Annotated in this window: 40 protein-coding genes and 1 pseudogene; 21 read left to right on the top strand and 20 right to left on the bottom strand. The window is 63.6% G+C overall.

What is annotated here, in order from left to right; genetic code table 11:
• The 3 genes and pseudogenes from ACLBXN_RS03465 to ACLBXN_RS03475 form a co-directional block, all read right to left on the bottom strand.
• Positions 1 to 932 (bottom strand): annotated as a pseudogene (locus ACLBXN_RS03465) (ATP-binding protein); the annotation flags it as partial.
• Between the two features lie 5 nt (positions 933 to 937).
• Entirely contained in the window at positions 938 to 1,609 is a 672-nt protein-coding gene (locus tag ACLBXN_RS03470; protein ID WP_003057704.1) for a response regulator transcription factor, read from the bottom strand.
• 27 nt (positions 1,610 to 1,636) lie between these two features.
• Positions 1,637 to 1,945, bottom strand: coding sequence for a PepSY domain-containing protein (locus ACLBXN_RS03475; RefSeq protein WP_003057703.1), 309 nt, complete (start codon positions 1,943 to 1,945; stop codon positions 1,637 to 1,639).
• A gap of 281 nt (positions 1,946 to 2,226) precedes the next feature.
• On the opposite strand from ACLBXN_RS03475, the gene ACLBXN_RS03480 reads away from it, so the two are divergent.
• Complete coding sequence (locus ACLBXN_RS03480; RefSeq protein WP_043004308.1) at positions 2,227 to 2,607, top strand: PepSY domain-containing protein; 381 nt, start codon at positions 2,227 to 2,229, stop codon at positions 2,605 to 2,607.
• Positions 2,608 to 2,883: 276 nt separating this feature from the next.
• The gene (locus ACLBXN_RS03485) at positions 2,884 to 3,489 is read left to right on the top strand and encodes an outer membrane lipoprotein (protein WP_043004358.1); all 606 of its coding nucleotides are present in this window, start codon (positions 2,884 to 2,886) and stop codon (positions 3,487 to 3,489) included.
• Positions 3,490 to 3,682: 193 nt separating this feature from the next.
• Here the strand turns inward: ACLBXN_RS03485 and ACLBXN_RS03490 are convergent, their stop codons facing one another.
• Entirely contained in the window at positions 3,683 to 4,204 is a 522-nt protein-coding gene (locus ACLBXN_RS03490; RefSeq protein ID WP_003076357.1) for an FKBP-type peptidyl-prolyl cis-trans isomerase, read from the bottom strand.
• A 235-nt stretch (positions 4,205 to 4,439) separates the two neighbouring features.
• On the opposite strand from ACLBXN_RS03490, the gene ACLBXN_RS03495 reads away from it, so the two are divergent.
• Positions 4,440 to 5,231 (top strand): DUF2076 domain-containing protein, encoded by a 792-nt coding sequence (locus ACLBXN_RS03495; protein WP_447611144.1) that lies wholly within the window; start codon positions 4,440 to 4,442, stop codon positions 5,229 to 5,231.
• A gap of 276 nt (positions 5,232 to 5,507) precedes the next feature.
• On the opposite strand, the gene ACLBXN_RS03500 is transcribed toward ACLBXN_RS03495, so the two are convergent.
• The 6 genes from ACLBXN_RS03500 to ACLBXN_RS03525 form a co-directional block, all read right to left on the bottom strand.
• Positions 5,508 to 6,959 (bottom strand): aldehyde dehydrogenase, encoded by a 1,452-nt coding sequence (locus ACLBXN_RS03500; protein WP_447611145.1) that lies wholly within the window; start codon positions 6,957 to 6,959, stop codon positions 5,508 to 5,510.
• A gap of 22 nt (positions 6,960 to 6,981) precedes the next feature.
• Positions 6,982 to 7,695 carry an ABC transporter ATP-binding protein gene (locus tag ACLBXN_RS03505; RefSeq protein ID WP_447611146.1) on the bottom strand — a complete coding sequence of 238 codons (714 nt, stop codon included), beginning with the start codon at positions 7,693 to 7,695 and terminating at the stop codon, positions 6,982 to 6,984.
• Positions 7,688 to 8,458 (bottom strand): ABC transporter ATP-binding protein, encoded by a 771-nt coding sequence (locus ACLBXN_RS03510; protein WP_447611147.1) that lies wholly within the window; start codon positions 8,456 to 8,458, stop codon positions 7,688 to 7,690. The genes ACLBXN_RS03505 and ACLBXN_RS03510 overlap by 8 nt, the downstream gene beginning before the upstream one ends.
• Positions 8,455 to 9,405 (bottom strand): branched-chain amino acid ABC transporter permease, encoded by a 951-nt coding sequence (locus ACLBXN_RS03515; protein WP_447611148.1) that lies wholly within the window; start codon positions 9,403 to 9,405, stop codon positions 8,455 to 8,457. The genes ACLBXN_RS03510 and ACLBXN_RS03515 overlap by 4 nt, the downstream gene beginning before the upstream one ends.
• Positions 9,402 to 10,277: a branched-chain amino acid ABC transporter permease gene (locus tag ACLBXN_RS03520; RefSeq protein WP_043004316.1), complete on the bottom strand. Its 876-nt coding sequence runs from the start codon at positions 10,275 to 10,277 to the stop codon at positions 9,402 to 9,404. The genes ACLBXN_RS03515 and ACLBXN_RS03520 overlap by 4 nt, the downstream gene beginning before the upstream one ends.
• Before the next feature lie 221 nt (positions 10,278 to 10,498).
• Entirely contained in the window at positions 10,499 to 11,722 is a 1,224-nt protein-coding gene (locus ACLBXN_RS03525; protein ID WP_447611150.1) for an amino acid ABC transporter substrate-binding protein, read from the bottom strand.
• A gap of 216 nt (positions 11,723 to 11,938) precedes the next feature.
• On the opposite strand from ACLBXN_RS03525, the gene ACLBXN_RS03530 reads away from it, so the two are divergent.
• The gene (locus ACLBXN_RS03530; protein ID WP_343676466.1) at positions 11,939 to 12,919 is read left to right on the top strand and encodes an AraC family transcriptional regulator; all 981 of its coding nucleotides are present in this window, start codon (positions 11,939 to 11,941) and stop codon (positions 12,917 to 12,919) included.
• A 201-nt stretch (positions 12,920 to 13,120) separates the two neighbouring features.
• Here the strand turns inward: ACLBXN_RS03530 and ACLBXN_RS03535 are convergent, their stop codons facing one another.
• Positions 13,121 to 14,572 (bottom strand): aldehyde dehydrogenase, encoded by a 1,452-nt coding sequence (locus tag ACLBXN_RS03535; RefSeq protein WP_447611151.1) that lies wholly within the window; start codon positions 14,570 to 14,572, stop codon positions 13,121 to 13,123.
• Between the two features lie 347 nt (positions 14,573 to 14,919).
• Here ACLBXN_RS03535 and ACLBXN_RS03540 point away from each other — a divergent pair, with 347 nt between their 5' ends.
• The 3 genes from ACLBXN_RS03540 to ACLBXN_RS03550 all read left to right on the top strand — a co-directional run bounded on the left by ACLBXN_RS03540 (position 14,920) and on the right by ACLBXN_RS03550 (position 17,716).
• Complete coding sequence (locus tag ACLBXN_RS03540; protein WP_447611152.1) at positions 14,920 to 15,870, top strand: AraC-like ligand-binding domain-containing protein; 951 nt, start codon at positions 14,920 to 14,922, stop codon at positions 15,868 to 15,870.
• Positions 15,871 to 15,941: 71 nt separating this feature from the next.
• The gene (locus ACLBXN_RS03545) at positions 15,942 to 17,066 is read left to right on the top strand and encodes a JmjC domain-containing protein (RefSeq protein WP_003057679.1); all 1,125 of its coding nucleotides are present in this window, start codon (positions 15,942 to 15,944) and stop codon (positions 17,064 to 17,066) included.
• 377 nt (positions 17,067 to 17,443) lie between these two features.
• Positions 17,444 to 17,716 (top strand): hypothetical protein, encoded by a 273-nt coding sequence (locus ACLBXN_RS03550; protein WP_447611153.1) that lies wholly within the window; start codon positions 17,444 to 17,446, stop codon positions 17,714 to 17,716.
• Between the two features lie 251 nt (positions 17,717 to 17,967).
• Here the strand turns inward: ACLBXN_RS03550 and bamC are convergent, their stop codons facing one another.
• The 6 genes from bamC to ACLBXN_RS03580 all read right to left on the bottom strand — a co-directional run bounded on the left by bamC (position 17,968) and on the right by ACLBXN_RS03580 (position 23,285).
• Entirely contained in the window at positions 17,968 to 19,080 is a 1,113-nt protein-coding gene (bamC, locus tag ACLBXN_RS03555; protein ID WP_003057678.1) for an outer membrane protein assembly factor BamC, read from the bottom strand.
• A gap of 63 nt (positions 19,081 to 19,143) precedes the next feature.
• Positions 19,144 to 20,040: a 4-hydroxy-tetrahydrodipicolinate synthase gene (gene dapA / locus ACLBXN_RS03560; RefSeq protein WP_407715347.1), complete on the bottom strand. Its 897-nt coding sequence runs from the start codon at positions 20,038 to 20,040 to the stop codon at positions 19,144 to 19,146.
• Positions 20,041 to 20,413: 373 nt separating this feature from the next.
• Positions 20,414 to 21,052, bottom strand: coding sequence for a class I SAM-dependent methyltransferase (locus tag ACLBXN_RS03565; protein ID WP_447611154.1), 639 nt, complete (start codon positions 21,050 to 21,052; stop codon positions 20,414 to 20,416).
• Between the two features lie 33 nt (positions 21,053 to 21,085).
• A complete protein-coding gene (locus ACLBXN_RS03570; RefSeq protein ID WP_447611155.1) occupies positions 21,086 to 21,898 on the bottom strand; it encodes an SDR family oxidoreductase in 813 nt (270 codons plus the stop codon).
• A 42-nt stretch (positions 21,899 to 21,940) separates the two neighbouring features.
• Positions 21,941 to 22,072, bottom strand: coding sequence for a hypothetical protein (locus tag ACLBXN_RS03575; protein ID WP_003057673.1), 132 nt, complete (start codon positions 22,070 to 22,072; stop codon positions 21,941 to 21,943).
• Positions 22,073 to 22,088: 16 nt separating this feature from the next.
• Positions 22,089 to 23,285: an MFS transporter gene (locus tag ACLBXN_RS03580; RefSeq protein WP_447611193.1), complete on the bottom strand. Its 1,197-nt coding sequence runs from the start codon at positions 23,283 to 23,285 to the stop codon at positions 22,089 to 22,091.
• 416 nt (positions 23,286 to 23,701) lie between these two features.
• Between ACLBXN_RS03580 and ACLBXN_RS03585 the strand changes: the two genes are divergently transcribed.
• From ACLBXN_RS03585 to parC, 3 genes are read left to right on the top strand one after another with little or no spacing between them, the layout of a single operon-like run.
• On the top strand, positions 23,702 to 25,672 hold the full coding sequence (locus tag ACLBXN_RS03585; protein WP_003064589.1) for a DNA topoisomerase IV subunit B: 1,971 nt from the start codon (positions 23,702 to 23,704) through the stop codon (positions 25,670 to 25,672).
• Positions 25,673 to 25,725: 53 nt separating this feature from the next.
• The gene (locus ACLBXN_RS03590; protein ID WP_447611158.1) at positions 25,726 to 26,592 is read left to right on the top strand and encodes a lytic transglycosylase domain-containing protein; all 867 of its coding nucleotides are present in this window, start codon (positions 25,726 to 25,728) and stop codon (positions 26,590 to 26,592) included.
• A gap of 40 nt (positions 26,593 to 26,632) precedes the next feature.
• The gene (parC, locus tag ACLBXN_RS03595; RefSeq protein WP_343676476.1) at positions 26,633 to 29,023 is read left to right on the top strand and encodes a DNA topoisomerase IV subunit A; all 2,391 of its coding nucleotides are present in this window, start codon (positions 26,633 to 26,635) and stop codon (positions 29,021 to 29,023) included.
• Between the two features lie 139 nt (positions 29,024 to 29,162).
• Here the strand turns inward: parC and pdxY are convergent, their stop codons facing one another.
• Positions 29,163 to 30,056, bottom strand: a complete 894-nt coding sequence (gene pdxY, locus ACLBXN_RS03600; protein WP_447611159.1) for a pyridoxal kinase PdxY — start codon at positions 30,054 to 30,056, stop codon at positions 29,163 to 29,165.
• A gap of 162 nt (positions 30,057 to 30,218) precedes the next feature.
• Complete coding sequence (locus ACLBXN_RS03605) at positions 30,219 to 30,677, bottom strand: RidA family protein (RefSeq protein ID WP_003064600.1); 459 nt, start codon at positions 30,675 to 30,677, stop codon at positions 30,219 to 30,221.
• Positions 30,678 to 30,887: 210 nt separating this feature from the next.
• Here ACLBXN_RS03605 and ACLBXN_RS03610 point away from each other — a divergent pair, with 210 nt between their 5' ends.
• From ACLBXN_RS03610 to ACLBXN_RS03625, 4 genes are all read left to right on the top strand, one after another.
• Positions 30,888 to 33,377: a DNA internalization-related competence protein ComEC/Rec2 gene (locus ACLBXN_RS03610; RefSeq protein ID WP_447611160.1), complete on the top strand. Its 2,490-nt coding sequence runs from the start codon at positions 30,888 to 30,890 to the stop codon at positions 33,375 to 33,377.
• A gap of 162 nt (positions 33,378 to 33,539) precedes the next feature.
• Positions 33,540 to 35,000 carry a circularly permuted type 2 ATP-grasp protein gene (locus ACLBXN_RS03615; RefSeq protein WP_447611161.1) on the top strand — a complete coding sequence of 487 codons (1,461 nt, stop codon included), beginning with the start codon at positions 33,540 to 33,542 and terminating at the stop codon, positions 34,998 to 35,000.
• Positions 35,000 to 35,146: an alpha-E domain-containing protein gene (locus tag ACLBXN_RS03620; RefSeq protein ID WP_447611162.1), complete on the top strand. Its 147-nt coding sequence runs from the start codon at positions 35,000 to 35,002 to the stop codon at positions 35,144 to 35,146. The genes ACLBXN_RS03615 and ACLBXN_RS03620 overlap by 1 nt, the downstream gene beginning before the upstream one ends.
• A complete protein-coding gene (locus tag ACLBXN_RS03625; protein ID WP_003057653.1) occupies positions 35,140 to 36,096 on the top strand; it encodes an alpha-E domain-containing protein in 957 nt (318 codons plus the stop codon). Before ACLBXN_RS03620 ends, ACLBXN_RS03625 begins: the two co-directional genes overlap by 7 nt.
• A gap of 65 nt (positions 36,097 to 36,161) precedes the next feature.
• On the opposite strand, the gene bfr is transcribed toward ACLBXN_RS03625, so the two are convergent.
• Positions 36,162 to 36,638, bottom strand: a complete 477-nt coding sequence (bfr, locus tag ACLBXN_RS03630; RefSeq protein ID WP_167005391.1) for a bacterioferritin — start codon at positions 36,636 to 36,638, stop codon at positions 36,162 to 36,164.
• 381 nt (positions 36,639 to 37,019) lie between these two features.
• Here bfr and ahpC point away from each other — a divergent pair, with 381 nt between their 5' ends.
• The 7 genes from ahpC to ACLBXN_RS03665 all read left to right on the top strand — a co-directional run.
• Positions 37,020 to 37,595: an alkyl hydroperoxide reductase subunit C gene (ahpC, locus tag ACLBXN_RS03635; RefSeq protein ID WP_003057651.1), complete on the top strand. Its 576-nt coding sequence runs from the start codon at positions 37,020 to 37,022 to the stop codon at positions 37,593 to 37,595.
• Between the two features lie 175 nt (positions 37,596 to 37,770).
• Positions 37,771 to 39,327: an alkyl hydroperoxide reductase subunit F gene (ahpF, locus tag ACLBXN_RS03640; RefSeq protein WP_407715387.1), complete on the top strand. Its 1,557-nt coding sequence runs from the start codon at positions 37,771 to 37,773 to the stop codon at positions 39,325 to 39,327.
• Positions 39,328 to 39,720: 393 nt separating this feature from the next.
• Positions 39,721 to 41,973, top strand: coding sequence for a TonB-dependent hemoglobin/transferrin/lactoferrin family receptor (locus ACLBXN_RS03645; RefSeq protein WP_447611163.1), 2,253 nt, complete (start codon positions 39,721 to 39,723; stop codon positions 41,971 to 41,973).
• Between the two features lie 71 nt (positions 41,974 to 42,044).
• On the top strand, positions 42,045 to 42,440 hold the full coding sequence (locus ACLBXN_RS03650; protein WP_211457451.1) for a hypothetical protein: 396 nt from the start codon (positions 42,045 to 42,047) through the stop codon (positions 42,438 to 42,440).
• A complete protein-coding gene (locus ACLBXN_RS03655) occupies positions 42,437 to 43,549 on the top strand; it encodes a hemin-degrading factor (protein ID WP_343676487.1) in 1,113 nt (370 codons plus the stop codon). Before ACLBXN_RS03650 ends, ACLBXN_RS03655 begins: the two co-directional genes overlap by 4 nt.
• Positions 43,546 to 44,436, top strand: a complete 891-nt coding sequence (locus tag ACLBXN_RS03660; protein WP_447611164.1) for a heme/hemin ABC transporter substrate-binding protein — start codon at positions 43,546 to 43,548, stop codon at positions 44,434 to 44,436. Before ACLBXN_RS03655 ends, ACLBXN_RS03660 begins: the two co-directional genes overlap by 4 nt.
• Positions 44,436 to 45,168: FecCD family ABC transporter permease (locus ACLBXN_RS03665; protein ID WP_447611165.1), on the top strand; the 733-nt coding region annotated here is incomplete at its 3' end. The genes ACLBXN_RS03660 and ACLBXN_RS03665, both read left to right, overlap by 1 nt.

Here is a 45,168-nt window from a genome sequence, read left to right on the forward strand (position 1 = left end):
GTCGCCAGCGGGCTGTCCTGCTGCGCTGCCGCGTTGCCCATGATGCTCAGCGGGGTGTTGACCGCATGGGCCAGATTGCCCGCCTGGGTGCGGGCCCGCTCCACCATCTCGGCATTCATGCGCAGCACATGGTTGAACTCCTGAACCAGGGGCATGATCTCGGCCGGGTGCTCGCCCCGGATTTCCGGAGCTTCCCCCTGGCTCACGGCGGCCAGCTGACGGCGCAAAGCGGCCAGCGGAGCCAGCGCCAGCTGCAGCTGCACGACCACGGCGGCGATCAGCCCCGCTGCCAGCATGCACAGCGCGGCCACCAGCATCTTGGTGAAGCGCTGCAGCGGCGTGGCCAGCATGGCCGAGTCGGCAGCAATCATCAGGCGCAGCGGCGGGGCATCGGCCTCGGGCAGCTGTACGGTACGCGTCACGATCACCAGGGTGTTGCCATTGCCGTCCGACATATGGCCATAGCTTGCCGGTGCATGCAGGGGCAGGGTGGGCTCCCAGACCTTGTCGGCCTGGAAGAAGGGCCAGTCCAGGGTCTGGTCCCAGAGCGAGCGCGAACGCTGGATGCCGGCCTGAACCGTCTGTTTGCCGGCCGCATCGAGCAGGTCCACCTGCCAGTACATGCCCGATAGCGGCTGCTGCAGCAAGGGGTCGCCGGAGAAGGGCGAGACCGTGACCGGGACGGCCTGGTCGGGCTGGTAGTTGACGGCGCCGCTGAGCCGGTCGAGCTTGGCCACCAGCTGGCTGCGCAGCTGCTGGGTGAGATGCTCGGCAAACAGCGTGCGCAGACCCCAGCCCGTGAGCAGCAGTGCTGCCAGCACCCAGATCAGGGCACCCGCCAGCAGTCGCAGGCGCAGCGAGTTCTTCCAGGAGCCCGCGCTCAGCGGTGGCGGCTGCTGGGTCATGGGGGAGTTCAGGGTGTGCTCGGACATAGGCTTTATTCTTGGTTGGATGGCGCGACCAGGCGATAGCCCAGGCCGCGCACGGTTTCGATCGAGCCAGCGGGCAGCTTTTTTCGCAGGCGCCCGACAAAGACCTCGATGGTGTTGGAGTCGCGGTCGCTGTCCTGCGGGTAGATATGTTCGGACAGCTCGGTGCGCGAGACCACGGCGCCCATGCGCTGCATCAGCAGGGCCAGCACCTTGAATTCATGGCTGGTCAGCGTCAGTGCCTGACCTTCGACGGTGACACGGGCCTGGCGCGAATCCAGGGTGATGGCCCCGCATTGCCACAGCGCGCTGGCATGCGGGCTAAGGCGCCGCAGCAACGCCCGCAGACGCGCCAGCAGCTCTTCCATGTGGAAGGGTTTGGCCAGATAGTCATCGGCTCCGGCATCCATGCCTGCGACTTTTTCATGCCAGGCGGCTCTGGCGGTGAGGATCAGCACCGGCATGGAGCGGCCCTGAGCGCGCCAGGCGCGCAGCACGCTCAGCCCGTCGCGCACCGGCAGGCCCAGGTCCAGCACCGCAGCGTCGAAGCTCTCCACCTCGCCCAGGTATTGCGCCGTCTCGCCATCGGCGGCCGTCTCCACGGTGTGGCCGGCCTGCAGCAGGGCCTGATGCAGCTGCTCGCGCAGCGTGGGTTCGTCTTCAATCAGCAAAATTCGCATGCTCTGCAGCCTTCCTGAGTGCCGGGGTCACTTCTTGCGCTTCATGCTGATGAGGCTGCCGTTGCTGGCATCGATCTCCAGCTTGACCACCTTGCCATCGCTTTGCAGCAGCCGGATCTCGTAGACAAAGCGGCCGTCCTCACGGTCGAACTCCACCTTGATGACCTGGCCCTGGTATTGCTGCTCGACCTGGTCCAGAACAGTGCGCAGCGGCAGCACCTGACCCTGGCGCAGGGCCTGACGGGCAAGCTCGTGGTCGTTGTCACCGGCATCCGAGGTGGCGGGCCACAGGCTCAGCGCGGCAAAGCCTGCCGTTGCCAGCAGCATGGCCAGCACGGCATGAAGGGCGCGCCGGCGTGGGCGGTGCGCAGATTGCGGGTCATTGGAGGCATTGGAAAAAGACATGGCGAGCGGGCAGGAGTGGTTGGTGATGAGGTCTGGTTGCGTTCTGCAGCCAAGGTTATAGGCCTGCATCGATGAACGAAAGCTGAATGCCGGCTTCAGAAACGGTTCAGGAGGGAATGCGAACAATCGGCCGCAACCCGCAACAGCGCAGCTCTCGCCCGGCGGGCCGTCTTTTTGTCCCCATCGTTCACCAACCTACTGCAGGAGTTTCCATGTCTCGTCTTCAAGCCCCCGTCTTTGCCATGTCCGCTCGCGTCTTGTCGCTGTACCGGTCCATGCAGCGCCGCAGCGGCATCGCCTTGCTGGGGGGCGCTGCGCTGCTGTCCGCAGGCACCTGCCTGGCCGCGGAGAACTCCCTGGCGGATCGTGCCTCGGCCTCGGTGGCCGCCGTGCGCGGCATGGCGCTCGGGCCGACCCTGTCCATCCGCGATGTCTGCGACCGGCTGGAGAAGGCCGGCTATCGCGAATTCCAGGAGGTGGAGTGGGACGACGGCCTCTACAAGGTCAAGGCCACGGCCAGCGACGGGCGCTTTGTGAAGCTCTATGTCGACGGCCGCAGCGGCGAAGTGCTGCGCGTACGCAGCAAAGGTTGATATTGCTATCTGTTTGATAGCTTTTAGCGTTTCGTGATGGCGGTTTCAAATGATATTTGCATCGAAAACGAGTGCTGCAAAGGGCAAAGTGCTATGGTTTGAAGAGTTGTAAACGGCTGCGCTTTACTCAAAGTATTGTGAGCAAATGTGAAACCTGTCGTCCTGGCGAGCCGGTGCTGCGTTGCAATGGGAAGGCAGACCGTGCAAGGTTTGCAGAGCAACTCATAACAGGGACTGCGGCGCATGGAATGTGCATGCGCCAATCAGGAGATTTCCATGCAAATCAATCAACGCTGGGGCCGGTTGGCCATGGTGAGCGCAATCGTTGCGGCTCTGTCGGCCTGCGCGGCCTATCCTCAAGGCGGCTATCAAAACAGCGGCTACCAGGGCGGCTACTCCCAAGGTGCCTATTCTGGCTCGGGCTACCCCGGCAGCACCCAGGCCTATCCCGTGGGCAACAACCAGGCCCAGACCTATCCCGCCAATAACTGCGGCTACAACAATCCCAACTGCTATTCGCAGCAGCCTCAGCAATACGCCCAGCAGGGCCGTGTGATGAATATCGAGACCGTGCGCGTGCAGGACGGCAGCGGTGTGGGTGCGGGCGGCGCGATTGCCGGCGGCGTGATCGGCGGCGTGCTGGGCAACCAGGTGGGCAAGGGCTCTGGCCGCACGCTGGCCACGATTGCCGGTGTGGTGGGCGGCGCATTGGCCGGCAACGCCGTGCAGAACAGTGTGGGCGGCGGCAGCGTGCGCGATATCTACCGCGTCACCGTGCAGCTGCAGGACGGCAGCGTGCGCGCTCTGGACTACCAGCAGCCTCCGCAGCTGAGCATCGGCGAATACGTGCGCGTGGAAGGCAACCAGATCTTCCGCCGCTGAGCACTCAGGCGCGAATGACAAAGGGACTCCTCGGAGTCCCTTTTTATTTCTTTGCCTGCATCGATGAGTGATGCTTGAACCTGTGGCGCAGCGCAACTCAGTGACAGCAAGCAAGAGCCCAGGCGCCCCCTGCCGCCTCGCAGCGAAGCTGACGTCCCCCTGAGGGGGAAGGCGCAAAGCGCCTCAGGGAGTGTCAGTGAAGTGTTTCATTGCCCGGGGCCATGGGCTCGATACGGAAAAAGCCCGTACCGGCCGTGCCGCGGCCGATTTCTTCCTCGGTGGCCTCGCGCACGGCTTCGATCTTGAGGTGCAGGCGGATGGCGATTCCGGCCAGCGGGTGGTTGCCGTCCAGCACTACATGCTCGGGATAGATTTCCGTGACCGTGTAGAGCAGGTCGGCAGGCACGGGGTTGGTGCCCTTGGGCATCGCGCTGCTCTCGAAGCTCATGCCTTCCTCGATCTCTTCGGGGAACAGCTCGCGCTTTTCCAGGAAGATCAGGCTCTCGTCATAGTCGCCGAATGCCTCTTCGGGCTCCAGGTGCAGGTCCAGTGTGGTGCCTACGCCGTGGCCTTGCAGAGCCTCTTCGATGCGCTTGAACAGGTCATCGCCGCCGACGAGAAATTCCACGGGCTCGTCCAGCACGTCCAGCTCCTCGCCCAGGGTGTCTTTCAGTGTCCAGGTCAGGGCGACCACGCATTGTTGGGTAACTTCCATGGTGTGTGTATGCAGTTGGTGGGCCGCGGGCCAGTCCCGCAGCCGAAATTGAAACGCCGCCACGACCGTGGCGCAATGGCAGGCATTGTCCCATGCGCTGCTCGCAACTGCAGCACAGGCCTTTTGTTACACCCTGCAAAAAGCACTTGCACGGCCTTCACATTGGCGCTCTTGCAGGCCTGCATACTGACCCCATCTCTGCTGCAAGTAATTTGCGGGCTTTAAGGAAGGCACCATGACCCCTCAGGAACAACAACTGCTGCAAGACCTGTGCGCCAGGCTGACGCTGACCCAGGGCCAGCCCAAGGACGCGCAGGCCGATGCCGAGCTGCGCCGTGGATTGAGCACCGCGCCCGATGCGGTCTACTGGCTGGCCCAGCGCACCTTGATGCTGGAGCAAGCCATTCAGCAGGCCCAGCAGCAGATCGGCGAACTCGAGCAGCAGGTGAAACAGGCCCAGCAAAGCCAGAGCCAGGGCGCAGGCAGCTTTCTCTCGGGTGGCCTGGGCACGCACTTCGGCCGCGCTCCCGAGCGCCATGCCGAGGATGGTGGCTACGCTGCCAATGCCCAGCCTCCCTATCAACCCCAGTATCAGCCTCAGTACCAGCCGCAGAACCAGCAGCAAGCGGCGCCTCAGTCTTCCAGCTGGCGCGACCGTTTCTTTGGCGGCGGCTCTGCGCCCCGTGCTGCAGCGCCGCAGGCCTACGGCCAGCCAGCTGCCGCGACCGGCAGCAGCTTCCTGGGCAATGCCGCAGCGGCCGCCGCCGGTGTGGCGGGCGGCATGTTTCTGTTCAACGGGCTGGAGAATCTGATGGGCGGCCATCACGCCGGCTCGGGCAGCCAGGGCGGCGGCAGCGAAAGCAAGTCGCTGGCGCAGGACAGCAGCAGCCAGGGCCTACATGGCGACAGCGGCAATACCTCGAGCCTGGCCAACGATGCGGGCCTTGGCAGCATAGATAACTCAGCCAGCTTTGACAGCGGCAGTTGGGATGATGGCGGCGGCTTCTTTGACGATGACTTTGCCTGATTACATGCTTTGAGATTTCTGAGGCTCAAGCCCTTTTCCATCAAGCGCTAGCAGCTATGGATTAGATAGTGAGAAGGAAAAAAGAAAGCCACCTGGCGTTTTCAAATCAGGTGGCTTTTTTAATTTCAGTAGCGATGGGCGCGAGCTTTAACTAGGGCGCGACCTAAGTGTGGGACAGCAAGCAAGCGCCGCCGCGCAGCAAAGCTGTCGTCCCCCTCCGCGAAGCAGAGAGGGGGAAGCGGCGGGGCCGCCCAGGCAAAGCCGCTCAGGGGGTCTTTAGAACGGATAGTGGCGTTCTGCGGTCTGCATGGTCACCCAGCGGGTTTCGGTAAAGGCATTGATGCCCTGCTGGCCGCCGAAATGGCCATAGCCCGATGCCTTGACGCCGCCAAAAGGCATCTGGGCTTCGTCATGCACCGTGGGGCCGTTGATATGGCAGATGCCGGCCTCGATGCGCGCAGCCACACGCCAGCCGCGGGCCGTGTCCCGGGTGAAGACTGCGGAGGACAGACCGAACTCGTTGTCATTGGCCGTGGCAATCGCTTCTTCCTCGCCGTTCACGCGCACGATGCCCTTGACCGGGCCGAAGGTCTCCTCGTGGAAGATTCGCATCGCGGGCGTCACATGGTCGATCAGCGTGGCGGGCATCAGCGTGTTCTCGGCCTTGCCGCCGCAGACGATTTTTGCGCCCTTGGCCAGCGCGTCATCGATCATGGCATTGCAGCGCTCCACCGTGGCCAGATCGACCACCGAGCCCAGCACCACGGGGCCCTTGCGCGGGTCACCCAGCGGCAGGCTGCTGGCCTTGGCGGCAAACTTGGCGATGAACTCGTCGGCCACCTTGTTATCCACCACGAAGCGCTCGGTGGACATGCAGATCTGGCCCGAGTTGGCAAACGCGCCAAAGGTGGCGGCGCTCACGGCCGCATCGATATCGGCATCGTCCAGCACCAGGAAGGGGGCCTTGCCGCCGAGCTCCAGCAGCGCGGGTTTGAGATGTCTTGCGCAGGTCTGGCCGATGATGCGGCCCACCTTGGTGGAGCCGGTAAAGCTCACGCGGCGCACGGCCGGGTGGGCCACGATGGCTTCGACCACGCTGCCCGCATCGGCGGGCGCATTGGTCACAAAGTTCACCACGCCGGCGGGCAGGCCGGCGTCCTGCAGCGCCTCGATGATCAGGCCGTGGGTGGCGGGGCAGAGTTCCGAGCCTTTGAGGATCACTGTGTTGCCGCAGGCCAGGGCCGTGGAGATGCTGCGCACGGCCAGAATCACGGGGGCATTCCAGGGCGCGATACCGAGCACCACGCCGGCCGGCTGGCGCACGGCCATGGCCACGCTGCCGGGCACGTCGGAGGGAATGATCTCGCCATTGATCTGCGTGGTCAGCGAAGCCGCTTCCAGCAGCATGCTGGCGGCCAGATGCACGTTGAAGCCGGCCCAGATGCCCGAGGCGCCGGTCTCGGCAGCCATGGCCGCGGCAATCGCTTCGCCCTTGGCTTCCAGCGCCTGCGAGGCCTTCATCAGCATGGCGCGGCGGGCGTTCGGCCCCAGTTGCGACCAGGCGGGGAAGGCTGCTGCCGCTGCATCGCAGGCGCGGATTGCATCCTCGGCCGTGGCTGCCGGCGCGCGTGTGGCCACGCTGCCATCCAGTGGGTTCCTGCGTTCAAAGGTCGCGCCATTGCCGGCTGCGCATTCCTGGCCGGCTATCAGCATTTTTTGTTCGATCATTTTTGGGTCTCCTTTTCAGTGTTCAGTGTTCACCGCCTAAATAAGCGCGGCGCACGGCGGGGCTGCTGCTGAGTTCTGCAGCCGAGCCTTCGCCCACGATGCGCCCGGTTTCCAGCAAGTAACCACGGTCGGCAATAGCCAGGCTCTGGCGCGCGTTCTGTTCCACCAGCAGCACGCCCATGCCCAGTGTCTTGATGCGCGCCAGGGCTGCGAACAGCTCTTTGCACATCAGCGGCGACAGGCCCAGCGAAGGCTCGTCCAGCAACAGGATATCGGGCTGGCTCATCAATGCGCGGCCCACGGCCACCATCTGCTGTTCGCCGCCGCTCATGGTGCGCACGGCCTGGGCCAGGCGATCACGCAGCTTGGGAAAGAGGGCGAAGACCTGCTCCAGATTCCGGGCCTCATTGGCGCGTGCGCGCCGGGGCTGGGCTCCCAGCAGCAGGTTTTCCTTGACGCTGAGATCGCCGAACACGCCGCGCCCCTCGGGCACCAGGGCCAGGCCCGACTGCACGATGGCATGCGGCGGCAGCTGCATCAGCTCCTGAGCGGCCAGTTGCGCGCTGGCCCCGGTCTGCGGCGTGACCATGCCGCCCAGCGCCTTGAGCAGGCTGGACTTGCCCGCTCCGTTGGCGCCCAGCATGACGACCAGCTCGCCGGGCCTGACCTGGAGGCTGACCTGGTGCAGCGCCTCATGCTTGCCGTAGCTCACCGAGATATTGCGCACTTCAAGCATGGCTGGCCTCCGCTGACCGGTCTTCATCTGCACTCACTTCTTCCCCCAGATAGGCACGCACCACCTCGGGCTCTTTGAGCACCTGGGCCGTGGGGCCGTCGGCTATTTTCGTGCCCGCGTTCATCACCACGCAGCGGCTGCACAGCGCGTGTACGGCGTCCATCACATGTTCGACCATGAGAATCGTCAGCCCCGTGGCCTGCAGCTGCCGGATCAGTGCAATGCCCTGCTGCAGCTCCGTGGGGTTGAGTCCGGCCAGCCATTCGTCGAGCAGCAGGATCTGCGGCTCCAGCGCCAGCGCGCGGGCCAGCTCCAGACGCTTCTGGTTGATATAGGTGAGGTCGCCTGCAGGAGTATTCGCAAATTCGGCCAGACCCACCTGATTGAGCAGTTGCAGGGCACGCGCAGCAGCAGGTTTGCCAAATAGTGGTCGGGGCTTGAAGGCCATGCCGGCAATGACGTTGTCGGTGCAGCTCATGGAGCCCAGCACCTTGACCAGCTGGAAGGTGCGTGCCACGCCCAGGCGGGCGATCTGGTGGCTTTTGAGCTGGTGGATGGGCTTGCCGTTGAATACGATCTCGCCGCCGTTGACGGGCAGGGCGCCCGAGATCAGATTCATGGCCGTGGTCTTGCCCGAGCCATTGGGGCCGAGCAGCCCCACGACCTCGCCTGGGTAGACGTCAAAGCTCAGTTCGTTGACGGCCACCAGGCCGCCAAAGCGCCTGGTGGCGCCGCGCACGGAAAGCAGGGTGGGGGTCTTCATGGCTGGTCTCCCTTGCTGGCCGCATTCCTGCCCAGCAGCCTGGCCAGCACGCCAGACAGACCCTGGGGAATGAAGTAGACGATCACGATGAACACCAGGCCCAGCAGAATCGAGAAATGGTTGGGGAAGTTGGCACCCAGGTACTCGAACAGCAGCACCAGCGGGACGGCCCCCAGAATCGGCCCGAACAGCGCGCCGGCACCGCCGAGCAAGGCCATGATCAGCGTCTGGAACGAGACGGCGGGAGCAAAGGCAATGCTGGGGTCGATATAGGTCCAGCGCGGAGCCATGATGGCGCCCGTGACGGTGATGAACACGGCACTGACGGCGAACAGCAGCAGCTTGGCCGTGGTGGTGTTGATGCCCACATGGGTGGCCACGGTCTCGTCCTCGCCGATAACACGCAGGGCCAGACCCAGGCGCGAGCGGTTGATGAGGGCGCGCAGCGCCAGCACCAGGGCCAGCATGGCCAGCAACTGCCAGTAGATATCGAGCTGGGTGATCTCCACGAACACATAGCGGCCCAGATCCTTGGTGATGTTGACTTCACACCAGGTGACGAGCTGCTTGACCAGCTCGGCCAGGCCGAAGCTAAAGATCACAAAGTACACGCCCGACAGCCGCAGCGTGGACAGCCCCACGATCAAGGCCATGACCAGGCCCACGCCGGCCGCAATGCCCAGCACGGCGGCCCAGGGCAGGGACTCGCCGAACACGGCGGTGACATAGGCGCCCATGCCGAAGAAGGCGACGGTGGCCAGCGAGATATAGCGCGTCGGTCCCGAGAACAGCGCCCAGGCGGTGGCCAGCACGCAGTACATCAGGATGCTGATCATGAGCGAGAGGTAGTACTCGTCCGTCAGCCAGCGCGGCAGCAGTGCCAGGCCCAGCAGGGCGGCGGCGCTGACAGCCCAGATCAGGATTTCCTTGCGATGGTTCGGATTCATCGTGCGGCCCTCCCGAACAACCCTGTGGGCTTGAACAGCAGCACCAGCAGGAACACCGCGTAATTGACGGCCAGCGTCAGGCCGGGGTCGACAAAGGAGGCGACCAGCGTCTCGGCAAAGCCCAGCAGCATGCCGGCGACCAGGCAACCCATGAGATTGCCCACTCCGCCCATGATGACGACGATCAGCGCCTTCATGGCAAACATGGTGCCCATGCCGGCCGAGAAGGGCAGAAACATGCTGACCAGCACGCCGCAGACCGCCACCAGCGCACCGCCCAGACCGTAGGCCAGTGCCGCCGTGCTGCGCACATTGATGCCGACCAGATGTGCGAACTGCGGTGCCACGGACACCGCGCGCACCACGGCGCCGGCGCGGGTGCGCGTCAGCAGCAGGTACAGGCCGCCGCCCAGCACGATCGCAAAGCCCAGCACCAGCAGACGGTTGGCCGCGACCTTGCTGCCCAGGATCTCCACGGGTTCGGACAGATAGCTGTAGCTGTGATAGTCGCCGCCGAACATCACCAGCATGACGCCCTGCACGACGAACAGCATGCCGAAGGTGGCCAGAATTGAATCCACCTCCAGCGCCGGCCCGCCCTTGGCGCGGCGCACCAGTGGGGTCAGCAGCAACTGATAGATCAGCCACTGGATGGCAAAGCCCAGCGGCACCACCAGCAGCACCAGAAGCAGCGGTGAAATACCCCAGCTGCTCACCGCAAAAAAGGCCAGAAAGGCCGGCGCAATCAGAAACTCCCCATACGAGAGATTCATGATGCGCGCCACGCCGTACTGCAGCGTCAGCCCCATGGCCACCAGGCCGTAGAGCCCGCCCAGCATGGCGCCAGCGAGAAGGATGTCTATTAAATTCATAGCGTATACCGCTGGTGATTCATTGTTCTTGTTATGAAATCAATGCAAAGTGCTTTTAGGTAATGCGCTAGCAGCTCTTGTTTTGATAGTTCTTGCGGAGCTGGGCACACTCGTGACCATGGGGTATCAGAGATGCCGAGCAAGAGCCGCCTCGCGGCGATGGCATCGTCCCCCTCCCGTAGCGCGAAGCGCGTAGAGAGAGGGGGAAGGCGCGCAGCGCCTCAGGGGGTGCTTCTAGGGATCACCGCAGGTTTGACACCCGCCCGGTTGGTCGGCGCAATCGCATTGAACTCGCCGTTCTGCCACTGGCCCACATGCCAGAGCTTGGTCAGCATCTGGCCTTCAAGCTTGACGGGGCCGAGTACGGTCTCGAAGCTGCCGCTCTTGAGCTCCTGGGTTACGGCGGCGCGATCGATCTTGCCCGCGCGCTCGATGGCCTGCTGCAGCATCTGCAGCGAGGTGTAGACGATGGGGCTGGCAAAGCGGTCCGATTCCTGGCCGGTCACCTCCTTGAAGCGCTTCAGATAGGCCTGCATCTGCGGGTTGCCGGCATCGATGCCGCCCGGCGCCATCACGCCTTCGGCCGCTGCGCCGAACTTGCCCTTGAACATGGGGAATTGCGTGCCCACGCCGGTGAACAGCACCTTGGGAGCCAGGCCCAGCGTTCTGGCCTGCTCGTTGATCAGCATGGTGTCGGGCGGGTAGGAGTAGGCCACGAAGGTGTCGGCACCCTTGCCCTTGGCCTCGTTGATGATGGGCGTCATGTCCTGCGTGCCGATCGGATAGCTCTTGTCGTAGACCAGCTCGAAGCCATGCTGCTTGGCGGCCTTGCGCGTGGCATTGGCCAGCTCGACGCCAAAGCCGTCGGCGATGTTAATCATGGCGATCTTGTTGTTGATCTTGCCGTCCTTCTTGGCCTTTTCCAGCATGGCGACCAGGCCCTCGGCATATTCGCCGCCCGTGCCCAGGAAGAAGAAGGCATGTTTCCAGCGCTTGGCCAGATCGGGGGCCTTGTCGGTCACCGAGGTGGCGGCCAGCAGCGGGTATTTGTGCTTTTCGTAGGTCGGCCCCACAGCCAGATTGGAGCCCGTGCCCCAGGGCGGCAGCACGAAGTCGACCTTGTCCTGGGTGATCAGGCGCTCGGTGGCGCGCACGGCCTCCTCGGTGCTGGAGCGGTCGTCGTATTCGATGACCTCGATGGGCACGCGCTTGTTATAGGCCTTGAGCATGATGCCGCCGGCGTCGTTGATCTCCTTGACCCAGAGCTTGTAGTTGGGCGCCGTGGTCACGGAGGTTCCGCCCGCGTTGACGCCCGTCTTGGCAATTGCCCAGCCGATGCGGATGGACTTGGGCGCTTCCTGGGCCAGTGCCGTGCCGCACAGGCCCGCCAGTGCGGTGGCCGCGACCAGGCTCTTGAGAACAAAACGCTTGTCGGCGAATGTCATGCTTGTCTCCTTTTTGATGGACGGGTGTCCGGGTTCTTCGGCCATCGTAGGAAAGTGCGGCGACAGGTGTTTGTCTGGGCGTGCATTGCGTCTTGTCTGAGCATGCAAGTGTCTGTGGGTAAACACTGATTTCCCTGCGAGGCGCCGGTTTTGCCCGGACCCGGGTCCGGGTCGCTATGGATAATGAAGCATCCTGGTACTTCTTCAGGAGCCCAGATGCGGCCAGACATTCCTGCCAACCAAGTGATCGAGAAGATGACCGAGATGCAAGGTGCTCAAGCCGTGGGCGCCTGGCAGCACTGGATGTCCACGCTCTATGGACTGGAGAGTGATGTCTATGGCGACCAGCATTTCTCGGCGCGGCTGGGCACCTTCGAGCTGGGGCCGGTGGGCATGACCCGGATCGAGGCCAGCCGCCATCGCGTGCGACGCACTTCGGCCAGCATGGCACGCCACAGCACCGACTTTCTCAAGATCGTGGCCCCCTGGCATGGCGAGGCCCGCGTCTGCCAGAACGGGCGCGAAGCCGTGGCGCGCAGCGGCCAGTGGCTGATCTATGACACCACGCAGGAGTACGAGGTGCTCAACCCCGAGTGGTGCGAGCATCTGATCATCACCTTGCCCAAAAGCCGCTTTGAAGACCATGGCCGCGCCATCGATGCCCTCATGGGGCGCTATGTGGGCGGCAGCGAAGGCGTGTCCCGCATTGCGCTGGACATGATGCGCGGTACTTTTGCCGAATGCCGGGCCATGGGCCAGGGCCTGGCCCAGCATGTGACGGATTCGCTGCTGCAGCTGATCCAGCTGTCCCTGCTTGACGCCTGTGGCCGTGCGGCCTCGCTGAGCGCCAGCGAGCTGCTGCTGGGCCGCATCAAGGCCTATGTGCGCCAGCACCTGCGCGATCCGGCCCTGAGCGTGGATGCCGTGGCCGCAGCGCTCAACTGCAGCAAGCGGCATCTGTATAACGCCTTTGCCGATGAGCGGCTGTCCATCAGCCAGCATATCTGGGCCGAGCGCGTGGCCCTGTTCCAGCGCGAACTGCTCAGTCCTGCCAATCGCCACTGCACCTTGACGGAGCTGGCGCTGGCCAGTGGCTTTGCCAGCGGCGCGCATCTGAGCCGCCTGTTCAAGCAGCACACGGGGCAGACGCCTGCGCAGTTCAGGGCCGGCGTGCAGGCATCGAGTCTGTTGAATTGAGCGCCGAGCTGGCCTCGGGCTCAATCAGCCACGGCGCTGACTGCCAGTGATGAAACAGCAAGCCGCAAGCCGCAAAGCCGCCCGGCGCTTTCCTGTCAGGCGGTGTTCATGGCCGACGCAAGGTGCAAGCTCGGCCACCGAGGTTTCGGGCACAGAGACACAGGCACGGCTGCCGGGCTGTGCCTGCCGTTCCATCGCGCTTCAGAAGGGGTAGTGACGTGGGCTGGTCTGCATGGTGATCCAGCGGGTATCGGTGAAGGCGTCGATGCCGGCCTGGCCGCCGAAGTGGCCATAGCCCGAGTTCTTCACGCCGCCGAAAGGCATTTGTGCTTCGTCGTGCACCGTGGGGCCGTTGACATGGCAGATGCCCGCCTCGATGCGAGCGGCCACGCGCCAGCCGCGGGCCGTGTCCCTGGTGTAGACGGCGGAGGACAGACCGAACTCGTTGTCGTTGGCCATGGCGATGGCCTGCTCTTCGCCATGCACGCGCACGATGGCCTTCACCGGGGCAAAGGTCTCTTCGCGGAAGATGCGCATCTCGGGGGTCACGCCATCGATCAGCGTGGCGGCCATCAGGGTGTCGCGTGCCTTGCCGCCGCACAGAATCCTGGCGCCCTTGCCCACGGCATCGTCGATGAGTTCGTTGACGCGGTGCACGGTGTTCATGTCCACGACCGAGCCTAGCACCACGGGGCCCTGGCGAGGGTCGCCCAGAGGCAGGGTCTGGGCGCGGCCCACCAGCTTGGCGATGAATTCCTCGGCCACGGCCTCGTCCACGATGATGCGTTCGGTGGACATGCAGATCTGGCCCGAGTTGGCAAAGGCGCCGAAAGTGCAGCCGGCCACGGCGGCATCGATGTCGGCATCGTCCAGCACCAGGAACGGGGCCTTGCCGCCCAGTTCCAGAATGACGGGCTTGAGGTATTTGGCGCAGGTCTGGCCGATGATGCGGCCCACGCGCGTGGAGCCGGTGAAATTCACACGGCGCACGGCGGGGTGGGCCACAATGGCTTCGACCACGGCACCGGCGTCTTCGGGCGCATTGGTCACGAAATTCACCACACCAGGCGGCAGGCCGCCTTCCTGCAGGGCTTCGATGATCAGGCCATGGGTGGCGGGGCACAGTTCCGAGCCCTTGAGAACCACGGTATTGCCGCAGGCCAGGGGCGTGGCGATGGCACGCACGGCCAGGATGATGGGGGCATTCCAGGGGGCGATGCCCAGCACCACGCCGGCGGGCTGGCGCACGGCCATGGCCAGGCTGCCGGGAATGTCTGAAGGAATCAGCTGGCCGTTGATCTGGGTGGTCAGCGATGCGGCTTCGAGAAACATATTGGCGGCCAGATGCACGTTGAAGCCGGCCCAGATGCCGGAGGCACCGGTTTCGGCCGCCATGGCAGCGGCAAAGGCCTCGGCCTTGGCTTCCAGGGCCTGGGAGGCCTTCATCAGCATCAGTCGGCGCTCGGTGGGGCCCAGGGCTGCCCAGGCGGGAAAGGCTGCCTCGGCGGCTTGCACGGCACGCACGGCATCGGCCGTGGTGGCGGCCGGAGCGCGCGTGGCGACCGAGCCGTCCAGAGGGTTCTTGCGCTCGAAAGTGGCGCCGTTGCTGGCCTGGGCGGTCTGGCCGCCGATGAGCATGCTTTGTTCAATCATCTTCGCTTCCTTCACCACCAGGGGCGTGTGAGCACAGTCACTGCTGGTGGATGCTGTTTGAAAAGCGGGGGCGTCGCGCAAGGCTTGCGTCACCGGGCTGGTCCCCCTCTGTCCTGATATGCCGCCGGTCAATGGCGTGGAAGTGATCGTAGAAAAAGCCTGGTTGGGATGCTGTGCGCAATGTGCACAAACCGTTTGACGAATCGTGCACCTGACCTAGGGTTTGCACTAGATCGAGGTGCTGGCGGGAGATTCCCCGTGCCGAGAGCACCAGGGCGCGCACTTGCCGATAATTGCCATACTTTGCCGGCACAGGCAGGGATCGATACAACGAGGAGTCAAGGCCCATGACCGCGCCCGTGGTACTGAGTACCGATGGTCTTCCCGAGAAGGAAACTGCAGCTGCCTGGCAGGGCTGGATGGCGCAGCTGTTCTCGGGCCTGGACACGGATCTCTATGGCGACACCTGTTTTGACGGGCACCTGAGCGTGGCGTACGCAGGCGATGTCATGCTCACCAAGCTGGAGGCCGGACGTCATCGCGTCATACGCGGCAGCCACCGCCAGCGCGACAGCGAAGCCGCCTATCTCAAGATCGTCGCGCCCTGGAGCGGTCACGCCGAGGTGGAGCAAGGCGGCAGCCGGACCCTGGTGAGCAACGGCAGCTGGGCCATCTATGACACCTCGCAGCCCTATGTGGTGGACAACCCTCAGCACACGGAGCACCTGATCATGATGGTGCCCAAGCAGAGCATTGCCGAGCGAGGCCTGCGCCTGGAAAACCTCATGGGGCTATCCGTAGGAGGCAGCTCCGGCATGGCCCGCATTGCGCTGCAGACCATGCGCAGCACCTATCAGGAGCTCGACAATATGACGGCGCCGCTGGCGCGCCGCGCCGGGGAGCTGCTGGTGGACATGGTGCACCTGTCCTTGCAGGCACTTGGCGGGCAGGCCACGGCGGTGACGCAGAAGCAGGCCTTGTACGAGCGCATCTGCGACCATGTGGCCAGCCATGTGCGCGACCCTGGGCTGTCGGTCGACCAGGTGGCTCAGGCGCTCAACTGCAGCCGCCGTCATCTGCACAATGCCTTTGCGGGGCGTGAACAGTCGCTGGGCGCTTTCATCCAGCAAAGCCGGCTGGAGCTTTGCATGCGGGAGCTGCATTCCGCGGCGCTTGCGCATCGCACCATCACCGAGATCGCCATGGGCTGCGGTTTTGGCAACAGCGCTCACTTCAGCCGGGCCTTCAAGGCCCACACCGGCATGTCGCCGTCCGAGTTCAGAGCGCTCGGTCATTGATCTGTGCCGACCAGCGATATCGAGGCCTATAGGACAATGCAGTCCGTTGCTTAGAAAGCAGGACTGGATTCATGGACATCAATACGCCGCTCACCCTGCTGGGTGGACTTACCGCTTCTCAATTCATGCGCAAGCACTGGCATAAAAAGCCTTTGCTGGTGCGCCAGGCCATTCCCGGCTTCAAGGCCCCGATTCCGCGTGCTCGCCTGCTGGCCATGGCGGGCGAAGAGGGCGTGGAGTCGCGCCTGATCCAGCAGCTGGAAGGCGATAACTGGAAGCTCAGTCACGGCCCGCTGTCCCGGCGCAGCCTGCCCGCATTGACCAAGCCGGGCTGGACGGTGCTGGTGCAAGGCGTGGACATGCATGACGCCAAGGCACACGAGCTGCTGCAGCAATTTCGCTTTGTGCCCGAGGCGCGTCTCGATGATCTGATGATCAGCTTTGCCACCGATCAAGGCGGCGTGGGGCCCCACTTCGACAGCTATGACGTCTTCCTGCTGCAGGCCCATGGCAAGCGCCGCTGGCGCATCGGCCGTCAGAAAGACCTGTCCCTGCAGCCGGGCAAGCCATTGAAGGTTCTCTCCCATTTCGAGCCCGAAGAGGAGTTCGTGCTGGAGCCGGGCGACATGCTGTATCTGCCGCCCAAATGGGCGCATGACGGTGTGGCCGAAGGCGAGTGCATGACCTATTCGATCGGTTTCCGCTCGCCCGATCGCAGCGAGCTGGGCCGCGAGCTGCTGCTGCGCATGTCGGATGAGCCCGACGAGCCCGAAACGCCGGTCATCTATCGCGACCCCAAGCAGGAGGCCGTGAGCAACCCGGCGCTGATTCCTGAAGCCATGTATGACTTTGCCCGCGAGGCACTGAAGAAGGCCATGGCCGAGCCGCTGGCACTGGAGCGCGCGCTGGGCGAATATCTGAGCGACCCCAAGCCCAATGTCTGGTTCGAGCATGGCGATGAAAACGGCATGTTCGAAAGCGTGGTGCTGGATCGCCGAACGCGCATGATGTATGACGCCAAGCACATCTTCATCAATGGCGAAAGCTATCTGGCGGGCGGCCGCGATGCCACGCTGATGCGCAAGCTGGCTGACACCCGGGCGCTGTCGCGCAAGGATCTGGCAACCGCCAGCGATGATGCGCTGGAGTTGCTGTCATCGTGGTTCGATGCGGGCTGGGTTCGCTCGGGCGACTGAAACAGGGTGGACTTGTAACAGCGATCGTGCTAACTTACGGGTTTGTCCTCTGTGGCTTCCGTTGATTTGGCGGGCTTTGTGTAGATTATGTAAATCTTCGTCAAAGCTCTGTCAGGGATTTGACAGGAAGAAATTTATGCTCCACAGTGTGACTCAAGGCAAGCGTGGGCTTGCCCGGTAAATGAGAACGCACCGATTTGTGCAGAATTGTTTAGTTGCTGTCAGTATCAGTCAGCAATGGGCAAAACTACCTATAATGCGGTCTGAGTCGAATTTATCGTTTGACCTGATCTGCCATAGCGATCAATAGCTGCAAAAGGCTGACCGTAATGGCAATCTGCATACCGTCTGCTGAACCTACCATTTAGGAAATCGTCATGAAGAACTCTCTGATTCTGGCTACCGTGATCGCTGCTGCTGCTCTGGCTGCTTGCGGCAAGAAGGAAGAAGCTCCTGCTGCTCCCGCTCCTGCTGTGGAAGCTCCTGCTGCTCCCGCTCCTGCTGCTGAAGCTCCTGCTGCTCCCGCCGCTGACGCTGCTGCTCCTGCTGCTGACGCTCCTGCAGCCCCCGCCCCCGCCGCTGACGCTCCTGCTGCTCCTGCCGCTGACGCTCCTGCTGCTCCCGCCGCTGAAGCTCCTGCTGCCAAGTAATTCGCTGCATCAGCCAGCTTGAGGTCCAGGCCTCGAGCGTAAAAAAAACCGCACCCAGGTGCGGTTTTTTTGCGTCTGGAGTTTACAGCGGGTTCTTGAGTTGCGGATACGTGTCGCCATACAAGGTCCGCACTTGCCTGAGCCGATTCTGCTGGACAAGAGCGCGTCATGAGCACGGAGTTCGATTCGTTCGGGCATGAAAAAAGCCACCAGGGCCGAGCCTGGTGGCTTTTGTAGGGGGGCAGTGCTCTTTACTTCAGATCATCGGTGATGATGCGCACGATGCGCTGGCCGTTGGCGCTGCTGTCGGGCTGGCCCTGCTCATTGAGCACGCTGACCTGGGACTTGTTGCCATCGCCCTTGACCTGGATCTGGTACTTCTGAGGCGCAGCGGCTTCCTTGCCCTGGCTGAAGATCTTGCTGAAGAAGCCCTTGGACTCCTGCTTGGCATTGGGGTCCACGTAGCGCACATAGTAGAGGCCACGGCTGCGGTCGCGGTCTTCCACGGTGAAGCCGGTGCGGTCCAGTGCCACGCCAACGCGGCGCCATGCGCGCTCAAAGCCTTCTTCCAGCTGCAGTGTGGGCACGCCGTTGACGGTGTCCATGCGTGCGCTGGTCGAGGTGGTGGCCGCAGACCTGTCGGCCTTGGCGACGGCAGAGGCCTGCTCTTCGCTCACGCCCAGCTTGACCATGATGCGGCGCAGGAATTCGGTCTCCAGCTCGGGGTCGCGAGGACGCGGTTGCCAGATGGTGTTGTCCTTGCGCTCGCTGGTATAGACCTCCTGCATGCCACGGTGGGTGACATAGATGCGGGTCTTGCCATCGGGTTCACGCTCCAGGCGGGTGCGGAACTTGTCGCGCTCGCTGGTGGAGTAGAGCGAGTCGAAAACCTTGCCCAGGCTTCTGCGGATGATGTCCTGAGGCAGCTTGGCGCGGTTTTCGGCCCAGTCGGTTTCGAGAATGCCCAGCTGGCGGTCTTCCATCGCATAGATGAAGCCGTTTTCCAGCCAGAAATCGCGAGTCGGCTCCCAGAGCTTGTCGGCTCCGCGATCCACCACCAGCCAGTGCTCGGCGCCGTCACGCTCGATGCGGACGTCGCCAATCTTGTTGGCCGCAGTGTTGTTGTCGGTCGGCTTGGCTGCCTGGGCGTTGGCCTGCATGGCAGCAGCGGATACCACGCCACCAGGGACGGTATAGCGCGAGTCTTGCGACAGCTGCGTCAGATCCGGAGGAACTTCGAGAGAGGGAGCTTGATTCTTGCCCGCGCTCTTGTAGTCGATCTTGGTCTCTTGGAACGTGGTCGTGCAGGCAGACAGGCCCAGCGCGATGCTGAGCAGGCTCAAACGTGCTGTTTGTTGTTTCACGCGGATTGTCCTTGGGTAGCGTTCAAGCTATGTGCGAAAAACCGCTAGCTTAGCGCAACTCGATCAGAGTACGCCAACTTTACGCAGAGCATCCTCAACAACTGCTTCGCATTGCTCGCTCAGCTGCGTCATGGGCAGGCGCATGGCGGGGCCGCACAAACCCATGCGGGCTGCTGCCCATTTCACGGGAATGGGATTGGCTTCCACAAACAGGCTCTTGTGCAGGGGCATGAGCTTGAACTGGATTTCCATGGCGCGCTTGGTATCGCCGGCCATGGCGGCCTTGCACAGCTCGCTCATCAGACGGGGGGCGACGTTGGCCGTCACGCTGATATTGCCGTGGCCGCCGCACAGCATCAGTGCCACGGCGGTGGGGTCGTCACCGGAGTAGACGCCGAAGCCGGCGGGCACATCGCGGATCAGCCATTGGGCACGCTCGATGTTGCCGGTGGCTTCCTTGATGCCGATGATGCCGGGGATCTGGGCCAGACGCAGCACGGTGTCATGCTGCATGTCGGCGACCGAGCGACCGGGCACGTTGTACAGAACCACGGGCAGGTCGCCAGTGGCTTCGGCGATGGCCTTGAAGTGCTGGTACTGGCCTTCCTGCGTGGGCTTGTTGTAGTAGGGAACGACCTGCAGCTGGCTGTCTGCGCCCACCTTCTTGGCGTACCTGGCCAGCTCGATGGCTTCGTGCGTGCTGTTGGCACCGCAGCCGGCCATGATGGAGACACGGCCGGCGGCCTGCTCCACGGCGACGCGAATGATTTCGCAATGCTCTTCGACATTCACGGTGGGCGACTCACCGGTGGTGCCGACCACACCGATGCAGTTGGTGCCTTCGGCCACATGCCAGTCGATGAGTTTGCGCAGCGACGGGTAGTCGACGCTACCGTCTTCGAGCATGGGCGTAATGAGGGCAACAATGCTGCCAGTGAGAGCAACGGAGGGTGATGTCATATCCGCAATCAGAAAACGGTAAAAATGAATTCTACAAACAGGGACAGGGTGCAAGCAGTGGTTTGCTGTCAACAGTGTCTAGCAAAACTCTGTTTTTGTCGAAGTGTTGTTGATAAATGACGAAATGACGAAATATTTAATTTTTGTGCGTCATATTGTTTGTTGATTGCTGGTCTGTTTCAGACGCCATGACGGTAATCCGGTCGTGTTGCGAGTTCTGACAGATGCGGCCGGCCAAGGCCTGCGGACCGGGTCGCGGCCGCGCCGGCATCGCTTGGGCGTTGCTGCAGTGGCTGTGGACAGCGGCCTGCGCCAGCCGCTTTGCAAAGGCCCGGGCCTGGAGCGCCGGTCAGATCGCTGTGCCAAAAGGGTGTCAGGCTGGCAGCAATGGGGCAGGCGTGAGCGCTGCGCCATCGGGCCGGATGGCGGCGATGCGCTGCACCACGCGCGCGGGTTGCTCGAGCAGACCATGCTCGTAGGCAACGATATTCCAGCCGGCGCAGACCTGCAGCAGCTCGCCGGGAGCGAGCAGAAAGTCCGGGCGCGAGGGCTTGCCATAGGCCTCGTTGCCCTGGGCAAAGGTTTCGTAGAGCAGCACGCCGCCGGGCTTGACGCTGTCCAGAATCAGCGGCCACAGCGGACGCCACAGATAGTTGGTGACGACCACGCCATCAAAGCTGCGGCCCGTCAGCGGCCAGGCGTTGTTCTCGATGTCGGCGGTAATCGTCTCGGCGATATCCGCCACGGACTGGGTCGCCTCCGGCGCCTTGTCCACGCTGGTCAGCTTGTGATCCAGGGCCGAGAAGAAACGGGTATGGCGGCCCATGCCGCAGGCCAGATCCAGCACCGAGCCCTGCGGGCGTACCAGATGGGCAAAGCGGGCAATCCAGGCGGAGGGCGCCGGCGCGCAGTGGCTGGCGGAAATCGCAGGAATGGCGGCGGCTGAGGGAGGCGGGGTGTGGCTGGTCATCTTGCGAAAACTATAGCAGTGCCCGCAGGCCTGTTTCTGCATGGCCTGCCTCCACCTCGGCAGCCTCGCGTCGGCTCAGTGCGGCTTCACATCGTCCTTGAGCGCGGACAGGGCCATGTCTTCCACCATGCTCGGGGCGATCAGCTTGATGAAGCGGCCCAGTTTGCCCTTGCCTGTCATCACCACCTCGCGCTGACGGTGCTTCAGGCCGTCGAGGATGAGGCGCGCGCATTCGGCCACCGTCATCGCGCCGTCTTCCTTGAGGCCGCTGACGCCTGCGGCTTCGCCTCTGGCGTTGTAGCCGTGGTAGCGGATGCGCGTATCCACCACGCCGGGGTAGGCGGTGGTCACGCTCACGCCGGCGGGTTTGAGCTCGATGCGCAGGGCTTCAAAGAAGCCGGCCATGGCGAACTTGCTGGCGCTGTAGGCCGTGCGGCCTGGCACGCCGATCAGTCCAGCCAGCGAAGACACGGCGACGATGGAGCCCTGGCTGGTCTTGAGGTGCGGCAGCGCCGCGTGGGTGCACCAGACGCTGCCCCAGAGGTTGATGCGCATCAGCCTTTCATACCAGCCCAGGTCTTGCGCGCTGACCTGTTCGAACAGCGCATGGGCCGAGACCCCGGCGTTGTTGATCAGGGCGTCCAGCCCGCCGAACTGCTGCACTGCGGCGTCGATCAGCGCGCGGCACTGGGCCTCTTCGCTCACATCGGTGGGAACTTCCAGCACCTGCGCCCCCAGGGCCCGGCATTGTTCTGCCACGGCCTGCAGGTTGCCGGCATTGCGTGCGGCCAGCGTCAGCTGCAGCCGGCTCTGATGGGTTTGCGCCAGCTGGCGGGCCATTTCGGCGCCTATGCCGTCCGAGGCTCCGGTGATGATGATGCGGGCCATGCTCTCTCCCGGCCATGCCGCCCGGGCGGCTTGCCCAAGAGCTCAGAAGCAGGCCCAGACCTGGTCTGCCAGTGTGAGCATGAATTCCGGTTGCAGATACAGGGCAAACACCGCCAGCAGCAGCACGAGCACGGCACACCAGATGGAGATGCGTTGCCAGAGTTTGAGCTGCATGGTGGTGTCTCCGGTATCAGGCGGCGCTGGGCGTGCGGCGCACGATGGCTGCCTCGCGCACGGGCAGGTTGACGACGGCGGCAAAAATGCCCAGGGCAATCGAGATGTACCAGACCATGTCGTAGTTGCCGTTGATATCGTAGAGATAGCCGCCCAGCCATACGCCCAGGAAGCTGCCGATCTGGTGGCTGAAGAAGACAAAGCCGCCCAGCATGGACAGATGCTGCACGCCGAAGATCTGGGCGATGGTGGCATTGGTCAGCGGCACGGTGGACAGCCACAGAAAGCCCATGGCGGCGCAGAAGGCATAGACCGACCAGGGCGAGAGCGGGGCCAGCAAAAAGGCCACCGTGGCCACCGAACGCAGACCGTAGATGCCCGACAGCAGATAGCGCTTGGGCAGCTTCTGGCCCAGATTGCCGGCCAGATAGGTGCCGAAGATATTGAACAGGCCGACCAGGGCCAGCGAATAGCTGGCCACATGGGGCTCCATGCCGAAGTCCTTCAGATAGCTGGGCATGTGCACGCCGATGAACATGACCTGGAAGCCGCAGACGAAGTAGCCCGCCATCAGCAGCAGAAAGCTGGGGTAGGTCCAGGCTTCCTTGAGCGCCTGACCAACGGTCTGCTCGCGCTTGATGGGCGTGCTGCCGCCAAAGCCCGGCTCGCGCAGGCCGAAGGCCAGGGCGGCGATCAGCAGCGCGAACAGCGCCAGTATCAGCAAGGCATTGGACCAGCCGAACTGGGCGATCAGCCTGCCTTCCACGGGCACCATGAAGAACTGGCCGAACGAGCCTGCCGCCGCGGCCACGCCCATGGCCCAGCTGCGCCGCGCCACGGGAATCTGCCGGCCCAGCACGCCGTAGATCACGGCATAGGTGGTGCCGGCCTGGGCCGCGCCGATCAGCACGCCGGCGGTCAGCAGGAACACCGTGGAACTGGGGGACAGCGCCATGCCGACCAGACCCAGGGCATAGAGAACGGAGCCGCCGATCAGCACCTTGAAGGCGCCGATGCGGTCGGCCAGCATGCCGACGAAGATGCCCAGGATGCCCCAGGACAGGTTCTGCACGGCAATGGCCAGGGAGAAGTTCTCGCGCGTCCAGCCCATGTCCTGGGTGATGGGCTGCAGCCAGAGCCCGAAGCCGTGGCGTATGCCCATCGAGAGCGTGACGATGGCGCCACCGCACAGAAGAATCTGCGCCATGGACATGGGGGCTGGAGTTGTCTTTGTTGTCATGCCGTGCTTGCGAAAAAGGCCTGGGGTGCGGTCAGCTCACCACTGTAACCAAAGCCGCTGCTTCGCGCCGGCACAGCTCGTCACATGTGCGCCAGCCTGTGCTGCCAGAATGCGGGAGCGGCGCCGGGCCCTGCGCGCCTGCAGCAAGTCGCGATCCATAAAAAGTGAGCGCCTTGCGCAAGGACTGCAATAAAAACTGATTTAAATCTATCTGAAACTATTGAATAGCATGCGGTAGAAGCTATCTTTTTAAGAGTTGTCGCAGCGGGCAAGATGCGCTGAAAACACGTTGCCAAGACAGATGTTCGGGCTTTGTGCAAGAGTATTGGGAGTAAACAACTGTGAATTTATCCAGCTCTCTTCCGGAGAGGCCACTACAATCCGCCCCCATGGCAGTCAAACCGTCCAACGAATATTCCGAAGGCTCGATCCGCGTTCTCAAGGGTCTGGAGCCTGTCAAGCAGCGTCCCGGCATGTATACGCGCACCGACAACCCCCTGCACATACTGCAGGAGGTGATCGACAACGCGGCCGATGAGGCGCTTGCCGGCTACGGCAAGAAAATCAAGTTCACCATGCACGCCGACGGCTCCTACAGCGTGGAGGACGACGGGCGCGGCATTCCCTTCGGCCTGCACCCCGAGGAAAAGGCGCCCGTGGTGGAGCTGGTCTTCACGCGCTTGCACGCGGGCGGCAAGTTCGACAAGGGCAATGGCGGCGCCTACAGCTTCTCGGGCGGTCTGCATGGCGTGGGCGTTTCGGTGACGAATGCGCTGGCGACGCGTCTGGAGGTGCAGGTGCACCGCGACGGCCAGGTGGCCACGCTGGTGTTCTCGGGCGGCGATGTGATCGAGCCGCTCAAGGTGCGCCCTCTGCAGGCCGGCGAGCGCAAGCAGGGCACGACGGTACGTGCCTGGCCCGATGCCAAATACTTCGAATCCTCGGCCCTGCCCATGGGCGAGCTGGTGCATCTGCTGCGCAGCAAGGCTGTGCTCATGCCCGGCGTGGCCGTCTCGCTGATCAACGAAAAGTCGCGTGACACCCAGAGCTGGCAGTTCAAGGGCGGTCTGCGTGACTATCTGGCGCAGAGCCTGCATGGCGAGCCCGTCATCCCCCTGTTCGAGGGCGAGGGCTTTGCCGACAAGAACAACGACAGCTTTGCCGAAGGCGAGGGCGCGGCCTGGTGCGTGGCCTTCACCGAAGACGGCGCGCCACTGCGCGAAAGCTATGTCAACCTGATACCCACCACGGCGGGCGGCACGCATGACAGCGGCCTGCGCGACGGCCTGTTCCAGGCCGTCAAGGCCTTCATCGACATGCATTCGCTGCTGCCCAAGGGCGTCAAGCTCATGCCCGACGACGTGTTTGCGCGCGCCAGCTATGTGCTCAATGCCAAGGTGCTGGACCCGCAGTTTCAGGGCCAGATCAAGGAGCGCCTGAACTCGCGCGATGCCGTGCGTCTGGTCTCGGGCTTTGTGCGCCCGGCGCTGGAGCTGTGGCTCAACGAGCATGTGGACTGGGGCAAGAAGCTGGCCGAGATCGCCATCAAGGCCGCCCAGACTCGCCAGAAGGCCGGCCAGAAGGTGGAAAAGCGCAAGGGCAGCGGCGTGGCCGTGCTGCCCGGCAAGCTGACCGATTGCGAGAGCAAGGACATAGCCGTCAACGAGGTGTTTCTGGTCGAGGGCGACTCTGCCGGCGGCAGCGCCAAGATGGGCCGCGACAAGGAAACCCAGGCCATCCTTCCGCTGCGCGGCAAGGTGCTCAACACCTGGGAGGTGGATCGTGACCGGCTGTTCGCCAACAACGAAATCCACGATATCTCGGTGGCGATCGGCGTGGACCCGCATGGCCCCAATGACGAGCCCGACCTGTCCGGCCTGCGCTACGGCAAGATCTGCATTCTCTCGGATGCGGACGTGGACGGATCGCACATCCAGGTGCTGCTGCTGACGCTGTTCTTCAAGCATTTCCCCAAGCTCATCGAAGCCGGCCACATCCATGTGGCGCTGCCGCCGCTGTTCCGTGTGGACGTGCCTGCGCGCGGCAAGAAGCCCGCCATCAAGGTCTATGCGCTCGATGCGGGCGAGCTCGATGCCATCATCGAAAAATGCGCCAAGGACGGCGTGCCGCGCGAGAAATGCCAGGTCAGCCGTTTCAAGGGCCTGGGCGAGATGAATGCCGAACAGCTGTGGGAAACCACGCTGAACCCCGATACGCGTCGTCTGCTGCCGGTGCAGTTCATGAATCTGGACTTTGCACAGTCGGAGGCCGTGGTCACCAAGCTCATGGGCAAGGGCGAAGCCGCCGCCCGCCGCGAGCTGATGGAGCTGCATGGCGATGCCGTGGAGGTCGATATCTAGGCGGGCGTTGCAACGCCTGCACTAGCGCTCACTAGCGGTCGATGGAGCCAGCCATGCACAAGCCCATGTTCGATGCCTCACCCAGCCATCCGCCTGCGCGCGGCGGGCTCGCGTCTGTGCGTTTGCGACGTGCGGTGGCTGCTGCCCTGCTGGCGGGCTCGGGCTGGCTGGCCCTGGCGCCGGCGGCGCATGCCGATCTCTGGGCCTATGTCGATGAATTCGGGGTCACGCACTTTGCGGCCGAGGCGCTGGACGAACGCTACAAGCTGTTCTTCAAGGGCGAGCTCTACGACAGCAGCCAGCCGGGTCTGCAGCTCAAGCCGGATTCGGCGGCCGAGGGGCTCAACGCCCGCACGCGCATGCAGAGCTTTTTCGAGGTCTCGCCGCGCTACAAGAGCGTGAGGCCGCATCTGCAGAAGGCGGCCGAGAGAACCGGCGTGGACTATGACCTGATCAAGGCCGTGATCGCCGTGGAGTCCGGCTTTGATGCCCAGGCCGTCTCTCCCAAGGGCGCTGTCGGTCTGATGCAGCTGATGCCGGCTACGGCCGAGCGCTTTGGCGTGGCGGCCAGCAAGAAGCGCAGCCTGCAGCAGCAGCTGGCCGACCCGGCCGTGAACGTGCCTGCCGGCGCGCGCTATCTGAGCTATCTGATGGACTTGTTCCCGGGCCGGCTCGATCTGGTGCTGGCCGCCTATAACGCGGGCGAAGGTGCGGTGCAGAAGTTTGGCAAGGCGATTCCGCCCTATAAAGAAACAATGAATTACGTCAAGGCCGTCACGGGCATCTACGAGCAGCTGCAGGCAGCCAGGCCCCTGAGCGGCCGGCTGGCTGCGGCCGGCTCGGCTGGTCGCGGCGGCTCCCGCATACGCATGACTCTGCCGGGCGCGGCCCCTGCGGCCGCGGACGCGCAAATACCTTGAGTCGCCGGATCGGCGCAATTTGGAAAATCACAAAGAATTCATGAGCGATCAAACCACACTGGATTTGTCTCAACAAGCCGCTGGCGATGCACTGGACCTGGGTCAATACGCACAGCGCGCCTATCTCGAATACGCTTTATCGGTGGTCAAGGGCCGTGCCCTGCCGGATGTCAGCGATGGCCTCAAGCCCGTGCAGCGCCGCATTCTCTATGCCATGGAGCGCATGGGCCTGAGCTACAGCGGCCCGAACGGCAATACGGCGGCCAAGCCGGTCAAGAGCGCCCGTGTCGTCGGCGACGTGCTGGGCCGCTTTCACCCGCACGGCGACCAGTCGGCCTACGACGCACTGGTGCGCATGGCGCAGGACTTCAACCAGCGCTACCCGCTGGTCGACGGCCAGGGTAACTTCGGCAGCCGCGACGGCGACGGCGCTGCGGCCATGCGCTATACCGAGGCGCGCCTGTCCAAGATCACCGGCCTGCTGCTCGACGAAATCGATATGGGCACGGTGGACTTCGTGCCCAATTACGACGGCAGCACCCAGGAGCCCAAGCAACTTCCGGCCCGTCTGCCGTTCTCGCTGCTCAATGGAGCCAGCGGCATTGCCGTGGGTCTGGCAACGGAAATCCCCAGCCACAATCTGCCCGAAGTGGCAGCGGCCTGCGTGGCCCTGATCAAGAAGCCGCAGCTGCCCGAGGAGGAACTGCTGGCGCTGATTCCCGGCCCCGACTATCCGGGTGGCGGCCAGATCATTTCGTCCAGCAGCGATATCGCCGATGCCTACCGTACGGGTCGCGGCAGTCTCAAGGTGCGCGCGCGCTGGAAGATCGAAGAGCTGGCACGCGGCCAGTGGCAGTTGGTGGTGACCGAGCTGCCGCCCGGCGTGTCGGCCCAGAAGGTGCTCGAAGAGATCGAGGACATCACCAATCCCAAGGTCAAGACCGGCAAGAAGGCGCTGAGCCAGGAGCAGACCCAGCTCAAGGCCAGCATGCTGGCCGTGCTGGACTGCGTGCGCGACGAGTCGAGCAAGGATGCGCCGGTGCGCATCGTGTTCGAACCCAAGACCGGCAAGATCCCTCAGTCGGAGCTGATCACGGCGCTGCTGGCCCACACCAGCCTGGAGTCTTCGAGCTCGATCAACCTGACCAGCATCGGCCTCGATGGCCGCCCGGTGCAGAAATCGCTGCGCCAGATGCTGGAGGAGTGGATTGCCTTCCGCTTCCAGACCGTGACGCGACGCAGCCGGCATCGGCTGGAGAAGGTGCTCGATCGCATCCACATCCTCGAAGGCCGCCAGGCTGTGCTGCTCAATATCGACAAGGTCATTGCCATCATCCGCGCCAGCGATGAACCCAAGCAGGCCCTGATCGACGCCTTCAATCTCTCCGAGCGTCAGGCCGAGGACATTCTTGAAATCCGTCTGCGCCAATTGGCGCGCCTGGAGGCCATCAAGATCGAGCAGGAGCTCAAGGAGCTGCGCAGCGAGCAGGGCAAGCTTGAGGACATCCTGGGCAGCGAGGCGACCATGCGCCGCCTGATCTGCAAGGAAATCGAGGCCGATGCCAAGACCTTCGGCGATGCCCGTCGCACGCTGATCCACGAGGAGAAAAAGGTGGTGGCCGAGGTCAAGGTGGTGGATGAACCCACGACCGTGATCATTTCCGAAAAGGGCTGGGTGCGCACGCGTCAAGGCCATGGTGTGGACGCTGCCACGCTGAGCTTCAAGGCCGGCGACAGCCTCTACGGCACGTTCGAGTGCCGCACCGTCGATCAGTTGCTGGCCTTTGGCAGCAACGGCCGGGTCTACTCGGTGCCGGTATCGGCCCTGCCGGGCGGACGCGGCGACGGCCAGCCCGTGACGACGATGATCGAACTCGAAGCCGGTACCCAGCTGCTGTACTACTTTGCCGGCAGCGAAAGCACACAGCTGCTGCTCTCGGGCTCGGGCGCCTATGGCTTCACGGCGAATGTGGGCGATATGGTCTCGCGCCAGAAGGCCGGCAAGGCCTTTGTCACGCTGGGCGAGGGCGAGACCCTGTGCGCGCCTTCGGTGGTGCATGGCGTGCCCATGAATGCGCGTGCCGAGTATGTGGAAGGCGGCGATCAGGGGGCCGGTTTGCTCAACCCCGCCAGCCATGTGATCTGCGCCTCGGTGGGCGGTCGCATTCTGACCTTCGAGATCGCCGAGCTCAAGGCCATGCCCAAGGGCGGGCGCGGCCTGATGCTGATCAGCCTGGAAGACAAGGACCAGCTGGCCGGCGCTGCCGCCTATACGCGCAGCATTCGCCTGGATGGCGTGGGGCGCGGCGGCAAGGCACGTACCGAGACGCTGGAGATCCGCAGCCTCAACAATGCCCGCGGCAACCGCGGTCGCAAGGGCAAGGCCGCAGACCTGGGCTTCAAGCCGCAGGCGGTGACGCGCGTGGAGTAAGATTCAGAGCGCCAGTCCAAAAGCCGTGCATTGCACGGCTTTTTCTTTGAGGCAACGGATGCTGCCATGCACCTCGTATGCACCTCGTCAGTGCGAGTTCGATGACAAGGGACCAATCTGGTGCGTTGCCTGATGCGGTTTATGCCGTCATCAGTCTGGCTTCGAACATCTGGGAGGGCTGATTGATCTGCTCGCGGCTGGCGACCAGGGGCAGGTCGCGCTGCCCCGACTCGGTGCGGGAGACCAGTGCATACAGGGTGCTCACGGCCCTGGACACGGCATCGGGCACGGCGCGCCCTTGAATCAGATGGCCCAGCAGCACGGCCGAGAACACATCGCCCATGCCGTTGGGCAGGGGGTGCAGGTCGATATAGGGCGTCTGTACCAGCCAGGACTTGTCGGCCGTCACGGCCAGTGTGGCCAGCTGGTCGGATGGCAGATCGTCGGTGCGCAGGCTGGTGATGACGATCAGGGCCGACGGGCTGTGATGCAGCTGCGTGAGCATGGAGCGGGCCGCCTGGGTGGCCGCCTCCACGCTGCTCAGGGGCTGGCCGCCGCACAGCAGCTCGAACTCGTAGTGGTTGGGCGTGATGACGCTGGCCTGGGACAGTGCGCGCTTGCGCAGAAAGTCCGGGATGCCGGGACGCACGAACACGCCGCGCCCCACATCGCCCATGACCGGGTCGCATAGGTAGTGGGCCCCGGGCTGGGCGGCGCGCACTTCCTGCACGGCGGCCAGAATGGCTTCGCCCACGCCGGCATCGCCCAGATAGCCCGAGAGCACGGCCGTGCAGCGCGCCAGCACGCCGCGGGCGCGCAGGCCGTCCAGCACATCCTGTACATGGGCGGGCGTGAAGACCTGGCCCTTGAACTCGCCATAGCCGGTATGGTTGGAGAACTGCACCGTATGCACGGCCACGGGTTCTATGCCCAGCAGCTGCAGCGGCAGCATGGCGGCGTCGTTGCCCACATGGCCGTAGGCGACATGGGATTGAATGCTGAGAACCAGTGGAGGTGCCTGCGTGCTGGGCATGGGGCTCTTTCGTGAGTGATCGAGATGCTTGCGGCAAGCATCGCACTGCAAAGATAAAGTGAGCTGCTTACGCTTACCAGTCAATCAATTCAGACTTTTTTGTATCTGAAATCTATGAATGACAAGCGGTATTAGCTCACTTTATGTGAGTGAGCAGGAGTCTTAGCCCAGCTCGGCCATCAGCTCGATTTCCACGCAGCAGCCCAGGGGAATCTGGGCCACGCCGAAGGCGCTGCGGGCGTGCTTGCCGGCTTCGCCGAAGACTTCGCCCAGCAGTTCGCTGCAGCCATTGGTGACCAGATGCTGCTCGGTGTAGCTGGTGCTGGAGTTGACCAGGCTCATGACCTTGACGATGCGCTTGACGCGATTCAGATCGCCGCCGCAGGCATGCTGCAGCGTGCCCATCAGATCCACGGCCACGGCGCGGGCCGCCTGCTTGCCTTCTTCGGTCGTCATGTTCTCGCCCAGCTTGCCAACCCAGGGCTGGCCGTTCTGCTTGGCTATATGGCCGCTGAGGAACACCAGATTGCCGGTCTGCATATAGGGCAGGTAGGCGGCCGCAGGCATTGCCACTTCGGGCAGGGTGATGTTCAGTGCTTTGAGTTTTTCGTAGACGCTCATGACGGGCTCCAAAAAGTGCGGGGGCTAAAGGGGGACAAGTTTGACACAGCAGCGCGACCGGGCCGTCATTGTCCTGGCACGGCTGCCATGGCGTTTGAATTGATAGCTGCTCGCGCAACGAGAGTCGGCATCCGCTGCGGTTTTGGGCCCGCAAGCAGGGCAGGGATAGTCGCAATGCTGGTGGCAGGCCCTCGCTCCTAGCATGGCAGCATGCCGCTCCAGCAGACTTCCGCCTCTTTGCGTCGCCGCCTGTCCTGGCTGGCGCCGCTGTGGGGCTGCGTGCTGGGCGCTGCCTGGCAGGTGACTCAGGCCGGACTCTGGCATCTGGCGCTCTACCAGCTCCTGCTGGCCTTGGGGTTGCTGATGCTGCTGCTGGCTTGCAGATGGCGCGGCCGGCCGAGGCTGGGTTGGTGGCTGCTGCTGGCGGGCGCGGCCTGCGGTGTGGCGGGGCTGACGGGCTGGCGCGCCCATGCCTATCTGCAGCAGACCCTGCCCCCGGCGCTGGAGGCTGTGGATTTGCAGGTGGAGGGCCGTATTGCCTCGATGCTGCAGAACCAGGCCAACGGCCAGCGCTGGCGCTTTGTGGTGGAGCGCGCGGATGCCGGCGTGCCGCAAGTGCTGGAGCTGTCCTGGTACGGCCCGTTCGGGCAACTGGCGGATGCCGGCCAGCCTCTGGTTCCTGCCTGGGCCCAGGGCGTGGCGCTGAGCCCCGGTCAGCGCTGGCGCCTGACGGTGCGCATCAAGCGCCCGCACGGCTCGCGCAATCCGCATGGCTTTGACTATGAACTGCTGGCCTGGGAGCAGGGCGTGCAGGCCACGGGCTATGTGCGCGACCGGCCCGCGCCCGAGCTACTGGCCGTGACGACCCGGCATCCCTTGCAGCGCTGGCGGCAGTGGCTGCGCGATCGCATCCAGGACGAGATGGGGCGACTGCAGCGCTGGCTGCCCGGCGGCGATGCGGTGCGTGCCCAGGCCGCACTGGGCGTGGTGGCTGCGCTGGCCGTGGGCGATCAGCAGGCGATCGAGCGCAAGGACTGGACGCTGTTTCGCCAGACGGGCGTGGCGCATCTGATGAGCATCTCGGGCCTGCACATAACCATGTTTGCCTGGCTGGCCGCCTTGCTGGTGGGCCGCTTGTGGAGGCTCAGTGCCAGCGCATGCCGCTGGGTACCGGCTCCGCGCGCGGCCCTGGCCGTGGGCGTGGTGCTGGCGGCCGCCTATGCCTTGTTCAGCGGCTGGGGCCTGCCCGCTCAGCGCACGATCTGCATGCTGGCCGTGGTGGCGCTGCTGCAGTGGCAGGGCGTGCGCTGGCCCTGGGCCTGTGTCTGGCTGCTGGCGCTGGCAGTGATTGTCGTGGCCGACCCGTGGGCGCTGTGGCAGGCCGGGTTCTGGCTCAGTTTTGTCGCGGTCGGCGTATTGCTGGCTTCGGGCTCGGGCGCTGTCGGCGCGAAGGGCAAAAGCGCTGCGGGCCGATGGGTGGCAAAGCTGCATGCCCTGTGGCGTGAGCAATGGCTGATCTCCCTGGCCCTGGCACCACTGGGGCTGCTGCTGTTCGGTCAGGTGTCCGTCGTGGGCCTGCTGGCCAATCTGCTGGCCATTCCCTGGGTGACCCTGGTGGTCACGCCGCTGGCCTTGCTGGCTGCCGTGCTGCCGATGGCGGCAAGCGCTGCCGCTGTCGCCATGCTGCCCTTGATGCAGCTGTTGCAGTGGCTGGCCCAGCTGCCCGGGGCGGTGTGGGTTCTGCCGCAGCCCGCCTGGTGGGCCAGTGTGCTGGCGATAGCTGCCGGACTGCTGGTGATCGCGCCTTTGCCGGGGCGGCTGCGGCTGGTGGCCGCGCTGTTCGCGCTGCCTGCCTTGTTCTGGCCTCAGGCACGGCCGCGTGTCGGCGAGTTCGAGCTGCTGGCGGTAGATATCGGCCAGGGAAATGCCGTCATCGTCAGTACCGCCAGCCATCGTCTGCTCTATGACGCAGGGCCGCAGTATGGCCGCCACAGCGATGCCGGCGAGCGTGTGCTTTTGCCCTTGCTGGCCGCGCAGGGCATGCAGCTGGATGCCATGATGCTCAGCCACAGCGACAAGGATCACACCGGCGGAGCCCTGGCCGTGAAGGCGGCTCAGCCAACTGCCAGAGTCTGGGGTTCGGACTCGGTGATTCAGGACCCGCAACTGGCAGGCCTGGCTCCGGTGCAGCGCTGCACCCAGGGGCAGCACTGGCAATGGGATGGCGTGACGTTCGAAGTGCTGCACCCGCCAGCAGGAGATGCCTGGCTCGATGGCCGCAAGGCCAAGCCCAATTTCGGCAGCTGCGTGCTGCGCCTGCGCTCGGCCAGTGGCCGGGTGGCCCTGCTGGCCGGCGACATCGAGGCTGCGCAGGAGCGGCAACTGCTGCAAACCAGCCTGGGCGAGCCCGTGGACTGGCTGCTGGTGCCGCACCATGGCAGCAAGACTTCATCGACCGAGCCCTGGGTCGGCACGCTGCGCCCGCGCTGGGCAGTGGCGCAGGTGGGCTATCTGAATCGCTTCGGACATCCGGTGACAGTCGTGGTGCAGCGCTATCGGGCGGTGGGCAGCCAACTGGTGGCACAGGATCGCTGCGGCGCTGCCTACTGGAGCTCAGCCCTGCCGGAAAAATTGGAATGCGAGCGCCTGATTCGGGCGCATTATTGGGATGTTCATGCCGTCTCCAAGGGTCCGCCCTGAGAAACTGGCATGGGGCTTGCATTGATGCTGTACCGCCTTTCAGGCGGAAGGCAGACATGCAAGGTTGCTCGCGCGTTGTCAGGCTGCTTGCCTGGCGCCGCGTCGCTAAACTGAAACCCGCGGCTTGCATGCGTGAGTCGCGGCAGAAATAGGGAGGACAGGATGCGCACATTCGATGAGATGTATCTGAACTCGCCCGCCGAAGGTGCAGCGGTGCGAGACCACTATCGGGACTATGCGCAGTGGCTGGGCAAGCAATCGCAGGACTATCTGCGTGCCCGCAGTGCCGAGGCGGAAATCGTGTTTCGCCGCGTGGGCATCACCTTTGCCGTCTATGGCGACAAGGACGAGAGTGGTGCCGGTACGGAGCGTTTGATTCCGTTCGATCTGATCCCGCGCATCATTCCGGCCCATGAGTGGACCAGCATGCAGGCCGGTCTGGCCCAGCGCGTGAAGGCGCTCAACTGCTTCATCCGCGATGCCTACCACGGCCAGGACATGGTGCGCGCCGGCCTGATTCCGACGGAACTGGTGCGCGGCAACAGCCAGTACCGGCCCGAGATGGAAGGCATACAGGTGCCCAACGATGTCTATGCCAATATTGCCGGCATCGACATCGTGCGCGCCCCCGATGAGCAGGGCAACGGCATCTACTACGTGCTCGAAGACAATCTGCGCGTGCCATCTGGCGTTTCCTACATGCTGGAGAACCGCCGCATGACCATGCGCCTGTTCCCCGAGCTGTTCGGCAAGCATGCCGTGGCGCCCGTGGCCCACTACCCCGACATGCTGCTCGACACCCTGCGAGCCAGTGCGCCTTCGGGCGTGCTGGAGCCGACGGTGGTGGTGCTGACGCCTGGGATGTACAACAGCGCCTATTTCGAGCATGCCTTCCTGGCCCAGCAGATGGGGGTGGAGCTGGTCGAAGGGCAGGATCTGGTGGTCGAAAAAGACGTGGTCTATATGCGCACCACCCAGGGTCTGCAGCGTGTGGACGTGATCTACCGCCGCGTGGACGACGATTTTCTCGACCCGGAAGTCTTCAGGCCCACATCGACGCTGGGCTGCAAGGGCCTGATGCGCGCCTACCGCGCAGGCAACGTCAATATCTGCAATGCCGTGGGCACGGGCCTGGCCGATGACAAATCGGTGTACCCCTATGTGCCGGAGATGATCCGCTTCTATCTGGGAGAGGAGCCCATTTTGCAGAACGTCCCGACCTGGCTGTGCCGCAAGGAGGACGACCTCAAATACGTGCTCGACCATCTGCATGAGCTGGTGGTCAAGGAGGTGCATGGCGCCGGCGGCTACGGCATGCTGATCGGCCCGGCAGCCACCACGGCCGAGATCGAAGCCTTCCGCCGGATGCTGGTCGGCAACCCCTCCGGCTATATCGCGCAGCCCACGCTCTCCCTGTCGACCTGCCCGACCATGGTGGAAAAAGGCATAGCTCCGCGTCACATCGACCTGCGGCCCTTCGTGCTCACGGGCACCGAAGTCAATATGGTGGCCGGTGGACTGACGCGCGTGGCGCTCAAGCAGGGATCGCTGGTGGTGAATTCATCCCAGGGCGGGGGAACCAAGGACACCTGGGTGCTGGAAGATCAAGAGGGAGGCCATTGATGCTGTCACGTACCGTCGATCATCTTTACTGGACGTCCCGCTGCACCGAGCGGGCAGAAAAAAAGGCTGCAAGCATTTTTTCAACAGAATACGGCGCGCGCGTCCGGCGCGTGCGGGGTTCTCTGCCCAAGGAGGGCCTATGCTGAGCCGTACCGCCGATCATCTTTACTGGATGTCCCGCTACACCGAGCGGGCAGAGAACACCGCGCGCATGCTCAGCGTGGCCTATGAAACCGCCATGCTGCCGCAGGCCATCCATGATGCGCACCGTGGCTGGCAGAGCGTGTTGTCCATCAGCGAGCTGATCCCGGCCTTCAAGGCGCAGTTTCCGGTGGTGGACCGCGAGTCGGTGCTGCAGTTCATGGTTTCGGACGAGGCCAATCCGTCCTCCATCTTTGCCTGTCTGAAGGCTGCGCGCGAGAACGCACGTGCCGTGCGCGGCGCGCTGACCACGGAGTCCTGGGAAACGCAGAATCAGACCTGGCTGGCACTGCAGCGCCACTTCGGCAAGGATGCCTGGAAGAAGGATCCGGCACAGTTCTTCGAATGGGTCAAATACCGCTCGCACCTGTGGCGCGGTGTGTCGCTGGGCACCATGCTCAAGGACGAGGCGCTGCACTTTGTGCGCCTGGGCACTTTTGTCGAGCGGGCCGACAACACGGCGCGCTTGCTGGATGTGAAGTTCCATTCCATAGAGCGCGACTACCATGGGATGCCGCGCGGTCGCGCCCTGATGAACTTCGACTTCTATCACTGGAGCGCGCTGCTGCGCAGCGTCTCGGCCTTCGAGGTCTACCGCAAGGTCTACCGCGATGTGATCACGCCCGAACGCGTGGCAGAGCTGCTGATGCTGCGCGCCGACATGCCGCGCTCGCTGCTGGCCAGCATGCATGAGGTGGTCAAGAACCTGGAGCGGGTGGCCAACGACCATTCGCAGGAAACCACGCGCAAGGCCGGGCGCCTGCTGGCCGATCTGCAGTACGGCCGCATCGACGAGATCCTGACCACCGGTCTGCACGCCTATCTGACGCAGTTCCTCGACCGTGTCAACGATCTGGGCTCGGGCATCAGCCGGGACTTCCTGATGCCGACCTGATACAGACGGCGCTCAAAACAAAAGCGGCCCTGAGGCCGCTTTTGTTTATCGACGCGAAGCCGAACTTACTCGATCTCGCCCATCAGCGACTGCAGATAGTTCTGCGTGCCGACCTTGTCGATCAGGTCGAGCTGGGTTTCGAGGAAATCGATGTGCTCTTCGGTGTCGTCCAGGATCTTCTGCAGCAGATCGCGCGAAACATAGTCGCGCACGGATTCACAATGCGCGATGCCGTCCTTGATGGTTTGCTGCGCGGCTTGCTCCAGGCGCAGGTCGCAGGCCAGGGCTTCCGGCACGTCCTCGCCGATCTGCAGCTTGCCCAGATCCTGCAGATTGGGCAGGCCGTCGAGCATGAAGATACGGTCCATCAGCCAGTCGGCATGCTTCATCTCGCCGATGGATTCCTCGTATTCCTTCTTGGCCAGCTTGTCGAAGCCCCAGTGCTTGTACATGCGGTAATGCAGAAAGTACTGGTTGATGGCGGTCAGTTCGTTCTTGAGCTGGGCTTGCAGCCAGGAAATGACTTGTGCATCACCTTTCATGGGGGACTCCTTCTCGGGCAGTTGTTGTTCGCGTCGATTGTCCATGCTTTATGAGGCAAATCAAACAAAGCCCATGTCCGCGCGAATTGGCTGCATCTGATGCGCGTTCTCGTTTAGTTTTGGGGAGGCGCTGCCCGGCTTTGACGCAGTGATGACAACAAAAGCTATGAGCGTGATTGAAGGACTATTGGCTTGAACCACCTGGTTTCAGCCCACAATAGAAAGCTGGGCTGCACAGCAGTGCAGCTTGACTTCAGAAGCCGGGAATCTGGTTTGATAGCTTTTGCAAATCAATTTGATGGAATCAATCGATTGGTTTTATTAAGCGGGTCGCTCTAAACTTCATCCTGTCTTCAAACACTAACCACAAGGAAACAGCAAATGTCTCTGATCAACACTCAAGTTCAACCTTTCAAGACCGAAGCCTATGTGAACCGCAACGGCAAGGGTGAATTCATCACCGTGACTGAAGAGAGCCTGAAGGGCAAGTGGTCTGTGGTGATCTTCATGCCCGCCGCCTTCACCTTCAACTGCCCCACCGAAATCGAAGACGCTGCCAACAACTACGCCGAGTTCCAGAAGGCCGGTGCCGAGGTCTACATCGTGACCACCGACACCCACTTCTCGCACAAGGTGTGGCACGAAACTTCCGACGCTGTGGGCAAGGCCAAGTTCCCCCTGGTTGGCGACCCCACACACCAGCTGACCAATGCTTTCGGCGTGCACATCCCCGAAGAAGGCCTGGCTCTGCGCGGTACCTTCGTGATCAACCCCGAAGGCGTGATCAAGACCATGGAAGTGCATTCCAACGAAATCGCTCGTGACGTGTCCGAAACCCTGCGCAAGCTGAAGGCAGCCCAGTTCACCGCCGCCAACCCCGGCCAGGTGTGCCCCGCCAAGTGGAAGGAAGGCGCCAGCACGATCACTCCTTCGCTGGATCTGGTCGGCAAGATCTAAGCCTGATACCTATCGGCTGAGCGTGCAAGCGCTCTGAAAGCCGGACGACGTTCAGGCGCGTTCTGCCCGTCCGTCCGGCTTTTTTTCGCCCAGTTTTTGCTTTCATGGGCGGGCAAAGGCCTCAAAAGCACTTTGCTGCATTGCATCAACAACTCTAAATTCAAAGGAATCCACCATGCTTGACGATCAACTCAAAGCCCAACTCGCCGCCTACCTGGAACGCGTGCAGCAGCCGTTTGAGCTGGTGGCTTCTCTGGATGACAGCGAGACCAGTGCACAGATGCACGATCTGCTGAAAACCATCCAGTCCCTGCGCAGCGACAAGATTTCCCTGCGCACCGACGGCAGCGACGCCCGCAAGCCGTCGTTCACGCTGCAGCGTCAGGGCACGGCTACCCAGCTGCGCTTTGCTGGTCTGCCTCTGGGCCATGAATTCACCTCGCTGGTGCTGGCCCTGCTGTGGACGGGCGGCCACCCTCCCAAGGTGGAGCAGGACGTGATCGACCAGATCAAGGCGCTCGATGGCGACTTCAACTTCGAGGTCTACATGAGCCTGAGCTGCCACAACTGCCCCGATGTGGTTCAGGCACTGTCGCTGATGGCGATTCTCAACCCCAAGGTCAAGACCACGGTGATCGAGGGCGGCGCCTTCCAGAAGGAAGTGACCGAGCGCGAAATCATGGCCGTGCCCATGGTGTTCATGAACGGCAGCGTGTTCGGCTCCGGCCGCATGAGCATCGAGGAAATCGTGGCCAAGCTGGACACCGGTGCCGCCTCGCGTGACGCCGCCAAGCTGTCGGCCAAGGAAGCCTTTGACGTGCTGATCATCGGCGGCGGCCCTGCCGGCGCGGCAGCCGCCGTGTACGCGGCTCGCAAGGGCATTCGTACCGGCGTGGCGGCCGAGCGCTTCGGCGGTCAGGTCAACGACACGCTGGCGATTGAGAACTACATCTCCGTGCTGGAGACCGACGGCCCCAAGTTCGCTGCGGCCCTGGAAGCCCACACCCGTGCCTATGACGTGGACATCATGAACCTGCAGCGCGCCGAGAAGCTGATTCCCGCAGCGCAGCCCGGCGGTCTGGTGGAAGTGCAACTGGCCAATGGCGGCTCGCTCAAGGCCAAGACCGTGATTCTGTCCACCGGTGCGCGCTGGCGCAATGTGAATGTGCCCGGAGAAGCCGAGTACAAGAACAAGGGCGTGGCCTACTGCCCGCACTGCGACGGTCCGCTGTTCAAGGGCAAGCGCGTGTCGGTGATCGGCGGTGGCAACTCCGGCATCGAAGCTGCGATTGACCTGGCGGGTCTGGTGGCCCATGTGACGGTGGTGGAGTTCGCCGATCAGCTCAAGGCCGATGCCGTGCTGGTCAAGAAGCTGCACAGCCTGCCCAATGTGACGGTGATCACCAATGCCCAGACCACCGAGATCACCGGTGCCAACGGCAAGGTCAACGGCCTGAGCTACAAGGACAGGGCAACGGGCACTGAGCACCATGTGGAGCTGGAAGGCGTGTTTGTGCAGATCGGCCTGGTGCCGAACACCGAATGGCTCAAGGGCTCGGTGGAGTTGAGCAAGTTCGGCGAAATCATTGTGGATGCCAAGGGACAGACCAATCTGCCCGGGGTGTTTGCAGCCGGCGATTGCACCACGGTGCCTTACAAGCAGATCGTCATTGCCGCCGGTGCCGGTGCCACCGCAGCCCTGTCGGCCTTTGATCATCTGATTCGCAACTAAACGGTCTTCATCGCTTGCAGGGAAAGCGATGATGGCTATCAAAAAAGGACTGCCTAGGCAGTCCTTTTTTGCTTTTGAATGGCCGTGAAAAGGGGGGTGTTGACGCCGGGATCGTTAGGGGCTCTGACGATCATGACACCGGGTTTGCCGACACCGACGGCCGGTGAAAACAGACACAGGTGCAAGCCGCAGCCATGCGCCCGGACGCAATTCCCGTTTTGTAACGAAGTTATTTGCAGTTGAGAATTATTCGCATATACTGATCGCCATTCAGCCAGCCAATGCCGTGCCAGCTACAGGCCGCGAAGCCTCTGACGTTTCGACCTGTGGCCATTGACGTACCTATCAGAAGCCAGCTCTTTTCAATTTCTATGAATAAAGAGGGTTTCTGGTATGGCTTCCGCCACCGCTTTGCACGCCCGCGCCTCGCTGGCGCCTAGCTCCAATCTCCGTCCGCTGGCGCTGGCCTGCGCACTGGTCTGCGCCGCCATTACGGCCCAGGCACAGCAGCAATCTTCCGATTCCGTCCAGGTCGCGGCAGCCCGCGCCGACCGCAGCACGCCCGTGCTGCGCGATGTGGTCATCAGTGCCTCGCGCGACGAGCAGGACGCCGACAGCCTGCCCATGACGGTGGACGTCATCGATGCCAAGCAGATGGAAGAGGAGCAGATCAACGATATCCGCGAGCTGGCCAGCAAGCTGCCCAATGTGACCGTGCCGCGCAGTCCGGCGCGTTTCACGCTGGCAAGCGGCTCCACCGGACGTGACCAGAACAGCGGCTTCAATATCCGTGGCCTCGAAGGCAACCGCGTGCTGATGCTGGTCGATGGTGTGCGTCTGCCGCGCAGCTACACCTTCAGCGCCAATGCCTTTGGCCGTGACTACATGGATCTGGGTCTGATACAGCGTGTGGAAATCCTGCGCGGTGCCGTGCCTGCGCTCTATGGCTCGGACGGCATGGGCGGCCTGGTCAATTTCATCACCGTGCAGCCCGACGATCTGCTCAAGGACGGCAAGACCATTGGCGGTCGCGTCTCGGCCAGCTATGACGGCTCTGACAACGGCAAGCGCGTGGGGGCGACGCTGGCGGGCCGTGCCAGCCAGGAATGGAGCTGGCTGCTGTCGGCCGGCATAGGCCGCTCCAGCGCGCTGGAAAACATGGGCAGTAACAACAGCGTGGGTGCTCTGCGCACCACGCCCAACCCCGAAACGGACAAGAGCCATTCTTTGCTGGGCAAGCTGGTCTACACACCATCGGCCGTGCAAAAACATGTGTTCGTCCTGGAGGGCGTGGACAAGCGAGCCGACTACGACCTGCTGTCGGCACGCAGCGCCACGGTGACGGATTCCAAGTCGAATACCTCGATGAAGCGCTGGCGCGCTACCTGGCAGGGGCAGTGGCAGCAGTTGGATACGGCACTGGCCGACGAGCTCAAGCTGATGGCCAGCTATCAAAGCACGAGTTCGCGTGAGTTCGTGACCGAAACCCGCACCCCGCCTTTGGCCTATCGCGAGCGTGATGTGACCTATGACGAGGACGCGCTGCAACTGCACGCCCAGGCTGGCAAGACGCTGCGCTGGAGCAATGGCCTCAGCGGCAAGTTCAGCTATGGCGTCGACTATCTGCGTGGCAAGGTGGTCAACGAGCAGAACGGCATCACGCCACCGGCAGGCGAGAGCTTTCCGCTCAAGCGCTTTCCCGACACCACGGAAACTTCGAGCGCGCTGTTCGCCCAGGCCGAGCTGCACTACGGTGCTTTCAGCCTGACGCCCGGATTGCGGGCCGAGCACTACAGCATCAAGCCCAAGCAGCAGGGCTTTGGCGGCACGGTGGTCAGCAATTCGGACTCTGCCGTCTCCCCCAAGCTGGGCGCCATGTTCCAGATGAACGATGCCTGGTCGGTCTACGGCAACTATGCCGCCGGTTTCCGCGCGCCCAATGCAGGCCAGGTGAATGCCTTCTTCGAGAACCCGCTGGCCTTCTATCGCAGCATTCCCAACCCCGATCTCAAGGCGGAAAAAAGCAATACCTTTGAGCTGGGCCTGCGTGGCCGCATGAATGCGCTGCGACTTGATGCCGCAGTCTTCACGGGCCGCTACAAGGACTTCATCCAGGATCAGGTGCTGGTTTCCGGCAACTATGGTGACCGCAACAATCCGGCCACCTTCCAGTCCGTCAATCTGAATCGCGTGCATATCAGCGGCTTCGAGCTCAAGGCCGACTACGACTGGGGCAAGTTTGCCGGTGGCGACTGGCGCACCAATGCCGCCTATGGCTACACCAAGGGCACGGACAAGAGCACCGACCTGCCCGTGGACACCATCTCGCCGCAGCAACTGGTGCTGGGCGTGCGCTACGACCGCTCGAATGTGGGCGTGCAGTTCAGCGCCTCGCACTGGGCCGGCAAAAAGGCCGGGGATGCCGCAGCCAATGCCTGGCTCAGCCCCAGCGCCACGGTGCTGGATCTGAGCGCTCAATGGCGCATCCGTCCCGGCACCCGCCTGAACGTGGGCGTCTACAACCTGACCGACAAGAAGTACTGGCGCTGGTCCGATGTGCGCAGCCTGACCAACACCACGCAGATTGCCGACGCCTATAGCCAGGCCGGCCGCTATGTGCGTGTGTCCCTGGTTCAGGACTTCTGATTTTGTAGCTGAAAGCGCTTGTTTGGTAAGCGCTTGAGATCTGTTTGACTCAAAAACTGCGGGAGTGTGCCATGTCTGTTTATGAGAACACCGCCAATGCCCAGAGTGCCTCTGGCAGTCGCGATGAGGAATATCTGCTGACCGAGGGCGAAGCCCAGCTGGCCACGGTGCTGGCGTTGATGACCGGTTTCAGCCAGGGCTGCTGTGCGGTGCACCGTGCACCCATGGCCCAGCGCGTGGCGGACCAGTTGGTGCGCATGACCGAAGGCCTGGACGGCAGCGAGCGCTCTGACGACATGCGTCACTTTCTGCAGCGGCTGGGGCAGCGCTGGGCCACCGTGGCCCAGGTGCTGGCCCAGTCCGAGCCTGATTCCGAAGTCGAAGCCCAGGCTTCGGCTCCCCGTTCCGACGACGAGTTTTCCAACCCACAACCACACTGGCATCACAGCCCGGAGACCCTGCAATGAACGCCATCACATCCCCCGAAATCCAGACCATGACCGCAGTGCAGATTCGTGAGCAATTTGCCCAGAAACGCCTGCAAGGCCTGCGCGCCAAGGATGCCGCCGAAGCCCTGCAGCTGAGTGAAGGCGCGGTGATTGCCGCACATGGTGGTGAGCATGAACGCGCGCTGCAGGCGCTGCCGCTGCGCGCCGAATGGCTGGACATCCTCAAGGCCCTGGAGGCCTGCGGCCCGGTGATGGCGCTGACGCGCAACGAATCCACCGTGCATGAAAAAGACGGCATCTACCAGAACCTCTCGGCCCAGGGGCCGGTCGGTCTGGCGCTGAGCCGGGAAATCGATCTGCGCCTGTTCTTCATGCACTGGCATGCCGGCTTTGCCGTGACCGAGGAGTCCGCCAATGGTGGCCGTCCTGCCATGCGCAGCCTGCAGTTCTATGACGCGGCCGGTCGTGCCGTGCACAAGGTGTTTGCACGCGAGGCCACGGACATGGCGGCCTGGAATGCGCTGGTCGAGCGCTTTGCCGAGCCGTCGGCAGGCTATGTGTTCCGCGAGCCTGCGGCCAAGCCCGCGATCAAGGCCGACGCCGAGATCGACGTGCCCGCGCTGACCCAGGCCTGGACCGATATGAAGGACACGCATGAGTTCTTCGAGATGCTGCGCAGGTTCGGTGCCGAGCGCCAGCAGGCCTTCCGTCTGGTGCCCCAGTACTGCGAGCGCCTGAGCACCGACGCGGTGGCACAGTTGCTGGGCGATGCGGCGGTGGATGGCGTCTCCATCATGGTGTTTGTGGGCAGCAGCGGCTGTATCCAGATCCACACCGGCCCTGTGAGCAATATCCAGCCCATGGACGGCAAGGATGGTGTGCGCTGGATCAATGTGCTGGACAAGGGCTTCAACCTGCATCTGCGCACCGATCTGATCGCCAATGTCTGGGTGGTGCAGAAACCCACCAGCGATGGCGTGGTGACTTCGGTAGAGGCCTTTGATGCCGAAGGCAACAACATGGCCATGTTCTTCGGCGAGCGCAAGCCCGGTCAGCCCGAGCTGCAAGGCTGGCGCGATCTGGTGGCCGGCCTGCCGCGCAAGGCGGCAGTGGCGGAGGCTGCATGAGCACGGTCCGCATTTCCCGGCGCCAGGGTCTGCAGTGGCTGGGTGCGACCGTGGCGGGCACGGCCCTGCCGGGGCTGGCGCAGGCCGCCTCTGCAGCTGCCGCACCCGGAGCCAAGCGACTGGTGTCGCTCAGCGGCGCACTGACCGAGGTGGTCTATCTGCTCAATGCCCAGAACCTGCTGGTGGGCACCGACACCACCAGCCTGTTTCCCGAAGCGGCGCAAAAAACCGCCAAGGTCGGCTATGTGCGCCAGCTCTCGGCCGAAGGTCTGCTCTCGCTCAAGCCCGATGCGGTGATCGCAACCAGCGAGGCCGGTCCGCCCGTGGTGCTCGATCAGATCCGCCAGGCAGGCGTGCGTGTATCGCTGGTTGCGGCCAAGCACAACTGGGCCGAAGTGCAGGAAAAGGTCAAGGTCGTGGGCCGCGAAACAGGCCGCATGGCCGAGGCCGACCAACTGCTGGCCCAGCTCGAAGCGCAGTGGAGCAGTGTGCAGGCCCAGGTGGCCAAGGCCCAGCGCAAGCCGCGCGTGCTGTTTGTGCTCTCGCACAGCGGCAGTCCGCAGGTGGCGGGCAAGGGCACGGCAGCCAATGCGCTGATCCAGTACGCGGGCTGCGTCAATGCCATCGACCAGTTCGACGGCTACAAGCCCCTGACTGCCGAAGCCATGGCCAGCGCCGCGCCCGAGGTCATCATCAACACCACGCAGGGTATCGAGGCTCTGGGCGGCGAGGCCGCCTTCTGGAAGCGGCCCGAGCTGGCCCTGACGCCAGCCTTTGCCAAGAAGGCGTTGGTGACGCTGGAGGCCAGCCACCTGCTGGGCTTTGGCCCGCGCCTGCCCAGTGCCGTGCAGGCTTTGCATATGCGCGCACTGCAGTGGGTGGCCTGATGGGCGGGCTGACTGGTGTCATGGGTGCCAAGCCGGTACCGGGTGCGTCCGCGACTCCATCGCGCTGGCGCACGCCGGCCGGGCGGCTCAGCCGCGGTGCCACGCTGCTGCTGGGCCTGGCGCTGGTGCTGCTGGCCATGGTCTGGGGCGCGGCCAGCGGTGCCTATGCGATTGCGCCTGCGCAGTTGCCCGGCATTGCCTGGGACGGAATTCGCAGCCTTTGGGGTGGCGATGTGCAAACCGGGCCCGAACATCTGGTCTTTCTCAATATCCGCCTGCCGCGCCTGCTCATGGGCGTGGCGGCCGGCGCCGGACTGGGGCTGGCCGGCGCGTTGATGCAGGGGTTGTTTCGCAATCCGCTGGCCGACCCCGGGCTGATCGGCGTGAGCAGCGGCGCGGCCCTGGCCGCCGGCATCACCATCGTGCTGGGCGGCATGTATCTGCCCTGGCTGCCGCGTCATCTGGGCAGCTGGGCCCTGGTGGCCATGGCTTTTGGCGGTGGTCTGGCCGTGACCGCCGTGGTCTATGTGCTGGGTCAGGTCCAGGGCACGACCCGCATCGGCCTGATGCTGCTGGCCGGCATTGCCATCAATGCGCTGGCCGGTGCCGGACTGGGCTTTCTGAGTTTTGTGTCCACGGACGAGCAACTGCGCAATCTGCAGATGTGGCTGCTGGGTAGCCTGGGCGCTTCGCGCTGGAGTGCGGTAGCCCTGGTGTCGGCGGCCGTGGCGG

The sequence above is a fragment of the Comamonas sp. C24C genome (assembly GCF_053345995.1).

What these genes read in the sequence shown, in the direction of transcription:
- ACLBXN_RS03610 (WP_447611160.1), top strand. Translation starts at nt 30,888, where the DNA reads ATGCCGCTCCAGCAGACTTCCGCCTCTTTGCGTCGCCGCCTGTCCTGG.
- ACLBXN_RS03580 (WP_447611193.1), bottom strand. Translation starts at nt 23,285, where the DNA reads ATGTCCATGGCGCAGATTCTTCTGTGCGGTGGCGCCATCGTCACGCTC.
- ACLBXN_RS03620 (WP_447611162.1), top strand. Translation starts at nt 35,000, where the DNA reads ATGCTGTCACGTACCGTCGATCATCTTTACTGGACGTCCCGCTGCACC.
- ACLBXN_RS03535 (WP_447611151.1), bottom strand. Translation starts at nt 14,572, where the DNA reads ATGATTGAACAAAGCATGCTCATCGGCGGCCAGACCGCCCAGGCCAGC.
- ACLBXN_RS03565 (WP_447611154.1), bottom strand. Translation starts at nt 21,052, where the DNA reads ATGCAGAAACAGGCCTGCGGGCACTGCTATAGTTTTCGCAAGATGACC.
- ACLBXN_RS03650 (WP_211457451.1), top strand. Translation starts at nt 42,045, where the DNA reads ATGTCTGTTTATGAGAACACCGCCAATGCCCAGAGTGCCTCTGGCAGT.
- ACLBXN_RS03495 (WP_447611144.1), top strand. Translation starts at nt 4,440, where the DNA reads ATGACCCCTCAGGAACAACAACTGCTGCAAGACCTGTGCGCCAGGCTG.
- ACLBXN_RS03485 (WP_043004358.1), top strand. Translation starts at nt 2,884, where the DNA reads ATGCAAATCAATCAACGCTGGGGCCGGTTGGCCATGGTGAGCGCAATC.
- bfr (WP_167005391.1), bottom strand. Translation starts at nt 36,638, where the DNA reads ATGAAAGGTGATGCACAAGTCATTTCCTGGCTGCAAGCCCAGCTCAAG.
- pdxY (WP_447611159.1), bottom strand. Translation starts at nt 30,056, where the DNA reads ATGCCCAGCACGCAGGCACCTCCACTGGTTCTCAGCATTCAATCCCAT.
- ACLBXN_RS03660 (WP_447611164.1), top strand. Translation starts at nt 43,546, where the DNA reads ATGAGCACGGTCCGCATTTCCCGGCGCCAGGGTCTGCAGTGGCTGGGT.
- ahpF (WP_407715387.1), top strand. Translation starts at nt 37,771, where the DNA reads ATGCTTGACGATCAACTCAAAGCCCAACTCGCCGCCTACCTGGAACGC.
- ACLBXN_RS03470 (WP_003057704.1), bottom strand. Translation starts at nt 1,609, where the DNA reads ATGCGAATTTTGCTGATTGAAGACGAACCCACGCTGCGCGAGCAGCTG.
- ACLBXN_RS03510 (WP_447611147.1), bottom strand. Translation starts at nt 8,458, where the DNA reads ATGAAGACCCCCACCCTGCTTTCCGTGCGCGGCGCCACCAGGCGCTTT.
- ACLBXN_RS03505 (WP_447611146.1), bottom strand. Translation starts at nt 7,695, where the DNA reads ATGCTTGAAGTGCGCAATATCTCGGTGAGCTACGGCAAGCATGAGGCG.
- ACLBXN_RS03540 (WP_447611152.1), top strand. Translation starts at nt 14,920, where the DNA reads ATGACCGCGCCCGTGGTACTGAGTACCGATGGTCTTCCCGAGAAGGAA.
- ACLBXN_RS03605 (WP_003064600.1), bottom strand. Translation starts at nt 30,677, where the DNA reads ATGAGCGTCTACGAAAAACTCAAAGCACTGAACATCACCCTGCCCGAA.
- ACLBXN_RS03655 (WP_343676487.1), top strand. Translation starts at nt 42,437, where the DNA reads ATGAACGCCATCACATCCCCCGAAATCCAGACCATGACCGCAGTGCAG.
- ACLBXN_RS03525 (WP_447611150.1), bottom strand. Translation starts at nt 11,722, where the DNA reads ATGACATTCGCCGACAAGCGTTTTGTTCTCAAGAGCCTGGTCGCGGCC.
- ACLBXN_RS03480 (WP_043004308.1), top strand. Translation starts at nt 2,227, where the DNA reads ATGTCTCGTCTTCAAGCCCCCGTCTTTGCCATGTCCGCTCGCGTCTTG.
- ACLBXN_RS03530 (WP_343676466.1), top strand. Translation starts at nt 11,939, where the DNA reads ATGCGGCCAGACATTCCTGCCAACCAAGTGATCGAGAAGATGACCGAG.
- ACLBXN_RS03585 (WP_003064589.1), top strand. Translation starts at nt 23,702, where the DNA reads ATGGCAGTCAAACCGTCCAACGAATATTCCGAAGGCTCGATCCGCGTT.
- ACLBXN_RS03590 (WP_447611158.1), top strand. Translation starts at nt 25,726, where the DNA reads ATGCACAAGCCCATGTTCGATGCCTCACCCAGCCATCCGCCTGCGCGC.
- ACLBXN_RS03545 (WP_003057679.1), top strand. Translation starts at nt 15,942, where the DNA reads ATGGACATCAATACGCCGCTCACCCTGCTGGGTGGACTTACCGCTTCT.
- ACLBXN_RS03520 (WP_043004316.1), bottom strand. Translation starts at nt 10,277, where the DNA reads ATGAATTTAATAGACATCCTTCTCGCTGGCGCCATGCTGGGCGGGCTC.
- ACLBXN_RS03490 (WP_003076357.1), bottom strand. Translation starts at nt 4,204, where the DNA reads ATGGAAGTTACCCAACAATGCGTGGTCGCCCTGACCTGGACACTGAAA.
- ACLBXN_RS03550 (WP_447611153.1), top strand. Translation starts at nt 17,444, where the DNA reads ATGAAGAACTCTCTGATTCTGGCTACCGTGATCGCTGCTGCTGCTCTG.
- ACLBXN_RS03575 (WP_003057673.1), bottom strand. Translation starts at nt 22,072, where the DNA reads ATGCAGCTCAAACTCTGGCAACGCATCTCCATCTGGTGTGCCGTGCTC.
- ACLBXN_RS03625 (WP_003057653.1), top strand. Translation starts at nt 35,140, where the DNA reads ATGCTGAGCCGTACCGCCGATCATCTTTACTGGATGTCCCGCTACACC.
- ACLBXN_RS03500 (WP_447611145.1), bottom strand. Translation starts at nt 6,959, where the DNA reads ATGATCGAACAAAAAATGCTGATAGCCGGCCAGGAATGCGCAGCCGGC.
- parC (WP_343676476.1), top strand. Translation starts at nt 26,633, where the DNA reads ATGAGCGATCAAACCACACTGGATTTGTCTCAACAAGCCGCTGGCGAT.
- dapA (WP_407715347.1), bottom strand. Translation starts at nt 20,040, where the DNA reads ATGACATCACCCTCCGTTGCTCTCACTGGCAGCATTGTTGCCCTCATT.
- ahpC (WP_003057651.1), top strand. Translation starts at nt 37,020, where the DNA reads ATGTCTCTGATCAACACTCAAGTTCAACCTTTCAAGACCGAAGCCTAT.
- ACLBXN_RS03615 (WP_447611161.1), top strand. Translation starts at nt 33,540, where the DNA reads ATGCGCACATTCGATGAGATGTATCTGAACTCGCCCGCCGAAGGTGCA.
- ACLBXN_RS03570 (WP_447611155.1), bottom strand. Translation starts at nt 21,898, where the DNA reads ATGGCCCGCATCATCATCACCGGAGCCTCGGACGGCATAGGCGCCGAA.
- ACLBXN_RS03645 (WP_447611163.1), top strand. Translation starts at nt 39,721, where the DNA reads ATGGCTTCCGCCACCGCTTTGCACGCCCGCGCCTCGCTGGCGCCTAGC.
- ACLBXN_RS03515 (WP_447611148.1), bottom strand. Translation starts at nt 9,405, where the DNA reads ATGAATCCGAACCATCGCAAGGAAATCCTGATCTGGGCTGTCAGCGCC.